The sequence below is a fragment of the Actinomyces vulturis genome (assembly GCF_001687305.1).
Taxonomy (GTDB): Bacteria; Actinomycetota; Actinomycetes; order Actinomycetales; family Actinomycetaceae; genus Actinomyces; species Actinomyces vulturis.
Window position 1 is genome coordinate 469866 of record NZ_KV700385.1, and the last position, 57671, is coordinate 527536.

41 protein-coding genes and 4 tRNA genes (1 of these 45 only partly in view) are annotated in these 57671 nt (G+C 53.8%); 20 read left to right on the plus strand and 25 right to left on the minus strand.

From position 1 onward, the window contains the following. The first annotated feature begins 9 nt into the window (after positions 1–9). The 5 genes from A9753_RS01970 to A9753_RS01990 all read left to right on the plus strand — a co-directional run bounded on the left by A9753_RS01970 (position 10) and on the right by A9753_RS01990 (position 5828). On the plus strand, positions 10–2412 hold the full coding sequence (locus A9753_RS01970; RefSeq protein WP_067779404.1) for a heterodisulfide reductase-related iron-sulfur binding cluster: 2403 nt from the start codon (positions 10–12) through the stop codon (positions 2410–2412). Between the two features lie 94 nt (positions 2413–2506). After that, positions 2507–3475, plus strand: coding sequence for an ABC transporter ATP-binding protein (locus A9753_RS01975; RefSeq protein WP_067779407.1), 969 nt, complete (start codon positions 2507–2509; stop codon positions 3473–3475). A gap of 3 nt (positions 3476–3478) precedes the next feature. After that, positions 3479–4132: an ABC transporter permease gene (locus tag A9753_RS01980; RefSeq protein ID WP_083090192.1), complete on the plus strand. Its 654-nt coding sequence runs from the start codon at positions 3479–3481 to the stop codon at positions 4130–4132. Beyond that, positions 4132–4818 (plus strand): ABC transporter permease, encoded by a 687-nt coding sequence (locus A9753_RS01985; RefSeq protein ID WP_067779410.1) that lies wholly within the window; start codon positions 4132–4134, stop codon positions 4816–4818. The genes A9753_RS01980 and A9753_RS01985 overlap by 1 nt, the downstream gene beginning before the upstream one ends. Beyond that, positions 4815–5828, plus strand: a complete 1014-nt coding sequence (locus tag A9753_RS01990; protein WP_089024702.1) for an ABC transporter substrate-binding protein — start codon at positions 4815–4817, stop codon at positions 5826–5828. The genes A9753_RS01985 and A9753_RS01990 overlap by 4 nt, the downstream gene beginning before the upstream one ends. Positions 5829–6107: 279 nt before the next feature. On the opposite strand, the gene A9753_RS01995 is transcribed toward A9753_RS01990, so the two are convergent. Next, positions 6108–9725 (minus strand): YhgE/Pip domain-containing protein, encoded by a 3618-nt coding sequence (locus A9753_RS01995; protein ID WP_067779413.1) that lies wholly within the window; start codon positions 9723–9725, stop codon positions 6108–6110. A 197-nt stretch (positions 9726–9922) separates the two neighbouring features. Between A9753_RS01995 and A9753_RS02000 the strand changes: the two genes are divergently transcribed. Beyond that, entirely contained in the window at positions 9923–10654 is a 732-nt protein-coding gene (locus A9753_RS02000; protein WP_067779415.1) for a TetR/AcrR family transcriptional regulator, read from the plus strand. A 147-nt stretch (positions 10655–10801) separates the two neighbouring features. Here A9753_RS02000 and A9753_RS02005 read toward each other — a convergent pair whose 3' ends face one another. The 3 genes from A9753_RS02005 to A9753_RS02015 are packed head-to-tail and all read right to left on the minus strand — an operon-like array spanning position 10802 to position 15684. Beyond that, the gene (locus tag A9753_RS02005) at positions 10802–11914 is read right to left on the minus strand and encodes a YeiH family protein (RefSeq protein ID WP_067779419.1); all 1113 of its coding nucleotides are present in this window, start codon (positions 11912–11914) and stop codon (positions 10802–10804) included. Positions 11915–11935: 21 nt separating this feature from the next. Beyond that, positions 11936–13690, minus strand: coding sequence for an ABC transporter ATP-binding protein (locus A9753_RS02010; RefSeq protein WP_067779421.1), 1755 nt, complete (start codon positions 13688–13690; stop codon positions 11936–11938). After that, a complete protein-coding gene (locus A9753_RS02015) occupies positions 13690–15684 on the minus strand; it encodes an ABC transporter transmembrane domain-containing protein (RefSeq protein WP_067779425.1) in 1995 nt (664 codons plus the stop codon). Before A9753_RS02015 ends, A9753_RS02010 begins: the two co-directional genes overlap by 1 nt. Before the next feature lie 265 nt (positions 15685–15949). On the opposite strand from A9753_RS02015, the gene A9753_RS02020 reads away from it, so the two are divergent. Both A9753_RS02020 and gluQRS read left to right on the plus strand, forming a co-directional pair. After that, on the plus strand, positions 15950–16282 hold the full coding sequence (locus tag A9753_RS02020; protein WP_067779428.1) for a thiamine-binding protein: 333 nt from the start codon (positions 15950–15952) through the stop codon (positions 16280–16282). Further along, entirely contained in the window at positions 16282–17259 is a 978-nt protein-coding gene (gene gluQRS, locus A9753_RS02025) for a tRNA glutamyl-Q(34) synthetase GluQRS (RefSeq protein WP_083090194.1), read from the plus strand. Before A9753_RS02020 ends, gluQRS begins: the two co-directional genes overlap by 1 nt. Before the next feature lie 262 nt (positions 17260–17521). Here the strand turns inward: gluQRS and A9753_RS02030 are convergent. From A9753_RS02030 to A9753_RS02040, 3 genes are all read right to left on the minus strand, one after another. Then, positions 17522–17597: transfer RNA gene (locus tag A9753_RS02030), tRNA-Arg, on the minus strand. Positions 17598–17783: 186 nt separating this feature from the next. Next, a tRNA-Arg gene (locus A9753_RS02035) sits at positions 17784–17859 on the minus strand. A 267-nt stretch (positions 17860–18126) separates the two neighbouring features. Next, positions 18127–18213: transfer RNA gene (locus tag A9753_RS02040), tRNA-Ser, on the minus strand. Positions 18214–18374: 161 nt separating this feature from the next. Here A9753_RS02040 and A9753_RS02045 point away from each other — a divergent pair. The 3 genes from A9753_RS02045 to A9753_RS02055 all read left to right on the plus strand — a co-directional run bounded on the left by A9753_RS02045 (position 18375) and on the right by A9753_RS02055 (position 23507). After that, complete coding sequence (locus tag A9753_RS02045; protein WP_141673256.1) at positions 18375–19475, plus strand: FUSC family protein; 1101 nt, start codon at positions 18375–18377, stop codon at positions 19473–19475. Between the two features lie 387 nt (positions 19476–19862). Beyond that, entirely contained in the window at positions 19863–22409 is a 2547-nt protein-coding gene (locus A9753_RS02050) for a plasma-membrane proton-efflux P-type ATPase (protein ID WP_067779433.1), read from the plus strand. A 42-nt stretch (positions 22410–22451) separates the two neighbouring features. Beyond that, positions 22452–23507 carry a DUF2776 family protein gene (locus A9753_RS02055; protein ID WP_067779436.1) on the plus strand — a complete coding sequence of 352 codons (1056 nt, stop codon included), beginning with the start codon at positions 22452–22454 and terminating at the stop codon, positions 23505–23507. Between the two features lie 70 nt (positions 23508–23577). Here the strand turns inward: A9753_RS02055 and A9753_RS02060 are convergent, their stop codons facing one another. Continuing rightward, the gene (locus tag A9753_RS02060) at positions 23578–25263 is read right to left on the minus strand and encodes an FAD-dependent oxidoreductase (RefSeq protein ID WP_067779438.1); all 1686 of its coding nucleotides are present in this window, start codon (positions 25261–25263) and stop codon (positions 23578–23580) included. A gap of 333 nt (positions 25264–25596) precedes the next feature. Next, positions 25597–26919: an MFS transporter gene (locus A9753_RS02065; RefSeq protein ID WP_176702708.1), complete on the minus strand. Its 1323-nt coding sequence runs from the start codon at positions 26917–26919 to the stop codon at positions 25597–25599. A gap of 437 nt (positions 26920–27356) precedes the next feature. On the opposite strand from A9753_RS02065, the gene A9753_RS02070 reads away from it, so the two are divergent. The 6 genes from A9753_RS02070 to A9753_RS09735 all read left to right on the plus strand — a co-directional run bounded on the left by A9753_RS02070 (position 27357) and on the right by A9753_RS09735 (position 34068). Further along, positions 27357–27977 carry a DUF4232 domain-containing protein gene (locus A9753_RS02070; RefSeq protein WP_083090195.1) on the plus strand — a complete coding sequence of 207 codons (621 nt, stop codon included), beginning with the start codon at positions 27357–27359 and terminating at the stop codon, positions 27975–27977. Between the two features lie 164 nt (positions 27978–28141). Then, positions 28142–28897, plus strand: a complete 756-nt coding sequence (locus A9753_RS02075; protein WP_083090196.1) for an ABC transporter permease — start codon at positions 28142–28144, stop codon at positions 28895–28897. A gap of 154 nt (positions 28898–29051) precedes the next feature. Then, a complete protein-coding gene (locus A9753_RS02080; RefSeq protein WP_067779448.1) occupies positions 29052–30668 on the plus strand; it encodes a cation:proton antiporter family protein in 1617 nt (538 codons plus the stop codon). Positions 30669–30909: 241 nt separating this feature from the next. Further along, a complete protein-coding gene (locus tag A9753_RS02085; RefSeq protein WP_067779450.1) occupies positions 30910–31707 on the plus strand; it encodes a CPBP family intramembrane glutamic endopeptidase in 798 nt (265 codons plus the stop codon). A 289-nt stretch (positions 31708–31996) separates the two neighbouring features. Next, positions 31997–33466: a catalase gene (locus A9753_RS02090; protein WP_067779452.1), complete on the plus strand. Its 1470-nt coding sequence runs from the start codon at positions 31997–31999 to the stop codon at positions 33464–33466. A gap of 443 nt (positions 33467–33909) precedes the next feature. Beyond that, entirely contained in the window at positions 33910–34068 is a 159-nt protein-coding gene (locus tag A9753_RS09735) for a hypothetical protein (RefSeq protein ID WP_176702709.1), read from the plus strand. Positions 34069–34337: 269 nt separating this feature from the next. Here A9753_RS09735 and A9753_RS02100 read toward each other — a convergent pair whose 3' ends face one another. Continuing rightward, positions 34338–34679: a hypothetical protein gene (locus tag A9753_RS02100; protein WP_067779460.1), complete on the minus strand. Its 342-nt coding sequence runs from the start codon at positions 34677–34679 to the stop codon at positions 34338–34340. 559 nt (positions 34680–35238) lie between these two features. Between A9753_RS02100 and A9753_RS09590 the strand changes: the two genes are divergently transcribed. Further along, entirely contained in the window at positions 35239–35556 is a 318-nt protein-coding gene (locus A9753_RS09590; protein WP_176702710.1) for a hypothetical protein, read from the plus strand. Positions 35557–36447: 891 nt separating this feature from the next. On the opposite strand, the gene A9753_RS02110 is transcribed toward A9753_RS09590, so the two are convergent. The 5 genes from A9753_RS02110 to A9753_RS02125 all read right to left on the minus strand — a co-directional run bounded on the left by A9753_RS02110 (position 36448) and on the right by A9753_RS02125 (position 42769). Continuing rightward, complete coding sequence (locus A9753_RS02110) at positions 36448–37947, minus strand: ATP-dependent nuclease (RefSeq protein WP_083090197.1); 1500 nt, start codon at positions 37945–37947, stop codon at positions 36448–36450. Positions 37948–38586: 639 nt separating this feature from the next. Continuing rightward, positions 38587–38829: a DDE-type integrase/transposase/recombinase gene (locus tag A9753_RS02115; protein WP_067779468.1), complete on the minus strand. Its 243-nt coding sequence runs from the start codon at positions 38827–38829 to the stop codon at positions 38587–38589. A gap of 17 nt (positions 38830–38846) precedes the next feature. Continuing rightward, entirely contained in the window at positions 38847–39026 is a 180-nt protein-coding gene (locus tag A9753_RS10160; protein ID WP_425394237.1) for a DDE-type integrase/transposase/recombinase, read from the minus strand. Positions 39027–40495: 1469 nt separating this feature from the next. Next, a complete protein-coding gene (locus A9753_RS02120) occupies positions 40496–41737 on the minus strand; it encodes an MFS transporter (protein WP_067779471.1) in 1242 nt (413 codons plus the stop codon). Positions 41738–42693: 956 nt separating this feature from the next. Beyond that, positions 42694–42769: transfer RNA gene (locus A9753_RS02125), tRNA-Thr, on the minus strand. A gap of 115 nt (positions 42770–42884) precedes the next feature. Between A9753_RS02125 and A9753_RS02130 the strand changes: the two genes are divergently transcribed. Together A9753_RS02130 and A9753_RS02135 are read left to right on the plus strand one after the other, a co-directional pair. Then, positions 42885–43982, plus strand: a complete 1098-nt coding sequence (locus A9753_RS02130) for an asparaginase domain-containing protein (RefSeq protein WP_067779474.1) — start codon at positions 42885–42887, stop codon at positions 43980–43982. 21 nt (positions 43983–44003) lie between these two features. Beyond that, the gene (locus A9753_RS02135; protein WP_067779477.1) at positions 44004–45269 is read left to right on the plus strand and encodes an amidohydrolase family protein; all 1266 of its coding nucleotides are present in this window, start codon (positions 44004–44006) and stop codon (positions 45267–45269) included. Positions 45270–45382: 113 nt separating this feature from the next. On the opposite strand, the gene A9753_RS02140 is transcribed toward A9753_RS02135, so the two are convergent. From A9753_RS02140 to hrpA, 10 genes are all read right to left on the minus strand, one after another. Further along, positions 45383–46951: an alpha/beta hydrolase gene (locus A9753_RS02140; RefSeq protein ID WP_067779478.1), complete on the minus strand. Its 1569-nt coding sequence runs from the start codon at positions 46949–46951 to the stop codon at positions 45383–45385. A 175-nt stretch (positions 46952–47126) separates the two neighbouring features. After that, complete coding sequence (locus tag A9753_RS02145) at positions 47127–48377, minus strand: hypothetical protein (RefSeq protein ID WP_067779480.1); 1251 nt, start codon at positions 48375–48377, stop codon at positions 47127–47129. Further along, the gene (locus A9753_RS02150; protein WP_067779484.1) at positions 48370–48834 is read right to left on the minus strand and encodes a hypothetical protein; all 465 of its coding nucleotides are present in this window, start codon (positions 48832–48834) and stop codon (positions 48370–48372) included. The genes A9753_RS02145 and A9753_RS02150 overlap by 8 nt, the downstream gene beginning before the upstream one ends. Before the next feature lie 150 nt (positions 48835–48984). After that, positions 48985–49434, minus strand: coding sequence for a hypothetical protein (locus A9753_RS02155; protein ID WP_141673264.1), 450 nt, complete (start codon positions 49432–49434; stop codon positions 48985–48987). Positions 49435–49447: 13 nt separating this feature from the next. Next, entirely contained in the window at positions 49448–50659 is a 1212-nt protein-coding gene (locus tag A9753_RS02160) for a DNA polymerase III subunit delta' (protein ID WP_067779490.1), read from the minus strand. Beyond that, the gene (gene tmk, locus A9753_RS02165; protein ID WP_067780303.1) at positions 50656–51354 is read right to left on the minus strand and encodes a dTMP kinase; all 699 of its coding nucleotides are present in this window, start codon (positions 51352–51354) and stop codon (positions 50656–50658) included. Before tmk ends, A9753_RS02160 begins: the two co-directional genes overlap by 4 nt. A 5-nt stretch (positions 51355–51359) precedes the next feature. Next, positions 51360–54179, minus strand: a complete 2820-nt coding sequence (gene topA, locus A9753_RS02170) for a type I DNA topoisomerase (RefSeq protein WP_067779493.1) — start codon at positions 54177–54179, stop codon at positions 51360–51362. Between the two features lie 206 nt (positions 54180–54385). Next, entirely contained in the window at positions 54386–55315 is a 930-nt protein-coding gene (locus A9753_RS02175) for a phosphatase PAP2 family protein (RefSeq protein WP_067779495.1), read from the minus strand. Between the two features lie 241 nt (positions 55316–55556). After that, positions 55557–57233, minus strand: a complete 1677-nt coding sequence (locus A9753_RS02180) for a DUF7059 domain-containing protein (protein WP_245637329.1) — start codon at positions 57231–57233, stop codon at positions 55557–55559. A gap of 26 nt (positions 57234–57259) precedes the next feature. Continuing rightward, on the minus strand, positions 57260–57671 hold the 3' portion of the coding sequence (gene hrpA / locus A9753_RS02185) for an ATP-dependent RNA helicase HrpA (RefSeq protein ID WP_067779497.1). The gene runs 4127 nt beyond the window's last position; only the last 412 of its 4539 coding nucleotides appear in the window; its start codon lies off the right edge, out of view; the stop codon is at positions 57260–57262.

Below are 57671 nucleotides of genomic sequence, written 5' to 3' on the forward strand. Positions count from 1 at the left end.
TGAAGGATCATGGTGAATAACGCCTTTCTTTTGCCTGTGCAGATTGTGTGCGGAGTGCTTGCCTGTGCATTGACCTGCCTGGGTGTGTGGGTTTTTGCCCGCGCGTGCGTCACGTTATTCAACCGTATGAGCGTTGGCCGCCCTGCTCCTGATCGTTGGCGCCCGGTGGGCCCCCGCTTGGCCACTTTGATCAAAGAAGTCCTGGGCCATACCTCATTTAAGAACCGCCCTTGGATTCGTCTGGCTCACTGGTTAGTGATGCTCAGTTTCCCCCTCCTATTCACCACCTTGGTGACCGGATATGGCCAAATCCTCTCCCCTACCTTCAACCTCCCCATCATTGGTCATGCCGTGTGGTGGGAGTGGATTGTTGAGTTCTTTGCGGCAGGTAGTTTCCTTGCCATTATCGGCCTGATGGGAGTGCGTTCCTTTAACGAATCCTTAGTGGGTCGCACACGCTTTACTGGTTCAACTCGTTCGCAGGCCCGTTTTGTAGAGTGGGTTGTTCTTGGCGTTGTGCTCTGCGTGATTATTCTTCGCATCCTTGAACGAGCACTGTTGGACACTCTAGGGCAGGCAGGTAATACGCATTTCGCTGCTGTTTCCACCCCGATTCATTTTCCTTTCACTGCCCCACTTTCCTCTCTCCTCCTAGCGGCCAGCCCTTCAGCAACCGCTTTAGCAGCCGCCATTATCATCACCTCCACCATCAAGATCCTTATCTCAATGGTGTGGTTCGTCGTGGTTGCTGCTCAGCCGTCCATGGGGGTGGCCTGGCACCGTTTCCTGGCCTTTTTCACAATCTTTTCTCGCCGCGAGGCAAATGGTTCTCCGGCGCTTGGCGCACTTGAGCCCATCACCTTGCCCGATGGTTCGATACTCACCCCGGAGCGTCTTGATGAATTAGAAGAAGAAGCAGAAAACGCTGGCCCCGATGATCCTGAACCCGAAGAACCTCAGTTCGGTGTCGGGCGTATCGAGCACTTTTCTGTCACCGCTCTCTTAGATTTCTCCACTTGTACGGAGTGTGGCCGCTGCCAAGACCTATGCCCAGCATGGAATACAGGTAAGCCCCTATCTCCCAAACTTATGACACTGGCTCTACGCGATCATCACGCTGCCGTAGCCCCCTACCTTCGTGCCGCCGCTGCCTTAAACAAAACCCCTGAGGACGTGAGTGCTGAGGATGTTGACTCACGTCCCATTCACATGGGGATACGCGATGGGCTCCAAGTTGATGACCGCGAGGGTCTCGTTACGGGGACTGCTCATACCAAAGATGTCCTGGGTGCTTTACTGCAAGCCAAGGCTGCGCCGTCGGACACTGGGGTAGCCACTACCCCGGCAGCGCTTGTAGGTGGCGTGATTACGGAAGACGTCCTGTGGTCTTGCACCACCTGTGGTGCCTGCGTGGATCAATGTCCAGTGGATATTGAACACGTGGACCATATTGTGGATATGCGTCGCCATCAGGTGCTCATGGAATCAGCCTTCCCCAAGCAATTGGGGCAGATGTTCCGCAAAATGGAATCCAAATCCAACCCCTGGGGCATGGCCGCACGCAAACGCATGGATTGGGCCAAAGGCTTAGAATTCGATGTCCCCGTCATCGGTGAGGATGTGGAAGACGCGTCCGAACTCGATTACCTCATGTGGGTGGGCTGCGCCGGAGCATTCGAGGACCGTGCCAAGAAAACTACTCGCGCTTTAGCCGAGCTCCTCCACATTGCTGAGGTTAAGTTCGCAGTTCTCGGTGACGGTGAGGGCTGCACCGGCGATCCGGCTCGCCGTGCAGGCAACGAGATTCTCTTCCAAATGCTCGCCAAAGATGCCATCGATGCTCTCAACGACGCCAAGGCCACGAAGATTGTGGTGACATGTGCCCACTGCTTCAACACAATTTCTCGTGAATTCCCCCAGTTAGGGGGCAATTTCGAGGTAGTTCACCACACCCAATTACTCAACACACTCGTACGCGAAGGGCGCCTCAAGCCCGTCGCCCCTCAGCCTGGTGATGCCCTGAATGTCACCGTGCATGACGCCTGCTACCTGGGGCGCCATAACCAGGTGTACTCCCCTCCACGCGAACTGGTAGAAGCTACCGGCGCCACTGTGGTCGAAATGCCCCATAACCGCGAGCGCGCCATGTGCTGTGGCGGCGGTGGCGCACGAGCCTTTATGGAAGAAACCCTAGGCACACGCATCGCCACGATGCGTGCTGATGAAGCGGCCGCTACGGGGGCTGACGTGATTGCCACGTCATGCCCGTTCTGTACCACCATGCTTAGTGACGGGGTGGCGGCACTTAATACCTCGGCGTCAGCCACTGTGGCTGTAAAGGATGTGGCCCAGTTGATGCTCGACGCTGTGCACCGCGGTCAGCTGACGCCGGATACTGATGCACAGAACTGAAGCATGCGCTAGGGGGCGTCGCATTCTTGTGGTCATCAGTGAACATCACCCCCATGGCGTGGACTGCTTCCCGATACTTCCCTAGGGTGCTGGTGTGATCACTTTCGATTCCGTCACGAAAACCTACCCATCAGGCAGCACCGTTCTTGAGGATTTCTCTCTGGAATGCATCCAAGGAGCTACCACCGTCCTCCTGGGAGCCAGCGGTTGTGGAAAAACCACGCTACTTCGCATGGTGAATCGAATGATCGATCCTACCAAGGGACGCATTGTGGTTAACGGCCGTGACGTGGCTGAGGTGAACCCCGTTCGTCTACGTCGCTCCATCGGTTACGTACTCCAACACGGTGGGCTCCTTCCTCACCGAACCGTCCTCACAAACGCTGCGTTGGCAGCTCGCCTAACTGGAATGACTAAGCAGGAAGCACGCACCGTTGCTGCCCGTTTTCTCACCGACATGGGACTGGACGAATCGTTATTCTCCCGCTATCCCTCGCAACTGTCCGGTGGACAGCGTCAACGCGTAGGCGTGGCGCGCGCCCTGGCAACGGGGAGTGACATTCTTTTAATGGATGAGCCCTTTGGTGCGCTCGACCCTTTGGTACGCAAAGAACTTCAAGAGCAGATCTGTCATCTTCAGCGTCGACTGGGAAAGACGATTCTTTTCGTTACCCATGACGTCGATGAGGCCTTTATGCTCGCCGATGAGGTGGTTTTGCTCCGTGAAGGCGGGGTGATTGTGCAGCGTGCCACACCCACACAAATGATTGCTGAGCCGGCCAGTAACTATGTTCGTCAGTTCATTGGTCTAGATCGCTCCCGTATGCTTCATGTTGAGGAGCGCGAGGGTGCGCACGTCGTTCTCACACCTACTGGCCACCCGTTAGGTCTAATCGAACCCTGCGACGAGCACGACGTACAGGGAAACAACAAGTCCCCTGAGGAACACGACCCGAACGAAAAGCAAGCTCAATTTCATGGTGGTAACCACGCCGATCCAGTTGGTGCACACGATGAAGGACTCGGCGGCGCACAGGATAACGATCAGAGTGGCGGTGAGTAGCCCGTGACGTGGCCTTTCGAACACACCACCACCATAATGCCGTTGCTGATCGCCCATCTGCGCTTGGTTATCCCAGCGTTGGTGTTGGCGATGGCGATTGCTTTACCTCTGGGCGCATTAGGTGCTCGTTTCAAACCCGTCGCCGGGATTGTCAGTGCGCTAAGCGCTGTCGTCTATGCAATTCCTGCCCTCGCTCTGCTCGTTATTGTTCCCCTGGTCATCATGGTTCCATTGCGATCACAAAGCAATGTCATCGTGGTGCTCGCCTTGTACGGATCGGCCCTCATTTCCCGCAGCATCATTGACGCATTCACCTCCGTTGATAACACTGCACGTGTCAGTGCATTAGCAATGGGTATGCACCCCATCAAAGTCCTGTTTACCGTTGATCTTCCCCTGGCGCTTCCTGTTATCGGTGAGGGGCTGCGTGTTTTGGTGGTCTCCACTGTGGCACTGGTGACGATTGGGGCACTGATTGGTGTACCTAGCCTAGGCACACTCCTCACCGATGGGTTGCAGCGCGGCATCATGGCTGAGGTTGTCACCGGAGTGGTGCTGACCGTGGTAGTGGCCGTGGCCTTAGATCAGATGGTGGTGTGGGCAGTACGCGCTCTCACTCCGTGGCGTTGGGTTGAGCGCAAGTCTGGGGGTCGCTGATGACTATGCTTATGAAAGCACTTGCTTGGTTGGCGTCGCCTGATTCATGGGCTGGTCCTACCGGCATTTGGACTCGTTTGTTTCAGCACGCGCAGATTTCTGCAGTGTCCCTGGCTCTGGCGGCACTTCTTGCCCTACCCATTGGGATCGCTGTGGGACATACGGGGAAGGGGACACGCATCGTCGGGGCCTTCGCTGGTGCTTTTCGCTCCATTCCTACACTCGGAATCCTAACAATTTTGGCTCTTTTGCTTGGCGTGGGAACATCTGCGCCGATCTTGACGTTAGTTATCCTGGCAATCCCTTCACTTCTGGCTGGCGCCACCGGTGGTGTGGGCTCGGTAGACCATGCCACCGTTGAGGCCATGCGGGCAATGGGCATGAGTGAGTGGGAGATTATGTGGCGCGTGGAATTACCTTTGGCTTTCCCCGTCATCGTGGGCGGCGTTCGTGCAGCGATGCTTCAAGTGATTGCTACAGCGACCCTGGCAGCGTACGTAGCCGATGTGGGCCTTGGGCGATACATCTTCGCCGGCCTTAAAACTCGTGATTATCCGCTCATGATGGCTGGGGCATTACTCGTCATTACGATGACACTATGCGCTGATGCATTAATGGCGTGGTTCCAGCGCTTTACCACACGTAAAGCCTTCCCCCTCCACGACGCCCAGGCAGGTGCGCGATGAACAGTTCTTTTTTTAATACACCGAATTCAGGTAAAAGTGCACCTCCTTCTGGATCTCATCAGTTCCCCGCCACCCTACGCAGTGGCCCGTTCTTGTCACGCACGGTGAAACGACGCCAGTTCGGACGAATTATTAGTGCTTCAGCCGGCGCTCTGACCCTGGGCATGTTGGCATCCTGCGCTAACTACGATCCTCTCAATCCACCCCATGAAACTCACCAGGGCATTGTGGTAGGCAGCCAGGATTACTATTCCAATGTCATCATCGCGGAAATTTATGCCACCGCACTAGAGGACGCTGGATTACTGGTGCGCAGAGAATTCCGGGTGGGTCAGCGTGAAGCTTACGTTGCTGACCTGACTAGTGGACGCATTGATGTATTCCCTGAATACACCGGTCCCCTACTCCGGTATTTCGCACCAGATTCAACAGAATCTGATTCCGATGACGTCCTTACTGCCCTACGGAAGCATCTTCCGAAATCCATCAAAGCGCTCGAGCAGGCTCCTGCCCGTGACGAGGATTCCTATGTGGTGACGCGCAACTTCTCTAACAAATGGGGTGTACAAACAATTACGGACTTAGCCAAAGTCAATGAGCCTTTAGTGATGGGGGCAAATTCAGAAGCCGAGTCTCGCCCCTTTGGGCCAGCAAACCTCTCTCGGCTCATCGATAAACCCGTCAGTTTCCATCCCATTGAAGATGGCGGTGGTCCACTAACTAAATCTGCGCTATTAAACGGCACCATTACTTTGGCTGATATGTATACCGCAGACCCTGCATTAGCCGGTAATGAACTGGTGAGCTTAGATGATGACGCTGAACTATTCGTCCCCTCCCACGTCGTACCGATTGTTCATTCCGGAATGGATACCACAATCGTGAATATCATCAATGCCATCAGTACTCAGTTGACTACTGAAGACTTGATAGAGATGAACCTGGCTTCCACACGGAATCAGGAATCTCCGGCAAAGATTGCGCGCCGTTGGCTCGATAAGGGTGCCTAACCGTTTTGCTAACTTCTCGCTTACAGAGAGCCCAGATCCTGTGGGGAGCACTAGTCCTCACGATCGTCACACGGGGCACATCAAATGGTCACAGCACTTGACCCCTTCTTCACGAAACACTTTCGATAACAAAGGTGGGGGCCTGGCATGCGTCGCATGCCAGGCCCCCACCGCCTTCACTTACAGTGGCTGAAGATGACCACTGAGTGAGTTACCCATGTTCCTTGATCGGTAGTTCGCGGCGTCACCGGCTCCATGGGCGCCACCCCTACCGTCGGATCATGCGGCGCTTGGTGCCAATGCTGGGTCATAGGGCAAAGGTGCCACTGACGAACGCATCTTGGCGCTGATCGCAGTGATTACCCAGGAAATAGCGGCCCAGATCAGCAAAATCATGATGGTCTTGCCGTAGATGTCCGTGACTCCACCGCCGCCAGCAATGAGTTGGCGGAATGAGAGTTGGGTGTAGCTCATGGGGAGGAACGGGTGAATCCACTGGAAGAACTTCGGAGTGGTTTCAATGGGGAATGTTGCACCCATTGAGGTGATCTGCAAGCTAAGCAGGATGATGGACACAAAGCGTCCGCGGAAGCCCAAGGATGCGATACATGCCTGGTTCACTGCGGCGAAGCACAGGCTTGCTGCAATGGCCATGGCACACAGGCCCAAGAGGTTACTGGCATGGATTTCTCCAGCAGCATTAACCACGACCATCATGACGATGGCTTGAACCACGGCGAAGATCGTGGCAGTCGCTGCGGGGCGGGTTGCGGCCAGCAGCCAGTGCTCGTTCTTCATGCGGCGGCGGTCCAGCGCGGGCAGCACGAGGAACATTGCGATACCACCAATCCACAGAGCCAGACTCATGAACATCGGAGTGAAGCCTGCACCGTTGTTGTGAACTTCGTGTTCGCGGATGGGATCCACGTTCACCAGGTCAGATGCGGTGGCAGCAATGTGTTCGCGTTCGGGCTGTGAATAGTTCGGGATCTTGTCGGTTCCGCCCTTGAGTCCATCAGCAAGTTCTGCGGCTCCATCGTTGAGTTTCTGTGCGCCATCGTCGAGTTTGGTTGCACCATCAGCAAGGGTGACGGTTCCGCCAGCCAGGTCGGAGGTTCCTGTAGCGAGGGTGGCTGCACCTTCATGGAGTTTGCTTGCGCCGTCTGCCAGGGTGGTGGTGCCTGCGCTGAGTTGACTTGCACCGTCAGCGAGGGTGGTGGTGCCAGCGCGGAGTTGGTCAGCACCATTAGCCAGGGTAGTCACACCAACGCTAAGTTTTTCAGCACCGTTAGCCAAGGTGGTGGTGCCAGCGCGGAGTTGGTCAGCACCGTTAGCCAAGGTGGCAGTTCCGTCATGCAACTGGGTTGCACCATCGGACAACTTGGTAGCACCGTCATGCAACTGGGTCGCACCATCGGAGAGCTTAGTTGCGCCATCGTCGAGTTGCTGAGCACCGTTGAAGGCCTTGTCAGCACCAGCGCTGAGCGCCTTGGCGCCCTGGCTAGCCTTGGAGGTTCCGTCAGCCAGGGTGGTCAGGCCATCAGCCAGGGTTGAGGAACCATCCTTGAGTCGGCCTGCACCGGTGTTGAGTTGGTCAACGCCTGCAACGAGAGCAGGAACCTTCTCGTTCATGGTGGTCAGGCCACCATCGAGTTTGGCGGCACCTTCACGCAGTGCTTGAGAGTTATTGATCTCCACGGGCTTGCCATCAACGACCACCGTGGAGGTGGTGATCTGATGCAGTCCGCCTGCCAGTGCGTTGATGGAGCCGATCACCGTGGGATTCTTGGTTTCCGGGGTGGCGACGGCGTTCGGATCGGTACCGATGCCTGCGGCCAGAGCGTTGACACCTTTTTCAAGGGTTCCTGCACCGGCAGCCAGGCCGTTCACGCCACCTTCGAGGGTGGTCAGGCCGTTGCTCAGACCTTCGGTTCCTGTGGCGAGGGTCTTGGCACCGGTGGCGGCCTGGTCCAGGCCGTTAGCAACGGAGTGTGCACCGCTGGCGAGCTGGTCAACGCTTCCGGACAAACCGGCAAGTGCTCCCAGGGAACCGGATGCATCGTTGAGACCATCGGAGAGCTTGGTGGCGCCTGTGGTCAAGTCGGAGGATTTGGCGGCCAAAGCAATCAGAGTCTGGCAGGTTACGGACTGGTCGCCACTTGCCTGGCAGCCTGCTGCGAGTTGATCGACAGTTCCGGTGTAGGTGTCGATACCGTCCTTGAGTTCCGAAGCACCGGTGGCTGCGGTGGTCAGGGAAGAGGTATCCATCGTGTCTAGGCCGGTCTTGAGTTGGTCCAGTCCAGCCGCCACGCTTGCTGCGCCATCCTTGAGGCTGGCCTGCTGGCCGGGTGCCACGTCATTGAGTCCAGCGCTGAGTTGCTTTGCGCCGTTATCGACAGCATTAACGCCTGCCCACAGGGTGTTATGTGCACCGGGTGCGGGGTTGTAGGCGTCCGTTGAGTTTCCGATGCCCGCCTTGACGGCATTAATGCCTGCCCACAAAGAGTTTCCTGAATCGGAGGCAGGGTTGTAGATGTCAGTTGACTGGCCTACGCCTGCCTGGAGTTTGGCCATATTGGTAGCCAGTTCACTGGAACGAACACCCTGTGCCAGCGTATTGGCGCTGGCAGCGGCCTTATCTACACCGTTGGTGTAAGCGTTGATACCACCGGACAGTGTGGTGGCACCCGAACTCAGTTGGTCGACGCCGGTTGCCAGGCTTCCGGTGTTGTCAGCCAGGCTCTGGGTTCCATCAGCTAGGCTTGCCGCACCAGTGCTGAGTTCTTTAGCACCCTGGGATGCGGACTGTGCGCCGTTGTTAATGGCAGCAAGTGCTACATCGAGGTTGACCGTCCCATCAACGAGGCTCTTCAGGCCCACGCTGAGGGTGTGGGTGGAAGTGGACAGGAGCACTGCACCGTCAGCTAGTTCACCGGATTTGGTATCCAACAAAGAAGCACCGTCAGCTAGTTCACCAGTCTTGGTATTCAGCAAGGTAGCACCATCAGCCAACTCACCAGTCTTGGTATTCAGCAAGGCAGCACCATCAGCCAACTCACCAGTCTTGGTATTCAGCAAGGCAGCACCATCAGCCAACTCACCAGTCTTGGTATTCAGCAAGGTAGCACCATCAGCCAACTCACCAGTCTTGGTATTCAGCAAGGCAGCACCATCAGCCAACTCACCGGACTTGGTGTCAAGCAAGGTAGCACCGCTGTTGAGTTTAGAAGCGCCATCCTTCAGTTCAGTAGCGCCGTCATTGAGGCTCTTGGTGCCGTCAGCCAAGGTGGTGGTGCCATCATAAAGTTTGCTGGCACCATCGGAAGCATCCACCATCCCGTCACGGATGGTTGAGATAGACAGAAGCATCTTGTCGAAAACGCGTTCAGTACCTTGTTTCCCCAATTCCACTTGAAGTTCACTGGCCACGGTGCGAGCCATGGTGCCAGCGAGGTAGTTCACGCCGTCAGTAGTGACGAGGTGAAGAGATTGGGTGGCGGCTTGAGCGGCGTCATTAGTGCCGATAAGGCTGACATCCTGACTGAAAGTGGCAGGGATGTAGAGGATGGCGCGGACGGATTCATCCTTCATTCCAGCCTCTGCTTGTTTGCGAGTCATCTCCACCCAGTGGAAGCCGACGTCACGACCTTCATCGGGGTGGATAAGTGCATCGGTCAACTCATTGCCGATGGAAAACGTATCAGTGGAGCCGTCAGTCAGTGTGGCGGTGTAAGGAACATCCTCATTGACCACAGCTGCAGTGACATCTGATAGTCGGTTGGTGGGGTTTTGGTATGCCAGCGTAAGCAATCCTGCGTAAAGCAACGGGATGATGGCGATTGCCGTCACCACGATCGCATTAGCTAGCCGGGAGCCGGTAAGTTTCTTCATACCCATACGATACACCTGTGTATCGAATGGCTTCAAGGTAAAGTTTAGGCAGAGACAAGACGACCGCATCACGTTTTCATGACTCGCAACGCCACAAGTGATACAAATACTGCGGAGCGTGAGCAGAAAAAGATGTAATTCACTGTTATCAAACGCCCCGCAAACCCCTCATACCGCACAACAAAGATTCTAGGAGCACACTGATGGGCCATCCGCAGACCGCAACCGGGAATGTGGCTCGTCGTATCTCCGCCCGCCACTCAAATATCCGCCGCCTTGCAGAATCCAACCCCTCGCAGCGACGAGCTGAAACACAGCAACGCCTCCTCGAAGCCGGACGCACATTATTTGCCAGTAAAGGTATTGGCGCAACGAGCGTGAAGGACATCTGCTCTGAGGCAGGATTTACGCGCGGAGCCTTCTATTCCAATTTCGATGACATGGATCATTTCGTCCGGCGTGTAGCTGACCATGAGTGGACCACGATCACAAACTTTCTCGACACCTCCTTAGCCAACGTCATTGCTTCACTCGATGAGGAAAGTGACTACTTATCTAATGACGATGCCGAACTCTCCGCGGCAATTACCCGATTATCAGCAAAATTGCTTCATGCCATCCCGGTTTCCCGGGATTTCTACCTGCTGCAAAATGAATTCGCTCTCTTTCTTTCTCGCGATCCAGAGAATTCTCCTACGCTACGCGCCGGCTATTACGAGTTCCGCCAACATATGGAGAAGTACCTAGTCACTGGCCTAAGTGCTATTGACCGAGAACCTTTGATTCCCCCAAAAGATTTAGTGGAGTTAATCTTCGCCGCTTCAGATCGCTCGATGCGTGATGCTTTAGGCAAAGGCAGTGAGAACCTTACGGCCATGCTTGAGCGCGTCCTCCCCACGATGTTGGCCCGAATGACACGCGCAGTCAGCCACTAAAGTCGATCGCGAGCACTATCCGTTGTCCTCACGATTCAGGCGCACCTGTCTCATTCGCCTGATTTCTGATGAGCGTCTAACCCGACGCCGTACACCCACCATTACCGCGACTGTTCCCTCACCCCCACGGATGGGACAGTAGAAAAATCACACGAGAATCAGTGCACCTAGCAGGCTCACTACGCCAGCGACAATGCCGGCAATCGCACCTAACCCCAAGGATTTCAGGCCCGTTGAGGCAAGTTTACGCAGATTCACCCCAGCACCCATGGCATACATAGCCATCGTGAGAAGGAATGTCGCTACGAGATTGACGTCTTTAAGAATTCCGGCAGGGATAGCGTCACCGGTAACGCTACGAATCCCCACCATAATGAGGAATCCAATAACGAATGCGGGCACTAATGGAGCCTTCACCACATTAGCTTGAGCCGACGGCATGTGATCCACGGGGCGCCCTTCAAGGGCGGCACTGACTTCTGCAGCTTCAATTGCAGCAAGTTCTTCATGCTTGACGCGTCGACCTTCAATAATGCCCACAATAGCGACAAGGGGAGCCAACAGCACCACGCGACCAAGTTTCGTCAACACAGCCACATCCAAAATGTCCGGACCCGCCAGACCACCAGCAGCCACAACCTGACCCACTTCATGGATCGAGGCCCCAATCCATACACCTGAACGCATCGTAGACAGGTGAAGAAGCCCAGCTAGAGTGGGGAACAAGAGAATTCCTAATGTTCCAAACAAAGTAACGGACGCGATGGCCGTGGCTGCGGCGTCTTCCACATCATCATCAGGAACATCGCTGCTAGCGGCACTAGGACGCACCACAGCACTCATACCCGCCACCGCGGCAGCACCACAGATAGCAGTGCCGGTGGCGGTGAGCACGGTGGTGGTATGGGGAACTTTCATGAGACGTCCCAAGACCAGGGTAACCATGTATACGCAGATGACTGTCAAGGCAATAACACCCACAGCACCCCACCCCAGAGCAATGACATCCGGAATGCTCAAACGCAAACCGAGTAAGACCACACCAAACCGCAGCACGGTTTTTCCAGCCATCTTGGTCCCTGGCATGCACCGCTCAGGAATGAGATGGGTGTTAGCCAGAATCAGACCCAAGATAATAGCGATAAGAAGTCCGGACAGGAGAGGCAGGTAGTGGTTGATTGCCGTAGCCACAATGGCCACAGCCGCTGCTAATGCCAATCCCGGCACTACGGCGAGTGCGGTCTGTGAGCGTGAAGTCATATCCTCATCATGCCACCGTAGTCACTGGCTCTGCCACGCATGCCATAAGGTGGCGTAATGACCATCCAACGCCAGTAGTTCCTCATGAGAGCCCAGTTCTGCAATCTGGCCATCAATGACCACAGCCACGCGATCGGCATCAGCAGCAGTGTAGAGACGGTGGGCAATAGCCACCACCGTACGGCCAGCGAGCACCCCATCTAGAGCCTGCTCCGTATGACGCGCCACGCTGGGGTCCAGGAGACTGGTAGCTTCATCGAGAACCAGCGTGTGCGGGTTAATCAGCACAATGCGAGCCAAAGCCACCTGCTGAGCCTGACCGGGAGTAAGTTCGTAATGACCCGAGCCCACCAAGGTATCCAAGCCTTCCTCAAGTTGCTCCGCCCAAGACAGCGCCCCCACAGCTTTTAAGGCCTGACACACTTGCCCCTCAGACGAATCCGGAGCAGCCAACAGAAGGTTTTCCCTCAAAGTGGTACTGAAAACATGATGTTCCTGAGTCACTAGGACCACGTCTTTACTCAGATCCTTCACAGGAATACTGGTCAGTTCCACTCCCCCAAGTTCCACCTTTCCCGAGGTAGGGCCATTAATGCCCGCGAGCAAGCGCCCTAAGGTGGACTTGCCCGAACCTGAAGGGCCCACAATTGCCAAGCGCTCACCGGGACGAATGTCAAGGTTGATGGAGTCAAGCACCGGGCGGCCAGGAACGTACTCGAAAGACACGTCTTTGACACTCAACGTAGTGCCGTCAGGCTTATCTTCCCCCTCGACGCGATCCGGGGGAACCAGACCCACACCAATGATGCGAGCAAGTCCCACCGAAGCGGTTTGGAGAGAGTCCATCCAATACGTCAATTCACCCACGGGTCCGCGCAACTGCAAGGCATACAAACTCAGCGTAGTCACGGCCCCAAGCGTGGTGGCATCTCGCGTTAGCAGGAAAGAACCCCACATGATGACGGTAAGCAGCGGTGCCGTAAGGACCAAACCGCTCAGCCCCAGCATGATGGAGCGAATGTAGGTGGTGTACACCTCCATATCGCACAGTTCTTCAGCATTTTGCTGGTAATAACGTTCACGTTGCTCCACTAAGCCGGCACCCTCAACGGTTCGTGTCTGGCGAATCGTTTCAGCAATCACCCCGTCAGTACTGGCCCACAGTGTCCCCTGAGTCATGTACCCCGGAATCACACGGGGGAAATACCAGCGCAGCAAAGGAATCATTAGCAAGAACGGCACAAGAAGAGCCACACTCAGCAACGGTGCAGTAAGCGCCGAGGCAATCGCCACGGCGACTACGGTGAACACGATGACAATGATTCGGGCCAGGCCGCGCTGGATTACCCAGCGCAAGCGATCCAAATCATGTCCCGTACGGCCCAGAAGATCACCGGTCCCAGCGGCTTCAACAGCGCTAAGCGGAAGGCTAAGTACCTTATCCATCAAGTTTTCACGCAAGGTAGCGAAGATGTGTTCCCCCATCACACGGGCGGCATAATCGCCGGCAGCTGACAGAAGGGCTCCCACGGCAGCAATCACCAAAGCCACCACAGTCAGTAGCGTAACGCGATGAACCACATCATCAGATGCAGCACCCAAGCCACCGGAGACGGTATCGACAATCATGCCCATCACTTTGGGAATCGCCACGGCCACCACAGCGCTGAGAATTTGAATAATCGTCACCGTAATAATGAAGCGTTTGTTATGACGGAAAATCTCGCGAGCGCTCTTTTTCACCGCAGTAGAGTCAGCAACAGGAAGACGTTTCATCACTCACCCTCCTCAGCCTGGAAACGGTGAACTACTGCGCGATACTTCGGGCACGTACGCAAGAGTTCGTCGTGAGGGCCCCGAGTAACGAACGCGCCGCCGGAGTCAAGGAATACCACGTCATCCATGGAACTCAGCCATAGCGGCGAGGTAGTGACCACCACGGTGGTTCGCCCCTGGCGCATCGCAATAACTTTCTCAACGATCACACCCTCGGTATGGGAGTCCACTGCGGAAGTCGGTTCAATCAGTGTAAGGACGTCCACATCACTCGCTAATGCGCGAGCCAGGGCAACACGCTGACGCTGGCCACCTGAAATATTGCGACCTTGTTCAGCAAGTAGACCATCAATTCCGCCCACAGAGTCGATCACGTCCTGAGCCACTGCTGCATCCAGTGCACTCTCCACGAGCGCTGCGTTCTGCTCACTGAGGCGATTCTTAGGATGAGCAAGACGCGGAGGATTCGCAGGGTTGGCATCCCACTGATCATCAGCCATCGCCTCAACTACCGTACGCCGATAAGGCTCAGGCGCACGCATACCCAAAACATTGGTACCCAAAGTAGAGGAGAAAACATGCGCATGCGCAGGAGCGAACTGGCTATGCTCACGCAAACTCAGATAGGGGATGGTCCGCATATCGCGTCCATCGATATACACCTGATCATCATCATTTGTTCGAGCAAGCCGTAGTGCTAACTCATGAGCATGAGACGGCTCGTCACACACCAACGCGGTGAATGCTCCACCATGAATCATGATGCCTGAACGGGCGTCCATGAGATCGCCACACTTCCAATCCACCTCATCGCTTTCTGTTCCACACTGGGAGGCAAGGTAGGCAGGAATGAGGGGTTCGGCGTCGGCAGAAGGAGAGAAGCCAGGAACCATTCGGTCGCTGACACGAAATGGAACCGCCAGAACGCTCGAGATCTTCTTCACGCCCACCCACGAACGGGTGACGGTCTGAAGAAATTGGGCGAACAGCCACAGGGGGCTGACCAGGTAAGCCGTGTATCCATAAAAAGCTACGAGTTGACCAGGCAGAATCTCGCCACGCAACGCCAGGTGAGCGCCAACCACCACCACAATAACGGTAAAAATAGCGGGAAGTCCCTCACGCAACAGCGTCAGCAAAGCAGCAGGAAAAGCCACGCCTACACCGGCCTGCCGAACTATTTGAGACTGTTTAACATAGCGAGTTCGGAAGGCATCCTCACCGCCAATACCGCGCAAAATGCGCAGACCCGTCACCGCATCGGTAGTAATGGTGGAAAGTTCACCATTCTCACTACGCTGCACTTCTTGACGTTTTTGCAAGGGTTTGGTCAACAGACTCATCAACACCATGACAACGGGTAGGCCGATGAGAACGAGGAGTCCCATCGTGAGCGACTGGCGAATCATGACGGTGGCCACTACCCCCACACCGAGGAATGCGGCAATTAACTGAGAAAGGAAGTAGGCCAGACTAGCCACGTAATCGGCATCATCCACCGCAGTTTTTACCACGTCACCCGGGGGAATCTCTGCGCTCACAGCTGAGCCATTAGTCGATGCACGACGGTTCACCACACGATTAACTGTCAGATAGATACGCATCCACGGACCGAATGTCACCACGTCTTCCATGGCGAGGGTAAACGCCAAAAAGATAATTGTTGCAAGCAGGAGAGCACCCCAGGGCCACCAGTACTCACTAAAACCCAAGGCAAGGGAGTCATCCAGGAGATGGCCCACCGCTGTGGGCAGCACAATCATGGCTAAGTTGGACAAGATTGCAACCACCATCTGCAGTGCCATCAAGGGGAGGACCTGCTTAATCAGCGCCTTGCTCATCGGGCGAGGCTTAGCAGGAAGAATCGTGGGCACCTGATGGACAAATGGAAATAAACCACGGAACCAGCGGGGCATCACCACCAAAGGAATACCCGGAACCTGACCATAGGCAGAAGGGTGGGCAGAACAATGCTCAGAGTTTTTCTTCATCATCAACTATCCAGAGAATAACTATCACTCACCGGTCAGGGCTCTGAGATGAGGCGCTGCTGAGCCGGGAATATCTGGCAAACAGGGGAGGCAACACAATCAACGCACTCAAGCCAGCCGAGGTGCAGGGATGGCAAGTACGCCAAGTGTTGCAACGGTGTTTTCAGGAAAACATGATGATGAACATGGGAAGAAAGGTAACACACCACCCTGTGATGCGCACCCCAAACACCTTAGAGATTGCTAAAAACTCGTTTACAGTGTTGCCATGCTCTTCGCCATCTCTATTTCGCCCACCACTTCTGATGAGCCCAATGGCAGCGTGAGCCACGCAGTGGCTCGCGCAGTCAAGGTAATCCGCGATAGCGGTCTCCCTCATGAAACCACCTCGATGTTCACCACCATCGAGGGAACTTGGGATGAGGTCATGCCCGTCATCAAGTCCGCCTGCGACGCCGTGGGTGAAGTCAGTCCTCGTGTCCAGTTGGTGATGAAGGCTGATCTCCGCCCCGGTTTTGAGGGGGAAATGACCGGAAAACTCGAACGGCTCGAACGAGCAATTGATCAGTTACCTCCTGATGAGGAGAACGCGTCACGGTAATGGTGGCATCGGAAAACTTAGCTGGTGGGGAGCCTGCACGGCAGGAACAAAAAACACACAAGGCTGGACGCTTTGCCCCATCCCCCACAGGTGATCTTCATCTAGGCAATCTGCGTACTGCCATTCTGGCTGAAGCGTGGGCACGAGCCACTGGGCGACGTTTCCTGCTACGCGTTGAAGATTTAGATCGTGTGCGTTCCGGTTCCACTGAGCGCCAACTGGAACAACTCACTGCACTGGGCATTACCTGGGATGAGGAGCCTCTGATCCAGAGCACGCGTGGCCAGGCGCACGACGATGTGCTGAAACGTTTAATGGATGGCGGCTATCTCTTCGAGTGTTACTGCTCGCGTAAAGATATTCGTGAAGCATCTTCTGCCCCGCACGCCATCCCCGGCCACTACCCGGGGACCTGTCTTCATTTGTCCGACGACGAGCGGGAAGAACGTCGCGTTTTCCTTGCTTCCCAGGGGCGTGTCCCTGCACTGCGTCTCAATGCGCCGGCCGCGTCCTGGCAAGTTCACGATGAGTTACACGGCGATTTTGAGGGCCCCGTTGATCACGTGGTGCTACGCCGTAATGACGGAGCTATTGCTTACAACCTTGCGGTCGTGGTGGACGATGCGTTCCAGGGTGTTGATCAAGTGGTGCGTGGCGATGATCTATTGATGCAATCTCCCGCCCAGAGTTGTTTAGCTTCGCTTCTGGGTTACGCCGAGCCGGTTTACGTCCACGTACCTCTAGCCATCAATGCCAACGGTGCACGCCTAGCAAAACGTGATGGTGCAGTAACGCTACCTGATCTTGAGGACCTGGGATACGGAACCACTGATGTAGTGCGATGGATTAGTAACTCCTTAGGAGTTTTGTCTGGTCCTCCACCTGAGAATACGAAGGATTTGTTGGCTCTACTTGACGAGAAGACGTTACGAGCCATGCCTACTAAGCCGTGGATTATTGAGGCAATTCACCGGTAGTTCACCCGTTATTGAGATCATGACCCCCATCAAGTGACCGTAGGGCACGAGATGGTCAATGATTTGCCATGCACTTTTGAGCATCTGAATACATCGCGTGCGAGGCGAGGCATCTAAGGCATCGGAACTAACCGGCTCATGAACTAATTCCTCTGACTTAATCGCAAAGGTTTGCCGGGTTGTTAAAGGCCAAGAAGAATAACAGTTCTAGGAGTATGCATAACTAGCAAAAAAGACTCAGCGGTTGCTGAGCCTTGATTGGTGGTGCGCCAGAAGGGATTCGAACCCCCAACCTTCTGATCCGTAGTCAGATGCTCTATCCGTTGAGCTACTGGCGCAGGCGTTGTTTCCAACAAGTTGAACCTTAGTACAGATTCATCGCATTGTTCAAGTTTGATTGTTTTTGTTACCTGATTGCGGTTGATCGTGATGGCAGCGATGAAAGGTATCGAGCATTCGCAACTAAAAACTACCTAAAATTGGAAAGCACCCCACGCTCGCTGTGGATTGCGAGGGCGGGGCACTGGTGCGCCAGAAGGGATTCGAACCCCCAACCTTCTGATCCGTAGTCAGATGCTCTATCCGTTGAGCTACTGGCGCAGGCGTTGTTTCCAACAACCAGAAATGTAGTCCTGCTAATGCATAAAAAACAAATCCACACCTAGTGACGATAAACACATCTCAAAGATAGATCGCTGCAGCACGTCCCACCCTCTAAGCGCCTATAAACAGCAAGGGAACGCCACCACAGGGAAAAAGCGAACACGGGTTCGATGAGTACGACCCCAAGCGCATGAGCCCACCCAAAAAGGCTCTTTACACAACAAACCGAGATGCGCACAGCGCATCTCGGTTTGTCATTCCTAGCGGAGACGGCGGGATTTGAACCCGCGAGGGGCTTCCACCCCAACCTCCTTAGCAGGGAGGCGCACTAGGCCACTATGCGACGTCTCCTAAGAACGGGGTCCAGCGTACCGGACCTTTGCTCCATTGTCACAACTCACGATATGTGATCCACAGCAAGTCTATCTACCGACAGGCGCAGTAGAACCCTTTCAAGCAATGATCCCACTCTCGACGTGCTCTTTTATGCAACCTCATACACAATTACTGACATGCCCCAATTCTTGTCACGCACATGGAAGATCATCAACGAGGATCCTTCGAAACTTCAAGTTGATTTACGCCAAGCCACCGGGGTTAAAGAACGAAGCGCCATCTTCCTTGGTATTGCCACCAAGGCTTTAATCACCCTTCTGTTCTGTGTGGTCTTCGTCGTAGCGTTTATCTCTGTCCTTGGCCACGATAACGCCATTGTTGGTGTGGTGGTTCTTTTAAGCGTATTGACTTTCCAAAAAGTCGATTTCGGCTACTCCAAAGAAGAAGGGGCCCTTGCCCTCTTCCTTATATTTGCCTTGTTCGCCACCCTCCCCCCATTAGCCCTCCACGTGGGCGGATTCCTGGGAGCCGTCATCATGATGGTGGGACTACTCATTATCCTCATCATGGGATGTGACCAGGTGGCCTACCACAACCATGTCGTACTGGTTTTAAGTTTCCTTCTTCTTTACGGCTATCCAGCCCCACGCGAAGCTCAAACAGCACGTATCGCCGGCCTTTTATTGGGAGGCGCTTGGGCGGCGTCGATCATGTTAAGAAAACATAAACACAACATGTCTGGGCGCGATCTTGAGCATGTGTTCCGAGCTTTTAATCCACGCAAGATTGATGACGAGTGGAAACTTAAACTCGCCGTTTTAGTCCCACTAGCCATGTGGTGTGGTCAATTATTAGGGCTAGGGCGAACCATGTGGATTGGCATCGCTGCAATGTCCGTGCTCTCCCCGTATGAACATCTGCGGGGTAAGAAAATGGTAGAGCGTTTCCTTGGCACACTCCTTGGAACACTTCTTTTCTACTGCCTTACCTTAATTCCAGGAATGACACCGACTCTAGTAGGCCTATCGGGAGGATTCCTAGTAGGTTTAACCACCAGTTACCGTTATCAAACAGTCTTTAACTCCTTGGGAGCATTGAGTGTGGCCATGCTGCTGATGGGGCCACACGAATCTATTCTCTACCGCATTGCCGACAACATCTTCGCTATTGCTTTCGTAGTGATAGCCGTGTATCTGATTGATATCGCAGTAGAAAGTTGGCAACGTCGCCACGCTCTTAAGTCTGCCCATGACCCTCAAGGCAAATCTCGCCACTGACTTTCCTTCCGCAGCATTTCCCACAATATTCGAGTACGGAACAGACTCATGGTGAGTGTGGGAATTTGAGGTTTATCGCGCGCGAACATTTGTGACTGGAACTACACTTTGTAGGACAAGCATTGTCGCAGCCCCACGTAGGCCGAGGAGTCCCCATGACAAAAGGTCTTTCCATTCAACACCTAGACCTCCTCAGCGCCGCATGCGCACGCGGATATCGGTGATAGCAGATCCATTCTCGAATCGCACTTTTCACCTTATATGACGCACCAGCATTGACATCTACAACGCGTTCATCGACTCATTGATTTGAGTTATTCAGCCAGATTCGGCCTTGAGAACGCCTCATTGATCCACTGTTGCTCACCATTATTTCAGGACACGATCATGTCATTCACGCAACCGCCAAGCGACAAAATCGCTTCCACACCAATCGACGAACTTCTCAAGACTCTTGATTGCACTCAAGATGGCCTCTCTAGCGATGAGGCAACCAAGCGCCTGGAGATCGCTGGCCCTAACGCACTAGAAGAAAAGAAAACAAGCGCGTGGAAACAACTCTTGCGCTACTTCTGGGGGCCAATCCCTTGGATGATTGAAATCGCTGCAATCATGTCGGCTATCGCCCAGGATTACAATGATTTCATCATCATTACTGCTCTACTTCTTTTCAATGCCGTCATCGGCTTTTGGGAAGAGCACAAGGCTTCTAACGCCTTAGAAGCGCTTAAAGCAGGTTTAGCCCTCACTGCTCGAGCCCTGCGTGATGGGGAATGGAAAGAAGTAGAAGCCGCTTCCTTGGTTCCCGGCGACGTGGTGCGCCTACGTTTGGGCGACGTCATTCCTGCTGACTGCGTACTCATTAGCGGTGACTACATCTCCATTGACCAAGCAGCGTTAACTGGTGAATCACTTCCCGTGTCTAAGAAAGTCGGCGATGTTGCCTACTCTGGCTCCGTCGCTAAACAAGGTGAGATGGTAGGGCTTGTGTGCTGTACCGGCGAACATACTTTCTTTGGGAAAACTGCAAGCCTGGTTGCCAACGCGCAATCTACTTCACACTTCCAACAGGCTGTCATGAAGATTGGCAACTTCCTCATCCTGATTGCTCTGGGCTTGTGCACGTTGCTCACCATCGTCCTTCTCCATCGTTTAATTGACGGTCCGGGTGTTACTTTTGACGGCGTACTCAGCCTCAGTAAGTTCATTCTGGTTCTCGCTGTAGCCGCTATTCCCGTGGCGATGCCAGCGGTTCTCTCTATCACAATGGCCTTGGGGGCCCTGGCCCTATCCAAGGCAAAAGCCATCGTCTCACGCCTGCAAGCCATTGAAGAGATGGCGGGTGTGGATGTTCTCTGCTCAGATAAGACAGGAACGCTCACTCAGAACCGCTTGAGTGTGGATGAGCCCGTCATGGTGCCTCACGGCAAGAGCGCCCATGACTGTTCTGTTGTGGCTGCATTGGCTTGCCGCGCCGAGAATAATGACCCCATTGATAATGCAGTCCTCGCTGCTCTGAATGACGCTGAGGCATTAAAGCCATACACGCTACAAACTTTTGTTCCTTTTGATCCGGTATCCAAACGTACCCAGGCCACTATTGAAAGCGCTGACGGAACTGTTTTCCTGGCTACAAAGGGTGCCCCGCAAGTCGTTGTTGATCTATGCGGCCTTTCTGATGGGGATGAAAAGGCAGTCAATGACAAGGTTGCAGAGTTGGCTAGCCACGGTTACCGCACCTTGGCAGTTGCCCAGTCTGCTCCATTAGATTCCCCGGAGGATACCGAGTCTGCGCAATGGGAGTTTATGGGAATTCTTCCGCTGTCTGATCCTCCACGTGAAGATTCTGCCGCCACTATCGCTGCAGCAAAGAAGTACGGCCTGCGCGTAAAAATGGTCACTGGTGACGATACGGCTATTGCCGCAGAAATTTCAGGCCAGTTGGGCATGGGCACCCATATCCAAGCCGCTGCAGATATGTTCGAGGGAGTTGATCCTGACCACATCAGTCCTCAACTGGCTGAAAGCATTGATAACGCCGATGGTTTCGCCCGCGTCTTCCCTGAACACAAGTACGGAATCGTCAAAGCTTTGCAATCACGTGGCCATATTGTGGCCATGACCGGTGACGGCGTTAATGATGCTCCGGCACTTAAGCAAGCTGATGCTGGCGTTGCTGTTCAAGGAGCAACAGACGCTGCTCGCGCTGCTGCAGATCTGGTACTAACTGCCCCAGGCTTAAGCGTTGTTATTACCGCTATTGAGGAAGCACGTCAGATTTTTGAACGGATGCTTTCTTACACGATTTACCGCATCGCAATGACAATGGACGTCATGCTCTTTGTGGTAGCAGCGATTATTTGTTTCCCCACTGTGTCTGGCATCCACGGAGCTTTCGTACCGCTTACTCCAGTGATGATTATCTTGCTGGCATTGCTTGACGATATTCCGATTATGACGATCGCCTATGACAACACACGCATCTCCCCCACCCCGGTACGTTGGCAAATGCCACGCGTTCTTTCGGTATCCACTATTCTCGGCTTAACTGCCGTGATTCAGACTTTCGGTTTGCTGGTGTTCCTTATCGACCGTACCGGTAGCACTTTGTGGGGCGTACGAGTCGATGGCCCACACATTCAAACGGCAATGTTCTTGCAGTTGGTAGTTGGTGGCCATCTCATGTTGTTTGTCACCCGCCAGGCAGGGACTTTCTTCTCCAAGCCTGCACCGTCATGGAAACTGGTCAGTGCACTCATCGGCACTCAGATCTTTGCTGCATTGTTGTGCGGCATTGGCTCATCATGGCTAGGAATTCCTTCCTTGCCCTGGGCGCTGGTCGGATTTGTCTGGGTATACAACTTGGTGTGGATGTTCATCCAAGATGGTGTCAAACTCGCGACCTACCGTTTCCTGGATAAGGTCAGCCAGTAATCACCTCGGCAATTCTTACTATCTCAGAATCGGGAGGGCGCCATGAACTACAGCATTAGCGTTATTTTTCGTGCGATCCCACTTGTCATGGCGCTCTTCTGCTTCTCTTACGGAGCGTTAATTTACACGTGGGGCAACGATCCTGACAGGGTTGTTGCTGGCCCCGTAGTGATGTCATTAGGAATGATTTGTATCGCTTTGTTTTGTACAGCGGCCACTATCATTCGTCAGATCATCGGGACCTATTCACGATTTTTTGTTTACGCCCTCCCGATTCTGGGGTATTCATCTGCTGCCCTCACCATTGGCACAGGCATGTGGCTAATTCATCGCGCTACTAGCGGCCCGGAATTCGTTGCTGGACACGTGGTGGCAGGAGTAGGTTTCATTGCCGTTTGCATAGCGACTGCCGCAACCGCTTCTACACGCTTTACGTTTATTCCTGGTAACGCTCACACAAAACGAGAAGAAATACCGGAAGGAGCTTTTCTTCAGCGTCATGAACGGGCCCTAGTGGCGCTCCCGGCCTTCAGTGCACTGATTTTATGGGTGTGGGCAGGAATCTTACTTACCTCAGCATCAACACATCATGCCCCTGAATTCATCGCTGGCCATGTGATGGCGGGGCTGGCTGCTATCTGCACTTCCCTTATTGCCCTAGTTGCTTCAATCGCTCGACAAATCCGAAATGTTTTTACTGAATTTGAACGGGGATTGTGGCCCACTCTCGTATTAGTTATGGGAACCCTCATTCTTCTATGGGGAGTGTGGGTTGTGGTCTACTTCGACGACATGAAAGTCCATGTCATCGGTTTCATCATGGTTGGTTTAGCTCTCGTCTGCTTTTCCATTTCCAGTAAAGTTATCTTGCTTTCAAAAATCTGGTGGCACGAATTTGAATTAGCTAACCGTATTCCGATGATTCCTATCTTTACTGCCCTGGGATGCGCATTTCTTGCAGCATTCCTTTTTGAATTTGCTACAACAGATCCTCAATACTTCATTCCTGCACGTGTACTCATGGGCTTAGGGGCCATCTGCATCACGCTGTTTTCTATCGTGAGTATTTTGGAGTCCGGAACAAGTTCCAGCGAGTAATTTTCAGATACCCAGTTCTGACGTTAACGATCGTAATGGCCAGTGGATGCGTCCTCGCAATGACACGTTCTTAACGACCGCGTCGATTCTTCCGTTCAAGCGCCTGCCAAGTAGCGTACCCACCATCTAGGTTAGCCGCATCAACACCGTTGGCCTTAAGAATCTGAACCGCGCTATGACCACGCACGCCTACAGCACAATGAACGATGACTTTACGTCCACCCGCAAGGTCTTTCACTTCATCAATGCGTTCACGCAAGTCATCAAGGGGAATGTTGATTGCTGCGGGAATATTGCCTTTGACGTATTCGCCCACAGTGCGCACATCCAACACAAGATGGCCTGCTTCTTGAAGCGCGGACAGGTCATGAATGTCTACAGTCTCGGTCATACCACTGGCGATATTGTCAGCGACAAATCCCAGCATAGTGATGGGGTCCTTGGCCGAGCCGAACTGGGGTGCGTACGCCAGGTCAATTCCTGCCAGGTCGCACACTTTAAGACCACCGGCAATTGCTGTAGCAATCACATCAATGCGCTTATCAACCCCGCTTCCACCTACTGCCTGGGCGCCGAGTATTTCTAGTGTATCCAGGTCGTAGACAAGTTTGAGGGCAAGTTTTTCTGCGCCAGGATAGTAAGTTGCATGATTAAAAGGATGTGTGTGGATGACACCAACATTCTTTTCAGTTCCGCGTGCACGACGTTCGTTCCAGCCTGTAGCAGCAACAGTCAGCCCCATCACTCCCACAACAGCGGTACCGAGGACCCCAATGGTCTGCCGTTCCTTGGTTTCATTATCAAATGGGGGTAGGCCCACGATGATATCGGCAACAACACGGCCGTCGCGGTTGGCACTGTTAGCAAGCGGGATATGGACGAAACTGGAGTCGATGCGATCACGTTTGACCACAGCGTCACCCACTGCGTAAATGTTGGGATCGGAGGTGCGCTGACTAGAGTCCACCACGATGCCACCGCGATAATCAGTTTCCAAACCAGCTTCCTGCGCAATGACAGTGTCGGGACGTACACCTACTGCCACTATTACGAGTTCTGCAGAAACACGAGCGCCAGACTTGAGCACCACGTCAACGTCAGTGACTTCTTCTGCCCGATCGTTAGTAATGACGGCGATGCCCTGGTCGATAAGGTGGTTCTCAACCATGGCAGCCATTTCATCATCAAGAGGAGGAAGGATCTGAGACGATGCCTCAATGATGGTGACTTCGATATTGCGACGATGAAGGTTTTCAGCCAATTCCAGACCGATGAAGCCACCACCAAGAATGGCTGCAGTCTTGGGTTGAGCGGAGACTGCCTCCATCATGGCATCAACATCAGCGACGTTACGCAGGGTCAATGCGCGGTCAATTCCCGGCATTGGCGGCACGAAGGGACGGGCACCAGGGGCGAGGATTAACTGGTCGTAGTCGAAAATACTTTCACCGTCAGGGGTTTTCGCAGTAACAGTTTTAGCTTTGCGATTGATGGCGACTGCTTCATGGTTGACCAGGACGTCCAAATTAAAACGGGACTTTAGCGACTGAGGAGTTTGGAGTAAAAGACTGTCACGGTCGTCAATAATGCCGCCGACATAATAAGGCAAACCGCAATTGGCGAAAGAGACGTAAGCGCCGCGTTCGAGGATAGTAATCTGCGCGTGCTCATCGAGGCGTCGTAGTCGAGTGGCTGCGGACATACCACCGGCTACACCACCAATAATGACGACCTTACGTGAAACGCGTGTATTCATCTCAGTGTCCTAGAAGTTGAGCGACGAGTCCTCGCCGGTGGGTTGATTATTAGTCGAAGGAGGGTTTTCGTAACGTCAGCGCTCTCATGTGGGAAGAGTCTTTTTGACGTACTCAAGGTCCACAGTGCATCCCGCTCAGGTGCTTTTGTGGCATTTTGAGCACGCATACGGACCCCATGTCCCCTTTAAACACTGACAAATGAGAACTACAGCATTGACCATATACCCCCTGGGGTATATGGTCAAGAGGTCTCCTCTGGATGAAACTGGTGGCCACCACAATGTGGTAACCACCAGTTTCACAGAAGGATCTCACGATTGCCGATCCGCTCTTTAGAACGCATCTTCCTCGACATAAAGGTCACGGTCACGAGTCTCAGGAGTCATGTATGTCGTGAACACTGCGCCTGCCATAAGAACCATCATGAGGATGGACACAGCAACCCAACCACCAAAGTAGGCAAGAATGACGGTGCCAATCATGGGCAGTAAGCCACCACCAATAGCACCAATTTCACGCGCCACAGTCTGAGCAGAGTAACGGTTACGAGAACCAAAGATTTCGGGCAACTGGGGACTCTGAACACCCATAGCACCTTCTGCAGGGAAGCAGAAGCAGAAGATCATCACGGCAACCACAGCAGCCATGTTGCCAGTATTAACCAAAAGGAAAGCAATCGGGGGGAATACCATCATGATGGTGGTGTAGATCAGGCCTGCCTTACGACGTCCAAGGTGATCAGAGAGGTAACCACCGAGCAGGGCGCCACCGACACCAACGACTGCACCGATGGAAGTAGAGGTGGAGAAGATCTTTCCACCGTCTTCACGTACGTAATTGACAAAGTAACCAGCCATGAATGCCTGATACATGAAAGAGTGACCAACACAGGGGAAAGTAAGGCCAAAGACACGAAGCATGTTGCGCTTGGAGTTCTTGAATGCATCGGCGAGAGGAGCAGCCTTTTCTGCACGCTCCTCAAAGGCCTTCTGCTTTTCAACGAAAACGGGAGACTCGTGCAGGTGCATACGCAACCACATAGCAAAGAAGGTGACGAAAACGGTCATCCAGAAGGGAATACGCCATGCCCAGTCGAGCACGTCCTGCTTAGTGAAGATCTGAAGAACGACAGTCCAAACGAGCGCACCAAGGACAGTGCCAGAGGAGGCGCCTGCCCATACCCAGGACGCGGTAATGCCACGCTTACCGATGGGAGCAATTTCAGTGAGATAGGTGGTTCCGGAAGTATATTCGGCCCCCACTGCCGCACCCTGGAGGCAGCGGCACAGCACCAGGATGATCGGAGCAAAGATGCCAATGGTCTGATAAGAAGGAATCAGGCCGATACAGAAAGTGGCAGTGCCCATCATCATGACAGTGGTGGACAGCACCCACTTACGCCCGCGAGTTTCACCCAGGTGGGAGAAGATTAGACCGCCAATGGGGCGAATGAGGAAACCAACACCATAAACGCCGAACGACGCGATGAGCGCGACGGCGGGGCTGGCATCCCCGAAAAATACGTGGCCGAACACGAGGGCAGCGGCCAGGGAGAAGAGAGTCATCTCCATCTGATCAAGAGCGGTGCCGGTGGCGGCAGCGATCTTGGCGCGGCGCAACTGCTGCTTATATTCGGGGCTTTCGGTGTCAGTCATGACATTCGTCAAACTGCTCATCAAGTCTCCTTTGACTGGTGGTTTCAGTAATGCCCCAGCGACTTTGCCGGGCGAACGTAATTCGGCATGTGGTAAACGATCAACAGCCACAGGAACTCTGTCAGCTTTTCGATGAGTACCACACCCACAAAGTACGCGATTAAGAGTATAAAAGAATCTGATCGAATAGGCACCCTTATGACCAATTACCTCCCCATTTGAGACAGTTTTTTACATTTTCGTTCAAGCAACCGTTTCTCATCATTTCAACGATTACTCACCGCCAATCACCCCAAATAAAGCAGAATCCACAACGAGAAACTCATCACCACGAACAAAACTTCATACCGCAGGCCTAAAGCAGCCAACCCCTCACAGGAATGCCCCACTCCAGGTGTGACTGCTTCACCCAAAGGAAACCCTGTTAGGGTGGATCGATGACAAAGATGCAGATGTTACGCAATGGCGCGTGCGGAATGCTCTTATGCTCAGCCCTCATTCTCGCTGGATGCTCATCTCAATCGAGTGACTCCTCAGTGCCTTCACCAGACCAACCCACGCCCGCGGCGTCGACCTCAATAGAAGCCACCACTCCGGCTCCCTCGAGCGCACCCACTGAAGCAGGGGATGATGAAAGAACCCCGGCCACTGACGAGGTGCACGCATGCAGTCCGCACGAGGTGGAAGTGTCGCTCACCAGCAATCAGGGTGCAGCGGGACACCAGTATGTGGACATCATGGTGACGAACATAGCCAGCCAGCCGTGCGAACTAGCCGGCTACCCCGGTGTCTCCATGCATGGTCAAGCTGGTCAACTCATTGGTGTGCCCGCACAGCAGGAAGACGCCGAGTGGTCACCTCTCACTCTTGAGCCCGGCGCCCAGGCAGTCGCCTCTCTGGGGTTTACCAATACGGACATGCTGGAAAACTGTGAACCTATTCAGGGAAAGGATTTACGAATTTTCCTGCCAAATACGGATGAGGACGTATTCGTTCCGGCTGACTACCTCGTGTGCTCTACCGAGCAGTCGAACATGCAGATTCGTCCATTCGTTTAGTAAATACGCCTAGAACCAAGAAAAAGTCTGACGGTTGCCCATCCTAAGTGGGCAACCTCAATATCTCTTGCCTTGCTCCTCACATTGATGGCAATAAACTGAGATTTCCCATTACGTAGTGTCGCCCCGGCACGCCAGCCGCCCTTAAAGAAATCTCCAGGTCCATGTTTTCCGCTATTCCCTTTGCTCTGCTAATTCGCACATTACTCGGTTGCAGCGTTCTCCTCGCCGCCACGGCGGTGATGCAAAAATATATTGGCTTGAACTTAGGGTGGCAGGCAGCTATTGCAGGTTTACGAGCCGTAGTTCAGTTAGCAGTATTGTCATTGGTTCTTCGCGGGGCGGTAAGTTCTCCTTGGTTGGCGGGTGGCTTTTTGATTCTTATGATGACCATCGCCTCAATCACCTCAGCCAGGCGTAATGCTCACCTGACCTATGGCCCTTACTCAGCGTCGGTCTCAATTTTTATGGCGGCCTCCACCACGATCGCTTTCGTTTTTATTTTGCGCATGCTGGACTTCAGTGTTCCCCAATTCATCGCAATCGGCGGCATTATTACTGGCAACTGCATGAGTGCCGCCACTCTCGGAGGGAGACGCTTCGCTGCCGCATCGAAGGCCATGCGTGGCGAGGTTGAGGGGTGGTTCGCTCTAGGCGCCACTCCACCGGTGGCATTTCGTGAAGTCTCCCGAATTTCGATGCGCGAGATGCTCATCCCCAAACTCGATCAAACGAAGAACACCGGTTTAGTAACCATGCCTGGTGCGTTTGTAGGTGCTTTGTTTGGTGGGGCTTCACCAATTGAGGCCGCACGATTCCAGGTTGTGGTTCTTGTAGCAATCCTCTTTGCGCAAACGTTAACCGGATGGATTCAGATGCAGATTCTTTCGCGAGCCACCGTGATTGCGCCAGACGTGTAATTTCGGTTTTCCAACGCCACTCACCCCTCTTTCTTCCTTGCGGTCATCTGGCTGTCGACACTGTCTACCCCCTTGGCGTCGCTTCTTTTTCACTCAGTTCCCTGTCCTGTTTATCCCGTCAAGTTGCCATGTGCGCAGTTGATACAGTTCACCCATGAATCTTGTGGGAGTGTTGCTGTTTGTCCTTGTCTGCGGTGTTCTGGCTCGGCTGGTCAAACTGCCTCCCATGATTGGCTTCCTCGTGGCTGGTTTTGTTCTGCAAGCCATGTTCACGGGAATCCTCCCCGCTCCGTCCACGATGGTGGGCCAGTCCATCCCGTGGCTGAATCAAGTAGCCGATACGGGCGTGACGCTCCTTCTGTTCACCATCGGTTTGAAACTTGATCTGAAGTCTTTGCTGCGCCCTGAGATTTTGGGGACGGCAGTGGCACACATGGGATTTTCTACCGTGGTGTGGGCCGCACTGTTCTGGGCGATGTCATTCACTGGCCTGGCACTATTCGACGGCGCACACACCACCACATTTCTTGTGCTCGGCTTTGCGCTGGCGTTCTCTTCGACAATTTTTGTGGTCAAGACGCTCGATGAACACGGCGAAACAGGTTCTCGTTTCGGCAGCATCGCCATTGGTGTGCTGGTGATTCAGGATTTAGCTGCCGCTGTCTTTATGGCTTTCGCCAAGGGTCAGATGCCCTCCATCTGGGCATTAGTTACCCTGGCTGCTGCGGTGCCCGCACGGTGGATTATTTTTAAGGCTCTTGATCATGTAGGCCGCGGCGAATTGCTCGTGGTTGCGGGCATGGCGCTGGCCCTAGGCGGCTACGAAGCTTTCGACCTTGTGGGCCTCAAGGGTGACTTAGGCGCCATCATGATGGGCTTCATGATCGCCGCTCACCCTCGCGCCAAACTCATGGCTGATCGCCTTTTCTCTCTACGCGAGTTACTGCTGGTGGGCTTCTTCCTATCCATCGGCCAGTACGGTTTGCCTGACGGTAGTTCATTGATTGTGGCAGGGCTCTTAACTCTGGCGCTGCCGCTGCAGACGTTGATTTACCTCCTGATTTTCCGTTTCACTCGTTTGCGCGTGCGCACCGCAGCAAAATCCTCGTTACTCCTAACAAACTATTCAGAGTTCGGACTCATCGCCGGCATTGTTGCCGTGGAGAATCAGTGGATTCCCGAGGAATGGATGGTGGCACTGGCTATTGCCGTCACAGCAAGTTTCATTGCCGCCACCGTCCTGGATACCAACCGCGAGAAACTTGTGGACCTGTTGTGTCACCTGATTCCTGACCTTCCCACCGAGCGTCTTCTCCCCGAAGAGCGCCCGATCAACTTTAAGAATGTGGAAGCGGTCGTCTTCGGCATGGGCGAATTTGGCACCGGTGCGTATGCGCATTTGGTGGAGGCATACGGAAAGCGAGTACGCGGCGTCGAACAAAATCTGTTGGCAGTGAAGCGACTGTGCAAAGAGGGCTTCGATGTCGTTGAAGGCGATGCCACAGATCCGTCCCTGTGGGAACGCATTCATGGCGTCCACAATGTTGAACTCGTGGTCCTGGCCATGCCCGACCATGACGGTAACACCGGCGCGCTGCGCGCAATTAAGGAATCAGATATTGATGCCTTCGTGGCCGTAGTCGCCGAAAGCAAAGAACAGGCTGCAGAATTCCGCGAACTGTCAGCCGACTTGGTCATGGAAATATACGCCGGCGCAGGTGCCGAAGTAGTGGATGAGTCGCACAGAATTTTACAATCCACGACCAAGTAATTTCCCTTTTTCTACGCAATACACCCCAGCTGGCAATACTGACCAGAGAGCAGTTACTTCTCCTCCCCCAAGGACCAGTTATTCATTCAGGAAACACGAAGTTTTACTTCTTGTTTAGGGGAAAAAATCACGGGTAGCATTCGCCATTGAACATACATTCCTCAAGTCACGCCACATATTCAAGGAGAAATGAGATCACATGATGGGGCCGCATGGATGGTGGAAAACGCTAGAGAGGTCAATGACTCATCCACTTGACCGTCTTCCTGAGCAAAGCCATGCAAAGGCGATGATTCTTTTAATCGTCTGCTTAATCATGTACGCAGCCGAATGGGGAACATCAGCAATTCGTTCAGTTGAGTGCTTGCGCGATCATCGCGTCCCCACGGGGCGCCTCATTGACACTCTGGCAAATTCGTCACTTCTCACTCTCTTTGTGGTCATCGGAAGCGGCCTTGTTCTTTTTGTAGCCCGGGTGCCGTTCTTCATGGGAAATAATCGCCAACAGTCGTTTATGTTGAGCACAAAAGTAGGTCTTGTGTGGGCGGGGAGCATGGTGATTGCTCGATTTTTCGGAGCATTCACTCCACCGTCATCATGCCCTCCGGCAGAAGCAACTCATTCGATGCCCTTGTTTTCTTTGGAACAACTAGCAGGCCCTGCTGAAGAAATATGGTTTGGCGCCTTCCTTGCTTGTATCGTGTTGTTGACACGTCATCAACCTGCACGGCGTTTCTGGATCGCAGTTATTGCTGGCGGTTTCTTGCGGGGCGTTTTCCATCTTTACCAAGGTTGGGGGTCTGCGGGGCTGTTCCTGTGGGGAGCAGTCACTGCGGTAGCCGTAGCGTGGACCGGTCGGTGGATGATTTTGTTTGTCATGCACCTCATTAACAATGTCATCGTATTGACTTTTGGAGTACCTGATTTGTTTGTCGCCGTGGGGTGGGCGATCGTTCTTGGCGTCGCTTTTCTTATTACACGCTCTATTACTTCGTCAGATTCACTCCCATCGACAAGATCTCAGCATGTTCAACGCTGACTCCATCGCTTACCTCAGGAGATGAGCGGAGTTCTCGACTCTGTGAGGCACAGTTAATTACTAGCGCTTTCCCCGCTCTCTCTTCACTACTCTCCGCCTGCCGTGTGGATACTCAACACCCAGACACAAAAGTAATAACTATCAGAGAAACCATATTCAATAAATTGACTTTATCAAACAGGCTACTTATGGTGACGGGGTGAAATAACCACCCCGTGAGACAGGCGGACTACACCAAACCATCTCACATCCTCTGAGGGCACTCCCACCCTCACAAAGGAGAACACCCATGCCTTGCCCCATTAACCACTCCGGTTCCACCACCATCACTGGAGCCCCTGTTCAATCAGAATCCCACTCCCTGACCGCAGGCCCTGACGGCCCGATCATGCTGCACGATGTGCATTTCGTTGAACAGATGGCTCACTTCGACCGCGAACGCTTACCCGAGCGCGTAGTGCACGCGAAGGGCTCTGGCGCGTTCGGCGTCTTCGAAGTGACTGAGGACGTGTCCGCATACACCAAGGCCGCCGTCTTCCAGCCCGGCACTACCACCGAGATGCTCGCCCGCTTCTCCACCGTCGCTGGCGAACAGGGATCCCCTGACACCTGGCGCGACCCTCGCGGCTTTGCCCTGAAGTTCTACACCACCGAAGGCAACCTGGACATCGTGGGTAACAACACCCCGATCTTCTTTATCCGCGACGCCATCAAGTTCCCCCACTTCATCCGCTCCCAGAAGCGCCGCGGCGCCTCCGGCCTGCGCGACAACACCATGCAGTGGGACTTCTGGAGCCTCAACCCCGAGTCTGCCCACCAGGTTTCTTACCTCATGGGCGACCGCGGCATCCCCGCCACCTACCGCGAGATGAACGGTTACGGCTCCCACACCTACATGTGGATTAACGCCGAGGGCGAGAAGTTCTGGGTGAAGTACCACTTCATTTCCCAGCAGGGTGTACGCGGCCTGACCAATGAAGAGGCTGACAAGCTCGCCGGCATCGACGCCGACACTCACCGTCGTGACCTGTTCGAAGCCATTGAGCGCGGTGACTTCCCCAAGTGGGACATGTACGTCCAGGTCATCCCCTTCGATGAGGGCTTCACCTACCGTTACAACATCTTCGATGTGACCAAGGTTGTTTCTCTGAAGGATTACCCCCGTATCAAGGTGGGTACCTTCACCCTGAATAAGAACCCCGAGAACTACTTTGCTCAGATTGAACAGGCTGCTTTCGATCCCAGCGCACTGGTTCCCGGTGTGGGCCTGTCGCCCGACAAGATGCTGCTTGGCCGCGTCTTTAGTTACGCCGACACTCACCGTCACCGTATTGGCGCTAACTACCTGCAGTTGCCCGTGAACCGCCCGAAGAACGCCAAGGTCAACACCTATGCGGCCGATGGGCCGATGGCTTACGACCATAACGGCGACTTGCCCCCGTATGCACCGAACTCCTTTGATCGCCCCTACTCTGATCAGCAGGGCGTGGCTGATGATTCCTTCGCCGTGAGCGGCGATCTGGTCCGTCAGGCTCAGACTGTGCGCGCTCCTGAAGATGATGACTTCAGCCAGGCTCGCGACCTGATCATGAACATTTTCGACGACGCACAACGTGAAGAGTTCGTCCGTAACGTTGCCGGTCACATCAGTGGTGTCTCCGATGACGCCGTTCGTGAGCGTGCATTCGAGTACTGGGCAAACATCGACGGCGGTATCGCTGATCGAATCCGCGCAGCACACGCCGAACTGGCCAAGTGAAGCACTGCGAACTTATTGCAGATAACGCTAAGCACTGTTCTTCACCTCAACACACTTGCGGTGCCAGACTCACCTCGCGATCAACATCCTGAGCATTAGGCTGTGACTCCTTGAGCACATGTATGTGCACTGCAAGTAATCCCTTGGGGGCTCCAGACCATTCCGGTCTGGAGCCCCCAGGCATCATTCGATCAGAACCGCAACGCCACCGTGACGTGTGAACTCACTGTATAAGTAGGTATGGAGTTCTCACGCCCATCTCGTCGGACCTGGCGAAGAGCCTCTCTTCTCCTGGCAGCCTTCTGGCTCCTCCCGCTGTTAGCTATCGCGTACAACCATTGGGTTGCCCCTTACGCGAAATATCTCCTACTGCTGCTAGTACTAGGTTTCCCACTTCTCACCTTCGGCATCACATTGTGGGACTGCCTGAAGGGAGGCTTCACATGGGTATGCCTCGTAGCCCCGAGCGCGTTCTTTCTCAGCACGGTATTCGTGTACTACAACAGTTCGGCTCTGATTTATGTGGCCTTTATGTTCGTCGCATCAATACTGGGCTGCTTTATTGGCGCAACGCTGCATTCACAGGCAACTCGGCGGAGTGAAGGAGCCTCTTCACGTCATTGATCCAGCTTGTCCGGTAGAGGAGCAACATCCCCAATGAAACGAGCACAAGTAGCAAGGAAAACGCCAACGCAACCCATCTAGAAAACGTTTCATCAGGGGCGAGTACAAAGGCCGAAAATACTGGGACGGCACCGATGACAGACAAAGTGATAGCAATAATCTGCGTACTCTTCACTTAAGCAAGTTGCTCGGTGAGATAGTTCTCGATCCACCGCCTTGTCACACCATCAATCGGCGCGGGCGCTTCCTATCCTGTTGATACTGTTCGGCGCGTACGAGATGAGCGGAGGAGCAAAAACATCCCTGCCTGCATGACGAGAAGCGTCAGCACTCCAACTCCAACATACAGAGCGAACGCTCCGTCATTCGCACTCTCGGCAGAGTTCGATACCTGCACCATGCCATAAGCCGTAATAAGGAAAACAGGTGCCACCATCATCAGGGCGATACCCGTCGCCAATTGAGATGCCGCGGCGCGATATCCGCGAATAATTTCCTGGATCTTGTCTAGGGTGATCAGGGCCTGCAAGCCAGGAGCACCATACGCAAAAGTCCCCATTGCTCCGTTGCCCTCATTTACTGAATCCATGGGTTCTTTTCCTTCCGGCAAGCAACAAGGATTTCATTCACCCTCAATAGGACGATAATAAAGCCACTACTCAATTCGAATTGCGGGAGCAGTCATGGAACGGGACGAACTGGACGAGGCATTTGATGAGCGGTGCCGTCGGGCCGGAGTGGTTGCTGATTACTTCCCTTCCAGCCAAGTCCCTCATGAAGAGTCATACGTCATTGTCTAAAAGCGGTCACTGCTATCCCGGAGTAAGCCCTGGATCCTCGGGTGGCACGAGCGGGGACACGTCAGTAGTTTTGCTCAGCGGTTTGCGAGCAAAGAGGATGCTCTCAACGCTCTCTTCCAGCAAACGATTCGACAGGAATATATCGAGACGCTCCACCCACGCACGCGTGAAATCAGCGCACCTCCTGGAGATCCTCACCTCACCGTACGAATGTCAGCAGCACCGTTCCCACTCGGAGGTCTCTCCTTCGCTATTCACTGTGAATCTGGGTGGATCGGAGGCGAACCGAGCGACTGCCCGTGTCAGATCTATGCCATCGGCACGCCTGCCCGTGGAGAAAAATGCTCGATGATTAACTTCGGCCCTGACAATCAGTTGCGTCTAGAGTTCTTTGGTCCGGTTCAGGTCGGTAGTCCAGAACCGTTTGACCTGAACGTCAGCGACAACACGCCACTGTGCTTCTCTGAGCGCATCACGTTCAAGGAACCGGCACTACTGCGCGACATTGCTCATGAGCACCATGCATTTACTGTACTTCGATCCGGGGCATCTCGATCTGATGTTCACTGCCTGCGCGGATCCGTCATACGCCGGACAGTTTCGCGCGTTCGAACCTACCATCCTACAAAATCTCTTAAACAAAGCTTTTCAATAAATAAATACTAAAAAGCACAAAAATCATATTAAACATAGCCTTTAAAATGCCTGTAAAGACGCCACCGTTCACACAGTCATCCATCTGACCTTTTCGAAACAGACGACTTATCAATTGAATTTAAAGAAAAATGGGAAAAATAAATATTGAAATAACCATACCTAAATATCGAAGCGACACGGCGCATCCCTATGATAACGTTGTATTAAGATAACTCCGCCCGACGGGCCGTACACATCAGCCCAACTATTTCTTGCAGTGGAGCCAATCCCCACTGGAAGCGCAATCACTCTATTTTTCTTACTATCGATCCGCTCATTAGAATATGTCCATTTCTGGTTAACCCAATGGTTACAAGGATTAAAAGATGCCGAACTAGAAATCAAAGCATCTAGAGTAATCACTAAAATATCGATCGATTCTTTCGCCATAACACAAAAGCCAAAACGGGTTCAAGGTCACGAAATTCACAAGCTTTTCTGCATTTAAAAATATCATTTGGATGCAAATTTAAACTGGAGTTGGACGCATTTACAGTGTTCCGCGACTTTACAGATATACCGTATTTCTTGTGGCCTACGTGTGGAAAATTGACATAAAACGCAAGATCAATTCCGTTAGAATCGAGGAAATCAACACCCTCTAACTGGTCGCCAGAATCAAAAGCGCTAGCGAGTGCATCGAAGACATACCACTCACCTGTAGTCCCAACTTTACGACTCTCCGTGTGTTTCATAAAAGTAATCCATATACAGAAGAATGAAATTTTTCCGAAAGGCCAGCAACATACTGGTAGAAAACCGAATTAGACTCGTCTACAACAAGCCATCGGTTAGAAATAACACAAGATATGATGAAATATATTTAAACTCAATAACAACAACAAATTAAGCGATTACAAATTAGATTAAAGTTTGATATAAAGAGAACATAAATTTAATCGATTCCGCAATCTCATCAATAGTTGGCTTTTTACGATAAGGCAACTCGCCGGGATGATCAATAAAATTACGAATATACACGGGCATCGTTTTGTCGGCCTTCACAGGACAATTGCTTCCATCCAATGTGTTAATATGGCAGCCATCGGTTTTCGGAATGCCGCTTAATGTCGCAAAATACTGATCGACACTACTTATCTTAGCCCCAACACCGTTTTTACCCTTCAATAATTTATGTAGTTCCCCGAATAATTCAATATGCAGTTCAACGCTCGGAAGGCCAAATGCGAAATAGTTAATCGCTGCCCAACTAGGCCCGAAATCGTTACTATTGATTCTACATAAATCACCATCACTAATTTCAACCTTAGAAAAGGCTGAGGCACTAGAGTCGCCTTCTTGATATATCCGTTTGAATACTTTCAATGCATGATTCTTAGAATCGAAATTACGTAATAAATATGGGGAGTGTGTAGTGATAAAAATCTGTGAAGACGATGCCAAAGAAGAAAGAGACCCTAAAAGTTTATCCTGGGCAACTGGATGAAGAAATGTCTCAGGTTCATCAATAAAAAAGAATACGGGCCTTTTCTGACTTGGGAAATTATTTCGCTGTAGTGTCGCGTACAACTGAATCAAACTAAGCGCAAAGGCCCGTTGCATTCCGGTACCTTTTTCCTTAATTTCCGTTTCTACACCATTATCAGTAACTTGAATTGTTCCATTCTTCATGAAACTATCTTCAGCAGGAAGGGTAAACTGGATATTGATTTTGGACTCCCCGTATTGATCAAGCAAAAGTCGTTCAAGGTCCGCCTCAATTGACTTTATCGCAGTTTTAAACTCATCACCTTCAAAAGTTGCTTTATGCGCCTCCATCAGATTAATCCAAATCGACGAGTTTCTAATTTCATTCGTGGCTGTATCGATTATTTTCCCTAACAACCGCGCCTTAGAGAAGTCTTGATACTCCTCGACAGAAAGGTCCGAGAAGACGAATTGTGAATCTAATACAGAAGCAGCAACTTTATCAATGCCAGTTGGATTTTCGAAGACGCCAATCTCAGGATTAAGGATTAAGAGATTTTTTTGTTCAGTCCGTTTAATTTTGTTTTTCGAATCAGTCCATTCCAAACTCTTAGAAGTCCTGAGAAGCGTCAATGTGTTCTCATTGGAAACATAATCAGAAAGTTTTTGAAGAGATTCATCATTTTTTATAATTTCTTTAATGTCATTACCACCAAGAACTAATTCGACAGATAATTCGGCGTCTGAAGAACAGGATTTGTTTAGGTTTTTCTCTTTATCGCCGTTTGATTTTAAAAACTGAATAGCACGAAATATAGTAGTCTTCCCACAATTATTATTGCCGACAAAATAATTCAAACCAGGTTTGAAGTCTAGAACAACTTCTCCCTGAAAGCACCTAAAATTCATTAATTTAAGTCTTTGGATATACATTATTTTTCCTCGGAATTAGTAGTTTCTCTCATCTATTTTAGCGAAGTCGCTAAACAAAGCGAGTTTATTGATCTCAGTTTGCCCTCTTCCTATTTGCTGCGAATATTAACTAATTTCAGTTTTACGTCGCGAATGAACAAACACCTCCGAGCATGGGACCAAATGTTCTTATTCAAATCATTCTCACCTATGAGCCTGATTTGAATAGACGACGTTAGCCGACTATCGTTTAAGGTAAATCGGTATGGGCCGAACGGAACTAATTGATTAAATCGTAACAGGTCAAGCAAGAGCAAGGCCGTATTTTCGATCAACTAGTTTTGGCGCCTCCCGAATACATCGATAGTTTCCTAGGTGCCGTAGATCCTTCGATATACCCGATTTTGCCTACCTGTAAAGTCGTGATCATTTACGATTTAATCGTAAATTTCGGGTAGTAACACTCGCAATCTATCGCTGCTCAAACTTCATCTGGTTCTTGTTACTACTTCGATCTGCCCAAAGAAAACTGGGATTTTCTTTGATTCGCCCGTGGTTTTGTTTCGTTAGTGGGTTTCTAACACCTGGGCGGTGTCATTGGCATGATACTTGTCTTCTACCTCTTGTGGCATTCGGAGGTTGGGTGTGCTGTGGAGGCGTTTAGGGTTCCACCAGTGGACCCAATTCATGGTTTCGTATTCCACCTCGAATACGCATGCCCCATGCGCGTGAGTAGATCAACTCGGTCTTGTACAGGCCGTTAACACTTTCAGCCATCGCAATCTCGTAAGAATCTCCTGTTGCCCCAACAGAAAGCCTGATCCCTTTCTTGCGTAGTCGTTCCGTATACAGATGGGACACGTACTGGCTGCCACGATCAGAATGATGCGCCAACTGGCTCATGTCTCCTGTCGCGGCAGTTAACGTATGATTAAGGGCCTCTCTAAGGGCAGGGCTTCTGTTTTCATGGACGCGCGCACGGCCCAGCCCACGATCCTGCAGCCGAACACGTCAGTGACAAAAGCCGTGTAGACAAACCCCGTGCAGATACGCACATAGGTAATGTCAGCGACCCACAACTGGTGGGGGCATCGGCACATTACCTGCGTTTAACCAGATCCGGACAATCATCCTTGCCACCCCGTGAGAGCGTAGCTTTCAAGCCCCCCCCCACGACTCACGCCGCCAATCCCAGCAATCTTCATGAGCCTGGCTACCTGGTCGCCTCCCACCTACCAGCCCTCCTCTTGCATTGCTTTGGTGAGTTTGACCGCGCCATAAACGTTGTCATTGTGCTGGTGCACTTTCCTGATGATGGGCAGCATGTGTTTATCACGAAATACTGCGCGTTGAACGTGATCTGCTTTTGGCATACCGGTAAGCGCGTGATGGGATGAAGGCGCCTTCGAGGTGTTCGCGTAGTGTCCGGCCAATCAACTCGACCCCGTTTGTCAATGAAACGGATTCACACGCGGGCCGGGACGGCCTGGCTCGGCTGCGAATAAAGCCGATGCTGCTTTGAGAATTTCATTGACCCTCTCCATTTCAGTGAGTTTGGCACGAAGCGATCTGACCTCAGCAGCCAACTCATCACGTGTCAACTCATTAGTTGGCTGACGCGAAGCCCTAGCGGTTTTGATTCAACTATGCAGTGTGTAATGAGAAACCCCGATCTTGGAGCAATTTCTTTACACGCAGTCTCAATCGAGCGGTGATGCGTATCTATATGCTCCTCAGTGAGGTGTGCAGTGAGGCTTTGGAATTCATCGTTGAATCGTTTGGGCATGTCCATGATCCTTTTAACTCTGGATACGGAACAAACCCCAGGACGAATCACTACACCACCGTTGAATTATGAAAGACTCCACGCCAATGAAGTGGTCTTCACTGGGCGAGCGAGGAGAGACCAGATGGAAGGACAACGCTACGCCCTCATGCCCGAGGAAGTCGTCTCCACCTCCAAGGTGATCTGGCAGAAACAGAATGAAGTCTTCTAAAACGGGAACCAAAAAGAACCAACGACTGACGCAAAGCCAACTCCCAAACGCTTAGTTTCGGCCACCCCAAAACTGGATGAAGTCGGCGTCATCAGAGCACTCTCAGCCTCCGAAGCATCCACGCTATCCTCACCAACCTCCAGATACGAAAAGTTTGGCACCCACTTTTCTGCAATATGAAAGGAAAGCAGACTACCTGGCCAACACCAGCCCAGGAACGGCGTGTATCTGCTCGTGCTAAATAATGGATCTCTAATGACCGACGTTGATACGCCAGGCAGTTGCCAGCACCTTTCAGAAACCGCGCGCCACCAATGCTAAACACGGAGTTCAGAACGCTAACCATCAAGGTGCGCAGGTCAACCACACTCCTCACCGAGCACCAATACTGTGATGGTGAACCCCTCATGTCCTCTCAGCCAGACACGCCTCGGACGGGCATTCTTGCTTACTACACGGCCTCTATTAATCTTCAAGGGTGTTAACACCAGAGGTGACAACTCTGAATGTTAATACCAGGCCCAAACGCCAGAATTGACGTTACCTCACTTCAAAACGCTCTGAAAAACGTATCAGTGACGTGAGGTACGCACGAATGACACCATCAGCCAAATCGTCGCGGCGCACAACAGGCCAATGAATGGGGAATGAGGCACCTTGAGCCAGTAACCCAACTGCAGGCCCAGCATTGTGCCCAAGCCTCCAAAGGCGTAGGACCAGCTCATTACCCGCTCGAACTGGCTACCAGAAAAATACGTTTGACGGTGCGCGCTTAGCACACTCATTCGTGCCCGAGCCACCACCACATTGGCAAACACAAAGACCAGAGCCAGAACAAAAGACACTTCGCCCCGCCACACCGACACAGCCAATGCACACACCAGCACGCAAGACACCGCGGCACTGAGGTTGAGGACTACCTGGGAGGAACTGCACTGAGCCATCCAGCGGCCAACCTGGGGGCCGAGCGTGGCCGCCAGACCAAAGACCAGCAGAACGGTAGCCATGGCATCATATTTCGACAACGATGACAGCGAGGCCACCCACAAGAACAACAGTTGGCCCGTCAGTGCGCCAGCCACCTGAATCGCAAAGGACAACAGTGGTGAGGCAGGACCCGAATGAATCAAGTCATGCACAAACTGCGACAGTGGCGTGCGCTGGCCCATCGCCGAGTACTCCTCAGCATCCACCTCATCACGCGGGGCAGCCAGCAAAAAAGCACTCCCCGACCACAGGCGTGAGCCAATCGAAAGTAGTGACAAGACAATATTGCCCGCCAAGAGCCACAACACCGATACGGCAGCGATCACCGAGCCCAACGGTGCCAGCACCACAAACCCAAAAAATGCCAGCATCGAATCGACCGTTGCGTTAAAGGCCAGCGCGTCATTACCCGAACGGGCCGCCAAACCCGCTCCATAGAACTCATCCGCAATATCGCTCACAGGGGCGACCAGCAGATCCAGCAGCACGTACCCCACAATGAACACATGTGTATACGCGGGGAGCATCAACACCCCCGCAACCGCCAGCAGGGACAAGGCAACTTCCACTACGTCAGCCCCAATGAGCGCCCAGTTTGGGCTGATCCCTCGCAAGAGGCGAGCATAAAGTGGGAAGAGGATGACAGTTAGTTCACCAAAGGTTGACACTGCTACGACGGTGGCCACGGAAATCACCCCGGCCGAGGCCAGGCCATCGAAACCACCCTCGACCAGACGGTTACCCATGACAGAAAGCACAAGTGCAGCCGACATGAGACGGCGGGCACGAACAAGCGAGCGATGGTTCAGAGTAGTTTTCTTCTGCAAGTTTTCGTCCGATCAAGAAATGCGGAGCACTACATCAGTGTCGAGCAAAGAAAAACGCATTAGTGACTGGAGACCGGCGTCGACCAACCGGAACCATAGGGGGACAATAGACAATGTTATTGAAATATTCGAGACCTAAAACGACCTTGAGTCGCGCATGCTTCGTAACGGAACTTAACAGAACTTAATACCAGGGCTGAGAAAACGTCGAAGACCTGAGAAGGCACTTTTTACATATTCGGATACTTTGCAAGATTCTCAAAAGGCAGTCCACCGTCATCTGTCACGATGTACTTTCCTCAGTCGCCACTTGTTACTGGCGAAGTTCCGTGAACGCACGCCGAAGTGCCAACCTCCGCAATTTTAGAGGTTCCGAAACCAATATTCCCTTCACCATCTCCGCTAAGTGAAACCACGCAGAAAACATATCTCTGCTACGAAAACTCCGAAGACGTGGCACTCCACCGTTTCTGTATGCGCCACTAATTTCATTAACAAACTGCCCCCACAGGCCTAGTGGTGACTCAGGAGTCAGATAGCAATTGCCCCACACTGATAGTAAGGAGGAGTTTGTTTTCAGGATTGCCCTCAAGCGCTTCGTTTACCCCGTACAAGATCGCTTCTCGAACACTAATCCCTGCTGCCACACCAGTACTATTTTGATTAGAGGCATTGTTCGGCACTACGGGACACAAACCGAACTCCGAAACGTTAAGCCGTACTGTAAAACGTTTAGGCATACTACGAAACGCTTCGTGCCTCAACCACCCCAAAACTGGATGAACTTCGCCTCGCCAGACCGCCCCTCCCCTGGCCCGGCAACCGCCACCGCAGCCCCCCCACCAGCCACTAGGTACGAAAAAGCCGGGCACCGACTTTCCCGCAATATCAAGGGAAAACAAGCCACCCGGCCAACGCCAGCCCTAAAACGGCGTGTATCCGTTTGGACTGGATAGTGGAGCCACCTGTGGGAATCGAACCCACGACCTGCTCTTTACGAGGGAGCTGCTCTGCCGACTGAGCTAAGGTGGCATTTACTGCACTATGCAGTGCGTCTTAGGCTACCGGGGGCTTGGTCACACGTGCAACATGGTGAGCTCGCTATGCTCGTGTCATTGCACACAGCGCCGGACATTAAGGAGTTTTCATGCACGTCCATGTCCTGTACACCGGTGGCACGATCGGCATGATCGATTCTCCGCGCGGCCTGATTCCCGGCGCTGATATTGCCTCCTGGCTCAACAAACTTCTCGCCTCGGCGCACACCACTGTCTCTGCGTCGCGCGATGTTCCACCACTGCCTGCCTCTGTCACATTCAGTGCGCTCGATCCCGTCATTGACTCGTCTAATGCCGACGCAGATTCCTGGCAACAGATCATCACGGCGCTTAACACTGACGCATCCTCCGCCGACGCCGTGGTGGTTCTTCATGGCACTGACACCCTTGCGTACACTGCCAGCGTTCTTGCTGTGGCCGGGGAACGTGGGGCCCTTACCTCCAATGCTCCAATCGTTCTCACTGGCTCTCAGCGCCCCGCATTAGCGAAGAATTCCGACGCCGCGACAAACGTCCTCGGTTCTCTGTGTGCTTCCGCTCTGCTCGCCTCTCGTTACCAGGAGAATCTCGAAAATACTGTTCCTGTCGCGATTTTTTTTGATGACGTGCTCTTGGCTGGCTGTGCGACTACGAAAATTTCTTCTTTCGACGACCATGGTTTTGCTTCGCCCAACCGTGAAGTTCTTGCCCGAGTGAAATCCGATGGTTCATGGACAATATCCCCCGATTTCTCGTGCGGCACTGGCTTGAACTGGGGTGCGTTGCCATCATTTGCCCAATCGCGAGCAATTGTTGGAGCACTGCCCTTACGTCCTTGTGACCTGGTAACCGTAGAGATTACACCGGGCCTGTCTGCCGATCGTCTCATCGCTGCTTGTTCGCCTCATCCTGATGCGTTAATTGTGCGGGCCTTTGGTGCGGGCAATGTTCCCTCCACTGAAGGCTCTGCCGGGGCAGCCTGTGCAACGCTGGCCAGCCGTGGAGTGCCGGTTATTGTCACCAGCGCATGCGTCCAAGGTGAGGTCAGTTTTGGTCATTATGAAACCAGCAATGTACTTGTTCAAGCCGGTGCGTTGAGTGCTGGCAGCATGACTGGAGAACTCTGCGTTGCGCTCCTTCATTGGCTGTTGTCTCAGGGTTTGGATAAGCAGGCGCTGGTTCACGCTTGGGGGTTGCTCACTGCCTAGTTGCTTAAGGACAATACGTCTATGAGTACGTGGTTATTAAGCAATGTCCGCCTATGGGGCGAAAAGTCCGCTGATGTGGTGATTGATGGTGAGTCCATCTCGCATGTCATCCCTCGCGGGGCAGCCGATAGCACCGAGCCGTCTCTTCCTGATGGTGTGATCATTGACCACACGGTGGATGGCCAGAACATGGTGGCACTTCCGGGTTTTGCCAATGTCCACGCTCACGCTGACAAATCATGGTGGGGATTACCGTGGCAATCTTGGGGTGGGGGGCCCGGTCTTGATGGTCGGATTTCCTGGGAGCGTGAACGCCGTGGGGCACTCAACATTCCTTCGGCTCCGATCACGACGCGCGTGATGCGTGAGTTCCTTCGTCATGGCACCACCTCGATGCGCTCACACATTGACGTGGATCTGGGTATTGGTCTTGCTGGTATCGATGCTCTTGAGCAGAGTGTGGCTGAGTTGGATGGCGCTATTCGTACTACTGCTGTGGCATTCCCACAGGATGGTGTACTGCGCCGCGATGGCGTGGCTGACCTACTGCGCAAGGCTGGTGAGCGTGAGATTGTCAGTCATATTGGTGGCTTGGATCCTGGCGCCATTGACCGCGATCCTCATGGCCAGTTGGATCTCATCACGGGGATTGCCGCTGAGGCGGGCAAGGGAGTTGATATTCATCTCCATGATGAGGGCACGCTTGGTGCTTTAGAAATTGAGTTGCTCTGTGATTTCACCGAGCAGCGTAACCTTCAGGGTAAGGTCACGATTGCTCATGGTTTCGGCATTGTGGGCATGGACCCTTCCCACCGTCGTGATGTTCTTGAACGTATGGGCGTTCTGGGAATGTCGATGACTACTGTCGCCCCTCTTCGGATGCGTCAATTCCCTCTGGCCGAGTTCGACGCCGCGGGGGTGCGTTTCGGTTTCGGTACCGATGGCATTCGCGATTTGTGGGCACCGTATGGTGACGGGGATATTCTTTCGATTGCTTGGCAGTACGGTCATGGTAGCGGGGTCGTTCGTGATGAGACGTTACGCCGTGTAGTGGAGATTGCCACTGTGGATGGTGCTGCCATGGTGTCTCATGATCCATTGCCTGCTCTGGATCGTTCTGGTGAGGCAGCACTGCGTGGTTTCGAATCTGGTTCGCGCGCCGATGTGGTTCTTATTGATGCAGAGAATGCTTTAGATGCATTGGTGCGCCGCGTTCCTCGTCATACGGTAATTGCGGGTGGACGGATGTTCCGCTGTGAGGATCTTGCCCTCAGTCCTTGGGAGTAATGCCCACACAAGATTGGGAATCTTCTTTCCGTGACTGAGTTGCGTGGGGGGCCAGGCGAAGCCTGGCCCCCCCCCAAGGTTTCTGTCAACACCTACCTCTAGGTCTCAAGGATTTAGTTCCGTCCCTTGCAGACGGTTCCTTCTTTTGGCATGGTGCCGGAAATGAGGTAGTCGCTCACGGCGTTGTTAATACATGCTCCTGCACGTCCGAAAGCGGTATGCCCTTCGCCTTCCCAGGTCAGGAGCTCGGAGTCACTCAGTTGGTCGTCGAGGTTTACTGCCCACTGGTAGGGAGTGGCGGGGTCACCGGTGGTACCGACGATGAGGATAGGGGCACTACCTTGCGCATGAATGGGCTTACGCTCACGTGTAGAAGGGTGGCCCCATGCTTCACATGCGAAATCTACGTACCCCATGTCGGCGCCGAAAGTTGGGGATAGTTTTTTCAGTTCTTCAGCCTGCTTGTTCCACAGGTCATTATCACCTTCGACGGGGTAGTCCAAGCAGTTGATAGCACTAATGACTTCTCCGGAGTTACCGTCATAAGAGCCATCATCTTCGCGTCCGGCCATGAGGTCAGCAATCATCAGCAGCACCGAACCGTCATGCTGCTTCATTGCTTGATCTAAGCCCATGGTGAGGACATCCCATGATTCATCTTGGTACAGAGGACCGATAATGCCAGACATAGCCAAACCGTAAGTCAGTGGACGGTCAGGGTCTGATGTAGGAATCGGTGCCGTCTTCGTAGCTTCGAGGAATTGTTGAATTTGGCGTACGCCATTATCGACGTCTCCCGTCAGGGGACATTTATTTCCTGCCTGACAGTTTTCAACGTAAGCACGCAGTGCTTTTTCAAAGCCTTCTGCCTGCCCAGCGGAAAGATCAGCGGCACTGAGCGATGGATCGATAGCGCCGTCGAGCACCATGCGTCCTACATTGGCTGGGAAGAGGTCAGCGTAGGTAGCACCGAGATAGGTGCCGTAGGAGTAGCCGAGGTAGTTCAGGTGGTTATCGCCCAGCACTGCACGGATGACGTCCATATCTTTAGCTGCTGACACGGTATCGATGTGGTCAAGAAGGTCTGGGATTCCAGTTTCTTCTTCAGTCTTGACCTGGCATTTGTGTGCGAAGTCAGCGATTTCTTTGCGGTCAGCATCGGAGGGTTCTTCCACTGCCTCGTAGTCTGCTGAACGTTCTTCATCCATTTCCTCATCACTGATGCAATCCACGGGGGTGGACTTTCCTACGCCACGAGGATCGAAGCCCACGAGTGTGTAGTTATCCGTTACCTCATGGGGAATCATCTGAGGAAGGTTTTCGACCAGGTCAATTCCGCTTCCGCCAGGTCCCCCGGGGTTGAGCAGGAGGTGACCGAGGCTACCGTCATTGGTGCGCTGTTTCAGTTCTAGGGTAAGGGTTTGACCGTCAGGTTTGGAGTAATCGACGGGCACGGTGAGGCTTCCACACTCATAGTTGGTGCCGCACTCGCTCCAGTCGATGGTCTGTTCGTAGAACTGTTCTAGTCCTTCAGGGATGGGAGCGGCTGAGCCTTCAATGGGCACCGGCTGGGCACTGGGGCCTGCCTCATCGGATTGGAGGTCCTCGCAGGCACCGAGGAGGAAGAGGGATCCTGCTGCGAGCAGCACCATGGAGGATTTCGCTAGTCGTGTCAGTGCCATGATCCTGTCCTTCGTTCATGTCCGTGCGTCATCACTCTCATCACCATGGAGTCTTTGACGGTGACTGACCTGAGTCGTGAGTGGTTGGCGAGGTGTTCTGGTCTAAGACTACGCAGAGTCTGTTCGCTGTGCCCTCATCCCTATGGGGGAGATCTCCACCGTATACGTCAGGCGTCTAGTCGTTGCGACGCAGCCACGCAAGGATGATTCCGAAAACACCGGTGGCTACCACAGGAACAACGACCATCACCATGACGACAGTCGGAGCCAGGGGAACGCTCGCACTCGCTGAGTACACGATGGTGAGGCGAGAGAATGCTGCTGCCACTAATCCCGTAACCACCAGGCCCACACCATTGAGGGCGAGAACCGTCGCGGTTCGACGATGGGCCATTTCTTGGACCCACCACGCAACGATGAAGAACGGGATAGCGAACCACACACTCACATGAAGAATCCCCTCACTTATCGTGCGATGAACAGCGCTGCTATACCCATCAACCAGTGACACCGTGCTCACGGGAGCAGGGGTGGCTCGGGAAGCGAACTTCCACATCTGTTCCCAACTCTGGGCAGTCATTGTCTCGTGTGCGGTATCGAGGTTGATGAGTCCGCGAAGGAGAGCCACTCCCCTGCTGCGTTTGCGTGATGCCAGTGTTCGGGCTTTGTCATCAAGTGCCGCGAGCGCATCAGCAGGGTCAATATCGCCTGCGAGAAGAGCATCGGTTAGCGCGGTGCAGTCACAGAGGTCACGAATCTCGTGGCTCGTGGTGTGCTGAGCGGTTCGGGTAAAGGGAGCACATTCAGCTTGCCAGAAGTTCAGCCAGCCCGGCTGCGCGGAAAGAATGCGCTCTACTCTCCACAACGATTCGTATTGTTCGGCGAGGATGGCGTTGACCGATTCGCGGCTGGTGGAAAACTCCGCATCAGCATCCTCCGGCGAGGTGCCCTCCTCATGAAGCAGCCGTGCAGCATGTGCCATCACGTCTTCTACCCCGCTCCACCGTTTAGCCATAGCTGCCCCGTAAGGGCCTTGCTGGTGAAGAAGAACCTGCATCTCCATGTCATCGCTGTGTGAGAGATAACGGCGGATACTGCGGGCTATCTCCCGCTGCCTCGCCTGACTTTCAGTGCGATGTAATCGACGAGCGGCAATGGGGGAAGACAAGGCAAGCGCGAGAAATAATGTGCCCACTGCTGCTCCTAGCCCGATACTCACTCCAGCCGTCAGAGGTGAGGTGATCACGCGTGGCATGAGTGCATAGGGGGCGCCCGTCGATGCATACGCCACCCCAACGCCGACGCCCACAATCAGTGCGCACCACAGAGAGAAGGTGAGGCTTGGAAGTGAAAAGGAGCGGGCGGCGTCGTGAAAACGATTGACGTGGTGACGGATACGTCCGGGGATTGAGGGCACCTTAGTCATCGCTCCCCTTTCTGAACGCGAGGCGAGCAGCAGGGTCACTCTCTTCACGAGGTGACATGGTGAGGAAACGATACTGTCCTACGTTTCCTGCCATGGCGTATCCCGGGAAAGACGGCGTGCGCACCAGTTCGTGGCAATCGGCCGCCAGGCGCTGCTGCTTGAGAACAATGCCATCAAGGTGCTCGAGCGCGATACTGACAGTGTTCTCGTCGTAAGGAACGGGAGGAAGGGACTCCCCGCTGCGCAAGGCTTTGCATTCATCACTCAACGAATCGATTCGGCCAAGGATACGGGCAGCGTTTTTTCGGCCCATGCGCTTGGTCATTCGGCGCAGTTCAGTCATGTCTGCGTCGATGAACACCAGATTGTCAGAGATGAAGCGACGCATGTGCTCTTTAGTGATGCGTCCGCGTTGACCTGCCTGGAGGTTCGGCACCACGGCAGCAATGGAGGCCAATGCGTCGATGCCGTTGAGGAGGGTGCGGGTGTCTTGGCACAGTTGCCATAACTCAGCAATCTCCTCATCACTTGCTTGCTCGTCAGGAGAGATTGCGGTGAGGTGGAGGCGGCGGTAGACCTCGGCGCTGAAGTCTTGCCATTGGGATAGTCACCCGGTGATGGAGGATGAGGCTCCAGGAATCTGAAGTGCCGCTAATTCGATGGCTGCCGTGTGGCGTTGCGCTAATGCCCAGGCTTGGCGGGCTTCTTCGTTGGCTTGGGTGAGGCGCTGTTCTTGATAGTCCGCACGCGCCCAGGGACCCCACTGGACTCGTGCCATCCGGCGAATATCCGCTAACCCCGTGACCATCCAGGCCAAGAATCCTGCCAGTATGCTCACGACCCCCAGCAGGACGAACACGGCGAGGCGATCATTCACCGCCTCAGCGTCTGGAATCGCTCCAGAGTCACCCATGCCATGGGCGGCATCAATAATCGGATGAGCGGGGACAAACTGCAGCGGGATGATGACCGCGAGCGCAGCGAGGGTCATGCACACGAATACCGCAAGGAATCGGCTAAAGGACAGCGTTGATTGAACCTCGTAGCGCACCGACATGAGTGTGAACGTTTCAGTGGGCTTGAGGCCGCAGGGCAACCATCATGGCTTCCACGGCAAGCAATGGGGTGGCGTTCGTGCGCAGGCGAGCGCGGCACTGTTCGATGGCTTCGATACGTTTAAGCGTCTGCTCTGTGGATGAGGAGCGAGCCTGGGCTGCTACGTCATCGAGTAAGTCCACGTTGACGCACTCCACCTCACTACCGGCCTGCACCGCGAGCACGTCACGGTAGAAGGACAGAAGGTCAATCATGGCGCGATCAAGAACGTCCGTGCGAGCACGTTTGGCTCGACGCTTTTGGTCCTCTTCAAGTTGACGGACCTGGGCACGCAAAGCCGGCGGCACCTTGGCCCCATCCTCAATACCCAGAGATTTCATGAGCGCCGCTTTTTCTTGGGCATCGCGCATCTCTGTGGCTTCTTTGGCTTCTGCTTCAGCCTGGCTGACCAGTTCAGAGGCCGCGAGAACAGCATCCCCCACACTGCGCATCCGCACAGGCTGGCTCAGCAAGTCCGCGCGACGTTCCCATGCGCCGTCATCGCAGGCCAGGTGGCGGGCCAGTCCAATATGGGACTGGCTGGCTTTGGCGGCACGAATAGCCAACTGTGGGTCAGCACCGTGGCGGCGTACAAGGAGGTCAGCCACGTCCTGGGCTGGTGGGACCCGCAGCGTGAGCAGGCGGCAGCGGGAGCGAATCGTGGGCAGCACGTCATGAGCACTCGGGGTACACAGGACCCATACGGTCTGCGGGGGCGGTTCTTCAATGCTTTTGAGCAGCACGTTGGTGGTGCGCTCGCTCATGCGGTCAGCGTCTTCCACCACGATGACGCGCCAACGTCCTTGCCAGGGTTTGCGCTGGGCCTCGTTGATGAGTTCCTTGACTTCAGCCACGGTGATCATGAGGCGTTCGGTGGCTACGCGCACCACGTCTGGGTGAGAACCTGCCATCACATGGCGGCATGGTTCGCACTCGCCGCACCCTGGCTCATCTCCCGTACATTGCAGCGACGCTGCGAAGGCCATTGCCGCCACGCTGCGTCCACTTCCCGGCGGTCCCGTCACCAACCAGGCGTGGGTCATCGCTGAGGTGGATTGGTCTGACTGAGCAGACTGAGCACCCTGCGAGTTGAGCGGGCGCATAAGTCGAGAGGCCTGGGCGGCGGCTTTCATTGTGGCCACAACAGATTCTTGACCAACAACGTCTTGCCACACGCTTGGGCTCATGATGCCTCTCCTGATGACTGTGGGGTGGAGTCATCATTATTCCGCATAGAGGCAGCCAGGTCATCGAGTTCGATGACACTGCGCTGAAGAATTGGTGCCATCACTCGGCGAATGTCGGAAGCAACAACCTCGATGGGCTGATCCGCATTAATGACGGCAAAGCGCTCGGGTTCGGCGGCTGCCAGGTCGAGGAACTGTTGGCGCAGTGCGCGGCGGAACTCATCGCCTTCTTGTTCAAGGCGGTCTTCCTCTCCACGCTGGCAGGTGCGCTGACGCGCGAGGAGGGGATCGGCGTCGAGAAGAATTGTGATGCGGGGCAGCAGACCGTTGGTGGCCCATAAGGAAAGATCGCGAACTTGGTCGGCACCCAAGCTCCGTGCGGCGCCTTGATAGGCGACGGAGGAATCCAAGTAACGGTCGGTAATGAAGACCTCGCCGCGTTCTAGTGCGGGGCGAATCTTCGTTTCTACGTGGTGGGCGCGGTCAGCAGCGAAGAGGAGTGCTTCGGCTCGCGGTGCCACGTCCCCTCCGTGGAGGAGTAGTTGGCGGACCTGGACACCCAGTTCTGTACCGCCTGGTTCGCGAGAAACCTGACAGGTGTACCCCAGGGCAGTGAGGAGTTGGCGCAGCAGATTAATCTGCGTGCTTTTGCCAACCCCGTCCCCACCTTCGAAGGAGATGAAGATGCCACCCATAGGTGTCACTCCGAATCAGACGCGGAGGACTTGGTGGTCTTCTTCGCCGCGGACTTTGAGGCCGTGGACTTTGCTGTGGTCTTCTTTGCAGTCGATTTGGCAGCAGTCTTCCGGGTCGTAGTCTTCTTCGCCGTGGTTTTCTTGGCGGTGGTCTTGCGGGTAGTTCGCTTCTTGACAGGACCCTTGGCACGCTTGTCAGCAAGGAGGTCGTAGGCGCGGTCCTCGGTGATTTCCATGGGGTCATCGCCACGAGGAACGGTCACGTTGGTTTCACCGTCGGTGATGTAGGGGCCGAAACGGCCATCCTTAATCACCACGGGCTTCTGGGTAGCCGGGTCGGTGCCCAGTTCACGCAAGGGACCCTTGGCGGTAGCGCCGCGGCCGCGCTTGGGCTGGGCGTAGAGGGCCAGTGCCTGCTCAAGGGTGTAGGAGAAAATCTCGTCCTCACTGGCCAGTGAGCGAGAATCCTTACCCTTCTTCAGATACGGACCGTAGCGACCGTTCTGGGCAGTGATTTCTTCGCCACTCTCGGGATCCTTGCCCACCACGCGTGGCAGGCTGAGCAGTTGGAGTGCCTGCTCGAGGGTCACGGTGGCCATGTCCATGGAGGCAAACAGCGAGCCAGTGCGAGGCTTGTCCTTGGAACCTTCATCAAGGATTTCAGTGACGTAGGGGCCGTAGCGTCCATTCTTGACCACAATGACATGTCCAGATTCAGGATCCGTACCTAGTTCACGCCCATCGGATGCGGCCAGTTCAAACAGTTCCTTAGCCTTGTCTACGGTCAACTCATCGGGGGCAATGTCTGAGGGGACATTAGCCCGCTTACCGGCTTCATCCTCAAGATAAGGGCCATAACGCCCCACACGAAGTGTGTAACCTTCGCCGATGTCCACGGAGTTAATGGCACGAGCGTCGATTTCACCGAGGTTTTCCACCATGTCGCGCAGACCCGGCACAGATGATGCTGTGGGGTTCTTGGCTCCGCGGTAAAACTCTTCGAGCCATGCAACTCGGTCCACATCACCAGCAGCGATCTGGTCCAAGCCTCGTTCCATAGAGGCAGTGAAGTCGTAATCGACCAGGTCGGAGAAGTTTTCTTCGAGGAGCCTGGTTACGGCAAAAGCAAGCCATGTAGGAACTAGTGCCTGCCCCTTAGTGATGACGTAACCGCGGTCAGCGATGGTGCTCATTGTGGCGGCGTAAGTGGAGGGGCGGCCGATTTCACGCTCTTCCAAGGCATGAATGAGCGAGGCTTCGGTGTAACGCGGCGGAGGTGCGGTCTCGTGACCAGACGCCTCGGCATTGACTGGGAAGAGTTCCTGACCGGAAGTCATCTGAGGCAGGCGAACGTCCTTATCCTTAGCCGAATCGTCGTAACGCCCTGCTTCACGGCTTTCCTCGTAGGCGGCGAGGAATCCACGGAAAGTAATGACTGTACCGCTAGCGCTCAGACCTGCTTCCTTAAACACCTCAGAGGAAGCGTCACGGGAACGTCCGGCCACAGCATCTAAAGGGGCCACCATTGACACGGATGCGGTGGTGCCTGTGGCATCTGCCATCTGAGAAGCAACCGTGCGCTTCCAAATAAGTTCGTAAAGGCGGAACTGGCTACCACTCAGTTCATCCTTCACTTGAGAAGGGGTACGGAAGTGATCGCCAGCGGGGCGGATTGCCTCGTGGGCTTCCTGAGCCCCCTTGGTTTTGGTGGCATAAATGCGAGGCTTGGCGGGGACGAATTCCTTGCCGTACAACTCAGCAATCTGGGAGCGAGCCGCCTTGACTGCTTGGTCGGATAGGACGGTGGAATCCGTACGCATATACGTGATGTAGCCACCTTCATAGAGGCGCTGGGCCACACTCATCGTATCGCGGGAGTTCATCCGCAGTTTGCGGCTAGCTTCCTGCTGAAGACTAGAGGTGGTAAAGGGCGCAGAGGGGCGGCGCTTGTAAGGCTTGTTTTCTACGCCGGCAACCCAGACACTGCCCGCATTAATAGCAGAAGCAATAGCCTCAGCCCCGCCTTGATGAAGATGAACAACTCCAGCCTTACGGGCTTTATCCGTCATGGAGGCATCGTCATCAAAGTCCTTACCGGAAGCGACTCGGCGGCCATCCAGGGAGGTCAGGCGCGCTGTAAATGTCACCTCGCCGTCGGGCTTATCCTCTGCTGAGGAAACGGCAGCCTTATCAACGCTAAGAAGAGCTTCAACGGAGTAGTAGGTGGCGGCGGTGAAGGCCATGCGGTCACGTTCACGCTCAACTACCATGCGAGTGGCCACGGACTGAACCCGTCCAGCACTCAGACCGGCACGGACCTTTCGCCACAGCACGGGACTAACTTCATAACCCACGAGGCGGTCAAGAATGCGGCGAGTTTCCTGGGCATTGACACGATCCATGTCAATGTCACGCGTGTTATCCAGGGCACGGGTAATAGCTTCTTTGGTGATTTCCGTGAAAGTCAGGCGCTTGACCGGAACCTTAGGCTTGAGGACCTCTTTGAGGTGCCATGCGATGGCTTCGCCTTCGCGGTCATCATCAGTGGCCAGATAGAGTTCACTGGCGTCTTTCAGAGCCTTTTTCAGTGTGGTGACGGTCTTTTTCTTATCCGCGTTGACCACGTAATACGGGGTGAAGTCATTGTCCACGTCGATGGCGAAGCGGCCGTAGGGCCCCTTCTTCATGTCGGCGGGAAGCTCAGAAGGTTGAGGAAGATCGCGGATGTGTCCCACAGAAGCGGCTACGGAAAAGTCTGGCCCCAAGTAATTAGCAATCGATGCGATCTTGTTGGGAGACTCCACAATGACGAGCTTAGTGGGCACGATGTTCCTCGCTGGATTGGTGACGATCTGACGCCAAAGATACCGGGGTATCGGCGGCGGGCAGGAGGGTACGCACCGTGGCGTACCTACGGTGACTTTAACCTAACTTTTCTTCTGATACAGAACACGAGGAAAACTGTGGCCCGTGGAAAAGGGTGGCTTTATCGTGAAAACCACAGACTTGTGGGAGAGAAAGTGTGAACTCGTTAAAACTCTTCAGGCAGTGTGGGAGGCGGATTGAGATAAAGCAGTGACCACATCATGCCAGTGGCAATACTCAAACACAGGCCAGCACCAGTGGCGTACCAGAGCATGTCACCAAGCCATGAGGTAGGCAGGGTTGAAGCAGGAGTATGGTCAATGAGAGCAATGCCTACCCCGCTAGTTACCGTGGCAATACCAGCAACGACAATGCTGGCAATTAGCGACAGCAGTGCGAGCCATCCTAGGAGAGCGGTGCCGACTCGCGCCGCTTTCGCTATGGGGTGGCTCTGCTCGGGATACATGACTGGCTTCCCCCTGAGACGATCATGATCATTGAAAGCCCCCAGAGCCACCATGGCCCACCCCCATGTAGCCGCTACGAGGAGCGCTGCCGCTACATCTGAGGGGCGGTGCCATTGAGCAACTAGGGTCGAATACCCCATGAGGAACGCCAGCGTTGCTCCAATCCATGCGGCTAGTGGGCGCCAGCGAGCACTTGTCACCATCACCAACGCCACCGCTGCCGTGGCAGCAATTGTCGTATGGCCACTGGGAAGAGTGTTTGCTCCATCCCAGCGTTCAGAAAATCCCCACATGGGGCGGCTGAAAACCACGTGTTTGAGTACCTGTGTAGTGAGGTTGGCTCCAAGAACGGCAACCGTAGCGTAGATGGCTCGGTGAGCGCGGCCGTGAAGCCATGCCGTTAAGACAATAAGAACAGCAAAGATGATTGCTGCAGGCATCGAGACGGTGTGAAGGATAGTTTTTGCCCCACCATCTACTCGCCATGCACCAATATAGGAACCCGCAAGCGCGCGGGAGTCTACGAATTGCCCCAGGTGATGATTGACCATCACAAACCAGATCAACCACACACCAATCGCCCCGAATAAGGTCAGGGCGGCGGCGAGGCGACGTTTAGGTTCAGGCATAATGTGGCCATCCTACAAGTGAGTGCTAAGACCACGGATAATAGCCATTTCAGTTGGGCGCATAAGAAGTAGTCACAGCAAACGCTGCAGCGAGTACTCACTCGTATGGCACCGTTCTTCTCTGCGTATCACTGCTTCCGAATGTTATCCGTCCCTTTTGCACCGTTTTACTCCCGGGTGGTTTGCCGTCAGAGCCTCCGTTACTTAGCAGTCGTTCTCAACCAGGTAGTAAGGGCAGCGATTACTCCTGGAAACTCAGCATGCCTACGTGGACGAGTCGTCGCGCTTCGGCACACATTTGCTGCAGCATCGCAGAGGGATCTACCTCCATCAATGCACTCATGGCGCCAGCGATTTGCCCGAGGGTCAGTTCACCATCTGATACGTCAATAAGGGCAACCATGGTGGTGGTGGCCTGAATCTTTCGTCCAAATCCGCCACCTTGACTAAGGACCATCACGGTCGGTTCACTAGCGGCAGGCATGAAGTGTCGCTCACAGGTCACGTCATTAGCACGCAGTGGAATAAGTTGTGCCAGATCCTCGTCAGTCAGCTCTCGGATGAGGTCATGCTGCCCAATGATGTGGGTAAGGTGCTCCCCCAAGGGTGCGTTACCGCTGGACAAGATTTCTTCCTGCATCCGCCACGGGCTGGGGTTGGCGGATGAGATCGCAGGGATTTTATGAATCATGACCATGCCGAAGCCCACGCCATCGACTCCACGCACAACATGGTCCTCAATCCACGCATTCAGTGCAGCGCTAAAGGTAGCGCGGTCACGTTCAGGGGTGATGCCACCGTCACGCAGCCACATGGTGGCGTATTCAATGGGGTCAGAGAATTCTCGTTCAACAAACCAGGCGTCACAGTCATCTGCGACCCAGGTGTTGACCTCATCCTGCCAAGTGCGGCCAGAGTGGTGTTCCCAGTTCGCGAGCATCACGGCGATACCTCCAGGCTTGAGATGTTCGCCTACCTCGCGGATAACAGTGGGAATGATGGGGCCACCGGCATCACGGTATTCCATGAGTCCCACCCCCGCTTCACGCACACTAGGCGGGGTGAGAACAAAAGGTGGGTTGGTGGCCACAAGGTCGAAAGTTTGCCCGGCAACCGGGTCGAAGAGACTACCGTGAGCCAGAGTAAGGCGATCACTATGACCGGCCAAAGCTACATTGAATGCCGTAAAATCGAGGGCCCTTTGCGAAATATCGGTGGCAGTGACGTGGTCACTGTGTCGAAGGAGGTAGAGGGTTTGAATGCCACATCCGCAACCCATGTCGAGTGCGTTAGAAACATGCTCACGCGGAGTGAGGCGCACCAGGGTCATCCCCGCTCCACCAATACCAAGCACATGATGGGATTCGAGAGGTTTACCAGTAGTAAGTTCACCGAGATCTGAGGCCACCCACCATTGTGTGGTTCCGTACTCGTCAGATACCTCATGAGGACGCAGGTCCACAAGCGCACGAATATCACCAGAGTCTGTGCGGGCCACAAGGCGCCAGGTAAGGAGGTCCTCCACGGATATGGAGGGCAAAGCGTATGAAAGTTCTTCACTGCTCACGTCCTGCCCCAGCATGAACAGTGCCGTCAACACGGCCGACGCCGCATAATCGGGGGCGATAGCACTCTCGCCATGCGAGGTCGAATCACAAGGTATTGATGCCGTGGTTTTATCAATGCTGTCTTCGCATGCGCGCACAAGGCGAGCGCGCGCTACATTAACTTTTGTGATCGCCGGTTCTGGACGTTCGCGCAGAAGAGCATTGTGCGCCCACGTGCCAAGAAGTTCGGTAACAGAGTCAATTGTCCATTGACTGCGAGCAAGGGCTGAGCGCAATCGCTTTGCGTCATCAAGGTTTGTGAATGATGGAGCAAGGGGAGAGTAAATATCCATAGTGTTTTCAGTATCCATGTGTGTTCTGAACAGATTGCTCATCACTAAAACAGGTCAGCGCAAAGTTTGCTGATACGTTTAAGGCTTACCTTGTGGGGCGTACCAAGAGTTTGAGCGAACAAACTTACGCGGAATTCTTCAAGCATCCAACGCCCCTGAATAACAGTAGCCAACTGGCTAGGAGGAATCTGGGCAAATTCTTGTGCCGGAGGATATGCCACCACGTCACCGAGTTCAGTCAATGCGATACTCAATCGCTGACAGGCCTTCTCCACCACATCACGTGCTTGTTCTACCTGATAGGCCAGAGCATCATCGGCAGCCACATTTCCTGATGCCTTATCAATACGCATTGCAGCAGCTTTGAGATATCTCGGCAGGTGTTGCAAAGTTTCTACGGGGGTGGCGGTTATAAATCCGTTGTCCACGAGAGCGGCGGATGTTGCTTTTACCTCA

Bases quoted from the DNA above. Each gene is read 5' to 3' on its own strand.
- A9753_RS02100 (WP_067779460.1), bottom strand. From the start codon at position 34,679: ATGGATTCAGTAAATGAGGGCAACGGAGCAATGGGGACTTTTGCGTAT.
- A9753_RS02080 (WP_067779448.1), top strand. From the start codon at position 29,052: ATGAATCTTGTGGGAGTGTTGCTGTTTGTCCTTGTCTGCGGTGTTCTG.
- A9753_RS02000 (WP_067779415.1), top strand. From the start codon at position 9,923: ATGGGCCATCCGCAGACCGCAACCGGGAATGTGGCTCGTCGTATCTCC.
- A9753_RS09735 (WP_176702709.1), top strand. From the start codon at position 33,910: ATGGGTATGCCTCGTAGCCCCGAGCGCGTTCTTTCTCAGCACGGTATT.
- A9753_RS02155 (WP_141673264.1), bottom strand. From the start codon at position 49,434: ATGTCGGTGCGCTACGAGGTTCAATCAACGCTGTCCTTTAGCCGATTC.
- A9753_RS02045 (WP_141673256.1), top strand. From the start codon at position 18,375: ATGCCCCAATTCTTGTCACGCACATGGAAGATCATCAACGAGGATCCT.
- A9753_RS02070 (WP_083090195.1), top strand. From the start codon at position 27,357: ATGACAAAGATGCAGATGTTACGCAATGGCGCGTGCGGAATGCTCTTA.
- gluQRS (WP_083090194.1), top strand. From the start codon at position 16,282: ATGGTGGCATCGGAAAACTTAGCTGGTGGGGAGCCTGCACGGCAGGAA.
- A9753_RS02115 (WP_067779468.1), bottom strand. From the start codon at position 38,829: ATGAGCCAGTTGGCGCATCATTCTGATCGTGGCAGCCAGTACGTGTCC.
- A9753_RS02135 (WP_067779477.1), top strand. From the start codon at position 44,004: ATGAGTACGTGGTTATTAAGCAATGTCCGCCTATGGGGCGAAAAGTCC.
- A9753_RS10160 (WP_425394237.1), bottom strand. From the start codon at position 39,026: ATGTGCCGATGCCCCCACCAGTTGTGGGTCGCTGACATTACCTATGTG.
- A9753_RS02010 (WP_067779421.1), bottom strand. From the start codon at position 13,690: ATGAAACGTCTTCCTGTTGCTGACTCTACTGCGGTGAAAAAGAGCGCT.
- A9753_RS02050 (WP_067779433.1), top strand. From the start codon at position 19,863: ATGTCATTCACGCAACCGCCAAGCGACAAAATCGCTTCCACACCAATC.
- A9753_RS01990 (WP_089024702.1), top strand. From the start codon at position 4,815: ATGAACAGTTCTTTTTTTAATACACCGAATTCAGGTAAAAGTGCACCT.
- A9753_RS01995 (WP_067779413.1), bottom strand. From the start codon at position 9,725: ATGGGTATGAAGAAACTTACCGGCTCCCGGCTAGCTAATGCGATCGTG.
- A9753_RS02175 (WP_067779495.1), bottom strand. From the start codon at position 55,315: ATGCCTGAACCTAAACGTCGCCTCGCCGCCGCCCTGACCTTATTCGGG.
- A9753_RS02075 (WP_083090196.1), top strand. From the start codon at position 28,142: ATGTTTTCCGCTATTCCCTTTGCTCTGCTAATTCGCACATTACTCGGT.
- A9753_RS02065 (WP_176702708.1), bottom strand. From the start codon at position 26,919: ATGACTGACACCGAAAGCCCCGAATATAAGCAGCAGTTGCGCCGCGCC.
- A9753_RS02140 (WP_067779478.1), bottom strand. From the start codon at position 46,951: ATGGCACTGACACGACTAGCGAAATCCTCCATGGTGCTGCTCGCAGCA.
- A9753_RS09590 (WP_176702710.1), top strand. From the start codon at position 35,239: ATGATTAACTTCGGCCCTGACAATCAGTTGCGTCTAGAGTTCTTTGGT.
- A9753_RS02005 (WP_067779419.1), bottom strand. From the start codon at position 11,914: ATGACTTCACGCTCACAGACCGCACTCGCCGTAGTGCCGGGATTGGCA.
- tmk (WP_067780303.1), bottom strand. From the start codon at position 51,354: ATGGGTGGCATCTTCATCTCCTTCGAAGGTGGGGACGGGGTTGGCAAA.
- A9753_RS02085 (WP_067779450.1), top strand. From the start codon at position 30,910: ATGACTCATCCACTTGACCGTCTTCCTGAGCAAAGCCATGCAAAGGCG.
- A9753_RS02160 (WP_067779490.1), bottom strand. From the start codon at position 50,659: ATGAGCCCAAGCGTGTGGCAAGACGTTGTTGGTCAAGAATCTGTTGTG.
- A9753_RS02180 (WP_245637329.1), bottom strand. From the start codon at position 57,233: ATGGATACTGAAAACACTATGGATATTTACTCTCCCCTTGCTCCATCA.
- A9753_RS02090 (WP_067779452.1), top strand. From the start codon at position 31,997: ATGCCTTGCCCCATTAACCACTCCGGTTCCACCACCATCACTGGAGCC.
- A9753_RS02020 (WP_067779428.1), top strand. From the start codon at position 15,950: ATGCTCTTCGCCATCTCTATTTCGCCCACCACTTCTGATGAGCCCAAT.
- A9753_RS02055 (WP_067779436.1), top strand. From the start codon at position 22,452: ATGAACTACAGCATTAGCGTTATTTTTCGTGCGATCCCACTTGTCATG.
- A9753_RS02130 (WP_067779474.1), top strand. From the start codon at position 42,885: ATGCACGTCCATGTCCTGTACACCGGTGGCACGATCGGCATGATCGAT.
- A9753_RS02060 (WP_067779438.1), bottom strand. From the start codon at position 25,263: ATGAATACACGCGTTTCACGTAAGGTCGTCATTATTGGTGGTGTAGCC.
- A9753_RS01970 (WP_067779404.1), top strand. From the start codon at position 10: ATGGTGAATAACGCCTTTCTTTTGCCTGTGCAGATTGTGTGCGGAGTG.
- A9753_RS02110 (WP_083090197.1), bottom strand. From the start codon at position 37,947: ATGTATATCCAAAGACTTAAATTAATGAATTTTAGGTGCTTTCAGGGA.
- A9753_RS01985 (WP_067779410.1), top strand. From the start codon at position 4,132: ATGACTATGCTTATGAAAGCACTTGCTTGGTTGGCGTCGCCTGATTCA.
- A9753_RS02145 (WP_067779480.1), bottom strand. From the start codon at position 48,377: ATGACTAAGGTGCCCTCAATCCCCGGACGTATCCGTCACCACGTCAAT.
- A9753_RS02015 (WP_067779425.1), bottom strand. From the start codon at position 15,684: ATGATGAAGAAAAACTCTGAGCATTGTTCTGCCCACCCTTCTGCCTAT.